The 47,364-nt window shown below is 39.3% G+C and carries 39 protein-coding genes and 1 pseudogene; 20 read left to right on the plus strand and 20 right to left on the minus strand.

The features are described from left to right. Positions 1–748, minus strand: a 748-nt coding sequence (locus tag KSO91_RS07255) for a hypothetical protein (protein ID WP_238742294.1), incomplete at its 3' end; no start/stop codon positions are given. Positions 749–1,055: 307 nt separating this feature from the next. Between KSO91_RS07255 and KSO91_RS07260 the strand changes: the two genes are divergently transcribed. The 5 genes and pseudogenes from KSO91_RS07260 to KSO91_RS07280 all read left to right on the plus strand — a co-directional run bounded on the left by KSO91_RS07260 (position 1,056) and on the right by KSO91_RS07280 (position 8,241). Next, positions 1,056–1,709 (plus strand): hypothetical protein, encoded by a 654-nt coding sequence (locus KSO91_RS07260; protein WP_238742295.1) that lies wholly within the window; start codon positions 1,056–1,058, stop codon positions 1,707–1,709. A gap of 448 nt (positions 1,710–2,157) precedes the next feature. Next, positions 2,158–2,250, plus strand: a pseudogene (locus tag KSO91_RS07265) (integrase arm-type DNA-binding domain-containing protein); the annotation flags it as partial. A gap of 815 nt (positions 2,251–3,065) precedes the next feature. Next, the gene (locus tag KSO91_RS07270; RefSeq protein WP_238742296.1) at positions 3,066–3,908 is read left to right on the plus strand and encodes an ion transporter; all 843 of its coding nucleotides are present in this window, start codon (positions 3,066–3,068) and stop codon (positions 3,906–3,908) included. 195 nt (positions 3,909–4,103) lie between these two features. Then, positions 4,104–5,357: a sensor domain-containing diguanylate cyclase gene (locus KSO91_RS17760; protein ID WP_238742297.1), complete on the plus strand. Its 1,254-nt coding sequence runs from the start codon at positions 4,104–4,106 to the stop codon at positions 5,355–5,357. A 1,093-nt stretch (positions 5,358–6,450) separates the two neighbouring features. After that, the gene (locus KSO91_RS07280) at positions 6,451–8,241 is read left to right on the plus strand and encodes an aminopeptidase P family protein (RefSeq protein WP_238742298.1); all 1,791 of its coding nucleotides are present in this window, start codon (positions 6,451–6,453) and stop codon (positions 8,239–8,241) included. A gap of 60 nt (positions 8,242–8,301) precedes the next feature. Here the strand turns inward: KSO91_RS07280 and KSO91_RS07285 are convergent, their stop codons facing one another. Next, a complete protein-coding gene (locus KSO91_RS07285) occupies positions 8,302–8,931 on the minus strand; it encodes an alpha-ketoglutarate-dependent dioxygenase AlkB family protein (protein WP_238742299.1) in 630 nt (209 codons plus the stop codon). A gap of 199 nt (positions 8,932–9,130) precedes the next feature. Here KSO91_RS07285 and KSO91_RS07290 point away from each other — a divergent pair, with 199 nt between their 5' ends. Then, positions 9,131–9,319 carry a DUF6435 family protein gene (locus KSO91_RS07290; RefSeq protein ID WP_238742300.1) on the plus strand — a complete coding sequence of 63 codons (189 nt, stop codon included), beginning with the start codon at positions 9,131–9,133 and terminating at the stop codon, positions 9,317–9,319. A gap of 35 nt (positions 9,320–9,354) precedes the next feature. On the opposite strand, the gene KSO91_RS07295 is transcribed toward KSO91_RS07290, so the two are convergent. The 4 genes from KSO91_RS07295 to KSO91_RS07310 form a co-directional block, all read right to left on the minus strand. After that, on the minus strand, positions 9,355–9,687 hold the full coding sequence (locus KSO91_RS07295) for a rhodanese-like domain-containing protein (RefSeq protein WP_238742301.1): 333 nt from the start codon (positions 9,685–9,687) through the stop codon (positions 9,355–9,357). 417 nt (positions 9,688–10,104) lie between these two features. Further along, complete coding sequence (locus tag KSO91_RS07300; RefSeq protein ID WP_238742302.1) at positions 10,105–10,887, minus strand: avidin/streptavidin family protein; 783 nt, start codon at positions 10,885–10,887, stop codon at positions 10,105–10,107. 14 nt (positions 10,888–10,901) lie between these two features. After that, a complete protein-coding gene (locus KSO91_RS07305; protein WP_238742303.1) occupies positions 10,902–12,074 on the minus strand; it encodes a pepsin-like aspartic protease in 1,173 nt (390 codons plus the stop codon). A gap of 32 nt (positions 12,075–12,106) precedes the next feature. Next, a complete protein-coding gene (locus tag KSO91_RS07310; protein ID WP_238742304.1) occupies positions 12,107–13,093 on the minus strand; it encodes a sensor domain-containing diguanylate cyclase in 987 nt (328 codons plus the stop codon). 121 nt (positions 13,094–13,214) lie between these two features. On the opposite strand from KSO91_RS07310, the gene KSO91_RS17620 reads away from it, so the two are divergent. Together KSO91_RS17620 and KSO91_RS07315 are read left to right on the plus strand one after the other, a co-directional pair. Further along, the gene (locus KSO91_RS17620) at positions 13,215–13,346 is read left to right on the plus strand and encodes a hypothetical protein (RefSeq protein ID WP_275113933.1); all 132 of its coding nucleotides are present in this window, start codon (positions 13,215–13,217) and stop codon (positions 13,344–13,346) included. Between the two features lie 690 nt (positions 13,347–14,036). Next, complete coding sequence (locus tag KSO91_RS07315) at positions 14,037–15,518, plus strand: trypsin-like serine protease (protein WP_238742305.1); 1,482 nt, start codon at positions 14,037–14,039, stop codon at positions 15,516–15,518. A gap of 82 nt (positions 15,519–15,600) precedes the next feature. Here KSO91_RS07315 and KSO91_RS07320 read toward each other — a convergent pair whose 3' ends face one another. Beyond that, the gene (locus tag KSO91_RS07320) at positions 15,601–17,220 is read right to left on the minus strand and encodes a hypothetical protein (protein WP_238742306.1); all 1,620 of its coding nucleotides are present in this window, start codon (positions 17,218–17,220) and stop codon (positions 15,601–15,603) included. 183 nt (positions 17,221–17,403) lie between these two features. On the opposite strand from KSO91_RS07320, the gene KSO91_RS07325 reads away from it, so the two are divergent. Beyond that, entirely contained in the window at positions 17,404–18,144 is a 741-nt protein-coding gene (locus tag KSO91_RS07325) for a hypothetical protein (RefSeq protein ID WP_238742307.1), read from the plus strand. A 102-nt stretch (positions 18,145–18,246) separates the two neighbouring features. Here the strand turns inward: KSO91_RS07325 and katG are convergent, their stop codons facing one another. Further along, the gene (katG, locus tag KSO91_RS07330; protein ID WP_238742308.1) at positions 18,247–20,451 is read right to left on the minus strand and encodes a catalase/peroxidase HPI; all 2,205 of its coding nucleotides are present in this window, start codon (positions 20,449–20,451) and stop codon (positions 18,247–18,249) included. A 1,141-nt stretch (positions 20,452–21,592) separates the two neighbouring features. Between katG and KSO91_RS07335 the strand changes: the two genes are divergently transcribed. From KSO91_RS07335 to KSO91_RS07350, 4 genes are all read left to right on the plus strand, one after another. Next, positions 21,593–21,856, plus strand: coding sequence for a DUF4212 domain-containing protein (locus tag KSO91_RS07335; protein ID WP_238742309.1), 264 nt, complete (start codon positions 21,593–21,595; stop codon positions 21,854–21,856). A gap of 16 nt (positions 21,857–21,872) precedes the next feature. Then, positions 21,873–23,591 carry a sodium:solute symporter family protein gene (locus KSO91_RS07340; protein WP_238742310.1) on the plus strand — a complete coding sequence of 573 codons (1,719 nt, stop codon included), beginning with the start codon at positions 21,873–21,875 and terminating at the stop codon, positions 23,589–23,591. A 79-nt stretch (positions 23,592–23,670) separates the two neighbouring features. After that, entirely contained in the window at positions 23,671–25,515 is a 1,845-nt protein-coding gene (locus KSO91_RS07345; protein WP_238742311.1) for a DUF294 nucleotidyltransferase-like domain-containing protein, read from the plus strand. After that, on the plus strand, positions 25,515–26,195 hold the full coding sequence (locus KSO91_RS07350; RefSeq protein WP_238742312.1) for an exonuclease domain-containing protein: 681 nt from the start codon (positions 25,515–25,517) through the stop codon (positions 26,193–26,195). Before KSO91_RS07345 ends, KSO91_RS07350 begins: the two co-directional genes overlap by 1 nt. 10 nt (positions 26,196–26,205) lie before the next feature. On the opposite strand, the gene KSO91_RS07355 is transcribed toward KSO91_RS07350, so the two are convergent. Then, on the minus strand, positions 26,206–26,772 hold the full coding sequence (locus KSO91_RS07355) for a hypothetical protein (protein WP_238742313.1): 567 nt from the start codon (positions 26,770–26,772) through the stop codon (positions 26,206–26,208). Between the two features lie 13 nt (positions 26,773–26,785). Continuing rightward, entirely contained in the window at positions 26,786–27,715 is a 930-nt protein-coding gene (locus KSO91_RS07360) for a peptidoglycan-binding domain-containing protein (RefSeq protein ID WP_238742314.1), read from the minus strand. Between the two features lie 291 nt (positions 27,716–28,006). Between KSO91_RS07360 and KSO91_RS07365 the strand changes: the two genes are divergently transcribed. Then, entirely contained in the window at positions 28,007–29,134 is a 1,128-nt protein-coding gene (locus KSO91_RS07365) for a M14 family metallopeptidase (protein WP_238742315.1), read from the plus strand. A gap of 277 nt (positions 29,135–29,411) precedes the next feature. Here KSO91_RS07365 and KSO91_RS07370 read toward each other — a convergent pair whose 3' ends face one another. After that, entirely contained in the window at positions 29,412–29,618 is a 207-nt protein-coding gene (locus KSO91_RS07370) for a hypothetical protein (RefSeq protein ID WP_238742316.1), read from the minus strand. A 670-nt stretch (positions 29,619–30,288) separates the two neighbouring features. On the opposite strand from KSO91_RS07370, the gene KSO91_RS07375 reads away from it, so the two are divergent. Beyond that, entirely contained in the window at positions 30,289–31,050 is a 762-nt protein-coding gene (locus KSO91_RS07375; RefSeq protein ID WP_238742317.1) for a hypothetical protein, read from the plus strand. A 332-nt stretch (positions 31,051–31,382) separates the two neighbouring features. Here the strand turns inward: KSO91_RS07375 and KSO91_RS07380 are convergent, their stop codons facing one another. After that, on the minus strand, positions 31,383–33,263 hold the full coding sequence (locus KSO91_RS07380; protein WP_238742318.1) for a methyl-accepting chemotaxis protein: 1,881 nt from the start codon (positions 33,261–33,263) through the stop codon (positions 31,383–31,385). Positions 33,264–33,934: 671 nt separating this feature from the next. Further along, positions 33,935–34,648, minus strand: a complete 714-nt coding sequence (gene cobB / locus KSO91_RS07385; RefSeq protein WP_238742319.1) for a Sir2 family NAD+-dependent deacetylase — start codon at positions 34,646–34,648, stop codon at positions 33,935–33,937. A 488-nt stretch (positions 34,649–35,136) separates the two neighbouring features. Between cobB and KSO91_RS07390 the strand changes: the two genes are divergently transcribed. Beyond that, the gene (locus KSO91_RS07390; protein WP_238742320.1) at positions 35,137–35,775 is read left to right on the plus strand and encodes a DUF975 family protein; all 639 of its coding nucleotides are present in this window, start codon (positions 35,137–35,139) and stop codon (positions 35,773–35,775) included. 319 nt (positions 35,776–36,094) lie between these two features. Next, complete coding sequence (locus KSO91_RS07395; protein ID WP_238742321.1) at positions 36,095–37,111, plus strand: lipoate--protein ligase; 1,017 nt, start codon at positions 36,095–36,097, stop codon at positions 37,109–37,111. 72 nt (positions 37,112–37,183) lie between these two features. On the opposite strand, the gene trxC is transcribed toward KSO91_RS07395, so the two are convergent. Continuing rightward, positions 37,184–37,618 carry a thioredoxin TrxC gene (trxC, locus tag KSO91_RS07400; protein ID WP_238742322.1) on the minus strand — a complete coding sequence of 145 codons (435 nt, stop codon included), beginning with the start codon at positions 37,616–37,618 and terminating at the stop codon, positions 37,184–37,186. Positions 37,619–38,112: 494 nt separating this feature from the next. Between trxC and KSO91_RS07405 the strand changes: the two genes are divergently transcribed. The 3 genes from KSO91_RS07405 to KSO91_RS07415 all read left to right on the plus strand — a co-directional run bounded on the left by KSO91_RS07405 (position 38,113) and on the right by KSO91_RS07415 (position 40,790). Next, positions 38,113–38,910: a transporter substrate-binding domain-containing protein gene (locus KSO91_RS07405; protein ID WP_238742323.1), complete on the plus strand. Its 798-nt coding sequence runs from the start codon at positions 38,113–38,115 to the stop codon at positions 38,908–38,910. A 184-nt stretch (positions 38,911–39,094) separates the two neighbouring features. Beyond that, positions 39,095–40,042: an amino acid ABC transporter permease gene (locus tag KSO91_RS07410; RefSeq protein ID WP_238742324.1), complete on the plus strand. Its 948-nt coding sequence runs from the start codon at positions 39,095–39,097 to the stop codon at positions 40,040–40,042. Between the two features lie 22 nt (positions 40,043–40,064). After that, complete coding sequence (locus KSO91_RS07415; protein WP_238742331.1) at positions 40,065–40,790, plus strand: amino acid ABC transporter ATP-binding protein; 726 nt, start codon at positions 40,065–40,067, stop codon at positions 40,788–40,790. A gap of 163 nt (positions 40,791–40,953) precedes the next feature. Here the strand turns inward: KSO91_RS07415 and KSO91_RS07420 are convergent, their stop codons facing one another. The 6 genes from KSO91_RS07420 to mdh form a co-directional block, all read right to left on the minus strand. Next, on the minus strand, positions 40,954–41,313 hold the full coding sequence (locus KSO91_RS07420; RefSeq protein WP_238742325.1) for a hypothetical protein: 360 nt from the start codon (positions 41,311–41,313) through the stop codon (positions 40,954–40,956). A gap of 23 nt (positions 41,314–41,336) precedes the next feature. Next, positions 41,337–42,692 carry a hypothetical protein gene (locus KSO91_RS07425; RefSeq protein WP_238742326.1) on the minus strand — a complete coding sequence of 452 codons (1,356 nt, stop codon included), beginning with the start codon at positions 42,690–42,692 and terminating at the stop codon, positions 41,337–41,339. 459 nt (positions 42,693–43,151) lie between these two features. After that, positions 43,152–43,520, minus strand: coding sequence for a sirohydrochlorin chelatase (locus KSO91_RS07430; protein ID WP_238742327.1), 369 nt, complete (start codon positions 43,518–43,520; stop codon positions 43,152–43,154). A gap of 127 nt (positions 43,521–43,647) precedes the next feature. Then, positions 43,648–45,066 (minus strand): siroheme synthase CysG, encoded by a 1,419-nt coding sequence (gene cysG / locus KSO91_RS07435; RefSeq protein WP_238742328.1) that lies wholly within the window; start codon positions 45,064–45,066, stop codon positions 43,648–43,650. 97 nt (positions 45,067–45,163) lie between these two features. Beyond that, the gene (locus tag KSO91_RS07440; RefSeq protein WP_420830945.1) at positions 45,164–45,583 is read right to left on the minus strand and encodes a CBS domain-containing protein; all 420 of its coding nucleotides are present in this window, start codon (positions 45,581–45,583) and stop codon (positions 45,164–45,166) included. Between the two features lie 403 nt (positions 45,584–45,986). Next, complete coding sequence (gene mdh / locus KSO91_RS07445; protein ID WP_238742330.1) at positions 45,987–46,934, minus strand: malate dehydrogenase; 948 nt, start codon at positions 46,932–46,934, stop codon at positions 45,987–45,989. Positions 46,935–47,364 lie beyond the last annotated feature (430 nt).

Below are 47,364 nucleotides of genomic sequence, written 5' to 3' on the forward strand. Positions count from 1 at the left end.
AATTAACATCGTAAGCCACTCGTAAATTATCAACAACAAACTCTGCAATCCATTTTACATTGCTGTCATAGTAATTTTTATTAGTAGTAACTATTAAAGTTGAAATGACAATTAACCTGCATTTAGGAGAAACATTACTGTACTCGTGCAAACTTAAATTTAATGAATAGTAGCCTTTGCATACCCCAAACAAGTGAGAACTTGAAATACCAGGCACAACGTAGTTTATGTATCCTAATTGGGATAATTTTGCCAATTGGGATTTAAGTCTATCATCAGTCATTCCCGTTAATTTTTTTAGCTGGTTATGGCTTAACCCTTTCACTATACCCAACTGTTCTGAATGCGCTAATAACGTAATTAATAATAATCGATTCGATACCCTCAAGCCCTTGTATTTATTTTTATCCTTACAGGAAAGTAAATCTTGAATTAAATCGCTATGCATACAATCACTACGACTAATTTTATTTAAAAAATCAGAGTGAAATTTCTCTGAGAACATAAACCATTTTGAGGATTTCTCTGAGCGTTTTGGGCGCGGGCATTCAGTTAAATAGTTATTGTAAGTAAGGTACTTTAAGGCAGCTCTGACAACATGGTCAGAGACGCCATGCTGCTCCGAAAGGCATTTATAATTCCAAACTATTTCTCTGTTTTTATCATGCGTAATTAATAAATAAACAAGAAAGAATTTACCTTCTGCATTTAATCCTGGGAAGTAACTAAGCACTATATTTAAGTTCATAAACCCATACCAATAATGAAAGATAAAGCGATTATACCACCACAAGGCTAGAACAGACAGGGGGTTTTTATCAAAAAGGAATTACTAAGTAACGGCACAAAGTAACGATACAAAGTAACGATACAAAGTAACAGTACAAAGTAACAATACTAAGTAACAATACTAAGTAACGACATTGAAAAGTGCGTGCAGTTTCGTTGACATTGCTGACTAATTATTGCAATGTAATCATTTTACTAATTTTCAAATAGTTGAATACCGGATACAAATCAAATTAAATAATTGAATCTTGAGTGAGGAATTAGTCATGTCAAAAACTGATTGGATAGATAAAAACAATAGTGCGCAATGTAAATGGGCATTAAACTATTTACTGAAAATTAATAATAACCCTACGAAAATTCATCTCGCTATTGAACCTAATGCAACATCTTATAATCTCGTCCTTACAGCACTATCCCACGCCCCTAACTCGCTCGAGACGAAAGAGTTAAGAAGATTAATGATGGGTGCTTGGAGAAGAAGAAAAAATGCGCTTAGTGATAATAAAATAGAACGCAGTTACAACCTCAATATTTCGGCAATCAATAAACTAGAAAAGTTAGCCAAAAAACAGAAAATGCCCCTCAATAAAACGGTTGAATTATTAATTAATCGTGGCTTTGATTTTGAAGAAGAAGCCAAAAGAGACGCAAAAATAGAAAGAGAAAGACAGAAAGAGCTGCGGAATCAAAAATCGCATACGGACAGGCGTACGCAAGAAGCAAAAGAATTAAGAGCAGTTGAAAGGACATTAGCGGAAGTACAACGCTCTTTTGAAGAGCTAGAGAAAAAATATAATGATCAATTGCAACTACTACATGGGTATACGATAAAACTACAGGATGCTGAAATTTTCGATAAACCAATGACCAAAGAACAAAAAAAACGTAGAGATCAAAAAATACAAGAAAAGCAATAATCACTCACAGGGTAATCTTGTTTTAATTATTCTATTTTTTTGGCTAGATTTTCTATTACTTTTAAATATTTCCTACATTAAAGAACCACAGAATCAACTCAAGCCAAGATAACACCATGATACAAATCATCGAAAATAAAATCAGAAAATTTAATGCGTATTTGAGGTAAAAAGCCAGTGACTTTTCTTTATGTACCAACAAATATACCAGGGTAATCAAATATAAAAAATTATGCGTTTAAATACAACACATTAAACCAACGGTTCAAGTCAGGGAGGGCCACCACTTTAAACATTAAAGACGCTTTTTAGCGTCTTTTTTGTTTTCTAAAGCCCCATAAACACTGGGCTTAGCTTCCAACTAGGTTTTATAAGGGTTTGTAATATCGAGAACTTTTAGCTACATTGATAGTTACATTAATAAAATGTAACTATCAATGGTGTTACTATGGCTAGAATGACCAAACCTTTGAACAATACAGAAATCAAACAAGCAAAAGAGAAAGAATATAGCCTTGCTGATGGTGGAGGTCTAATGCTTGGGAGGTAATGAAAATCTTCATATATCCAATACACAATTAGTCGCTCGCGGTTCTAGAAACACACCCAATTTAAAGTCGCTCTAATTCAAAACCGTTAGTCAATATCCCCCCTCCTCCCTTTAATCAGCGACAAGTCGACGGATGTAACAGGAAGTTATTTAATAAGTAGAAATACGATTAAAAACAGATCAACCGCCGCGCGCGCCATAAGATTCAATCCGTAGATCATAGACTGACATGACACTTCATATTCAGAGCGCTAATTCTGGGGTGGTGTTACCTGATGGAGGTTAGCTAGGTCGTCATATTGACCTAGCCAACTGAGATTTGTGGATTAGAAGTTGAGACCGGCTGAGGTTTTTAGCTGAAATATTTAGAAATCAATTCTTCATAATATTTACTAGCGAATAACTGGCAAGAGTACTGTCACTTAGTCCTCGTAATTTCAATAATTTGAGGTGGCGCGCATAGAGTGTATTAAAATGACTTTGTGCGTTTGTTTCCATAGTAGACTCCAAGTTCAAGCGCTCAATATTGAGCATGCTGAGAGATTAGTTGAAAAGCGGGTTTGTTTTTTCTGCCGCAGAGCGCCTTCGTTCAGCAAAGCACTTGAACGCATAACGGCTGTGACCATTTACAGCGTCAGGCTCTGCTAATGAGGCATAAAATATTCTATGAAAATCTACAATAAATGGCCACGTTGCTGCACTTCAATGCTTTACTCCTGGCACTGTTGTTTTAGCGTTAAAAATGCAAGAATTTTTTCAATTAGGTCGATCCCCTTATTTCACCTAATAGCGACAGGAGTTAGCTTATGAAAAAGCGGGAAGATGTTATCTCTGAGACGGCGCCTATGAAGGCCCATTGGCGAACAGTTCTACATGAGGTGATTTTCGAAGCCGATACCCCATTAGGAAAAGGATTCGATATATTACTCATCGGCAGCATTTTGGTGAGTGTTATAGCGGTGATGCTCGACAGTATCCTTGCTGTGCGGTCACATTTCGGCAGCTTGCTCTATGGGATAGAGTGGCTATTTACGATTATCTTCACTGTCGAATATCTTCTTCGACTGGTGTGCGTCGGCAAGCCGCTCAAATACGCCATTAGTTTTTATGGAATAGTCGATTTGCTGGCGATTATCCCGACTTACGTTAGTCTATTCTTGCCGGGAAGCCAGTATCTGTTGATCATCCGAATTTTACGAATACTCCGCATCTTTCGTATCCTGAAGCTAGCGCCATACCTTGGCGAGTCGCGACTGCTTATGAAGGCGCTGCGAGCGAGTAGCCGCAAGATTACCGTCTTTATCTACACGGTAATGACTCTGGTGGTTATATTCGGCTCACTGATGTATGTCATCGAGGGAGGGGACAATGGCTTTACTAGCATTCCGCGCAGCATCTACTGGGCAATTGTTACTCTGACTACGGTCGGATATGGCGATATTTCGCCTCAAACCGTGCTCGGGCAGACGGTTGCGTCGATGGTGATGATTACCGGCTATGCGATCATCGCCGTGCCGACTGGTATTGTTACCGTGGAAATGACGCGCGCATTCGGTCGTAAGGTTTCCACCCAAGCCTGTCCAGAGTGCAGTGCTGAAGGTCACGATAGCGATGCCCGCTACTGCAAATTCTGTGGTGCCACGTTGTAATGATGAATCTGGCAAAGAACGGTTGGAATAATTAACTCCTTGTGTTGAATATCAAAGAGTTAATATCTTTTTGAGATGGTTTTTACCGTGTATCTGGTTGGTGATGTTGGTTGCAATTTCTGAAAAAATCAAAGCAGATAGGGTTAGCATGCGTTAATGTATCTGATCTAATGCCCATTATGGAGAAGGTAATACGTGTCTAGCCATTCTGAACAATTACTTATTGAATCTCATTATGCGGTGGTAATCCACCAGGACTTTAAGCCGCTCTATGCTGATGACAACTATGCCAGATTCTTTGGTTATCAGAGCGCTGAAGATATCCTATCTCTTACTAGCTTATTGCAACTAATAGCACCGCATGAGCATCGAGATGCGATACTTTTGTACAATGAGATTATGTCAGGAAAGCAAAAACCAGGTATTCGTACATTCAAAAATGTTAATAAAGAGGGTAATGAATTAGCCGTATTAGCGATTGATAGCATTGTTGATTGGCAGGGGCAGCAAGCAATGCAGGTAATAATCGTTGATTTAAGTTATCAATTTGAAATGCAACGTAACCTGAAACTAAGTGAAGAGCGTTACCGTGTGTTGGTCGATGGCTCAATTCAAGGTATTCTTGTCCATGAAAATTTTAATCCGTTGTTTTGTAATCTGGCATATGCGCAGATGTTTGGGTTTGAGGATGAACAAGCCTTGATGGATAGTAACTCAATTCTCCCGTTAATCTCTTCAGAATATCACCATCAAGCGCATCAAGACAATCATGCGTTACTTGTTGGAGAGAAGCGGGTAATTAAAACCGAAATCAAAGGAATACGTGCTGATGGCTCAACAGTATGGTTAAGCTTATTATCAAGAACAGTGCTATGGAATGGTGAGCAAGCCGTTCAGGTCACAGTGATGGATATTACTGAGCAGCAGTTGCTACGTGAACGGCTTGAGCAACGCGCTAACTATGATGTATTAACAAACCTTCTCACTCGTCGTGCATTCAATGAATTACTGCAAAAAGAGTTTGCCTATTGCCAACTACATTCAAATTCTTTGTGCTGTGTTCTGATAGATATAGACAATTTTAAATATATCAATGATCAAAACGGTCATCATAGCGGTGACGAAGTACTTCAGTTATTTGCCTCTACTTGTAAAATGAGCCTCAGGAAAAGTGACTTTATTGGTCGTTGGGGAGGTGATGAGTTTGTGCTGGTATTACCTAATACCGATCTTGAGCAGGCAATACTCATAGCCGAACGTCTTTGTAATGACATAACTAAACTTAGAGTAACTACAGAGAGTGGGGCTCTGAGTTTTTCAGTCAGTATGGGGGTGTCGGCATTATCGGAGCACATATCCAGCGTCGATATATTGTTATCTGAGGCCGATAAAGCATTATATAAAGCAAAAAACCAAGGAAAAAGTCGTGTCGCTATTGCATCAGAATAAACTTAGATATTTGTAGTACTTTTGTGAAAATGTACTTAACCTTGAAAAGGTGATCGCGAAGAAGGTGACAAGTAGAGATTACAATATTTATAAAAGTTAATTGGGTGTAGTTCCTTTGAATCGACGCTAGTCCCTTGCAATTAGTTGGATAATCGCTATTTCATGTTATAAAAACGCGAATTTTTGTAATGATATGCACTCCATTAATGGGACAATTAATACTTTCCGCTCCAAAACACAAAATACGGGGCGTGGACTTTAGTCCACCTAATAAAGAATTAAAGTAAGCGGGCTGAAGCCCGCGCCCCAAAAAATAAGCCTGTGCCAGCATGGTTGCGCAATTTTTTCTGTGCGTTTATTCAACACGTTCCGTCGATTCAAAAGAACGACACCCAAGTTAATTTAACTTCCAACAGATTCTAGATCGCTAGGTCAATAGCAACATATGGACCTAGCAAATTTTCATCAGCTATCACCACGCCTACCCTCTCAACTTTTACATTAAACAGATTTTCCTGTCGTTGTCGTCGGGCCCGCCCTCTGCTTGTCTTTGACTCTGAATTTAAGCTGTTTTTGGCAATTTCCCGAGGCTGACGACAGTCACTAGATACATAACCTCAGCACGGGTTAAGCAAAACGATACAATACCTTTATTTACGCGGATTTCAGCGTTAAATCATCTACCAATAACCAGTTATTACTACAATGATTCGCCTTGAACTACGCAAAACTAACGATACTGTATATTGTAAAATTTTAACTAATTGATATTTATGTCAATTACGTTTCCATTATCCCGAGTTGAGGTTACATAATTAAAAGTAGGCATAAAGAATCTGCTTTGGCTATCTAAATTACTTTTTGGAGTCCTCAACTTGCGTCTATAAACGTAATAACGCTTTTCTCTTTTAACGCTGTTGATGAAGCAAAGCGAAACCAAATTTCGCAATCTGATAAAGTGTGTAAAGCGTCTTTAATGATTTTTATTTTTACCTGAGTTAAATGCATAGGCATGTTATATTTTATAAATATTCAATAAGAGCAAAGTTACATTTTCAGCCTCTTTGCTCGGCAGACTAATTCGGACACAACAATGACGCAAACAATCGAACAAAAACTAACCGCTATTCGCCAATATATGGAAAACCAAAATTTAGACGCCTTTATTGTCCCCCGCGCCGATGAATATCTGGGTGAATATGTTCCCGAACATAATCAACGTCTTCTGTGGTGTAGCGATTTTACTGGCTCTGCTGGCACCGTTATTATTTTAAAAGATCGCGCTGCTATTTTTACCGATGGCCGTTATACCATCCAAGTTAAACAGCAGGTTAATGCTACATTATTTGAATTTCACCATCTTATTGATACCCCACATATGGCCTGGTTAAGTAAGCAACTTCCTAGTCATGCAAATGTTGGTTTTGATGCCAAGGTACATAACTTAAATTGGTATAAAAGTAGTATTAAAGTGCTTTCGGAGATGCAGATAAATCTTATTGCTGTAGCGCAAAACCCAGTAGACCTCAGTTGGCTCGATCGCCCACAACCCACTCAAAATAAGGGATTATTACTAGCACAAAGTTATACTGGTCTTTCAAGCTTAGAAAAACGCCAAAAAATTGGAGCTGATATTGCAAAACAAGGTGCTGATGCAGCGATCATCAGTGCGCTCGATTCCATTGCATGGTTATTGAATATTCGTGGTAAAGATATTCACTGTTTTTGCGTCATTCTAGGTAGCGCTATATTAATGAAAGATGGCTCGATGACCTTCTTTACTGATCCCGCTAAAATCCCTGCGGGTTTTGATGCGCATGTTGGTGAAGGCGTGACAGTAGTCGCTGAATCAGCAGCAATGGCAACTTATCAATCACTGGGAAAACAGGGTTTAAAAGTACTTGCGGATCCAGAGACATCGAACGCATTCTGTCAATTAACGGCAGAAGCTGCTGGTGCGACACTTATTCCTGGCATCGATCCAGTGGCCACCCCAAAAGCGTGTAAAAACAACACTGAATTAACCGGCATGCAGCAAGCGCACATTCGTGATGGCGCATCAGAAGTTCGTTTTCTTTGTTGGTTAGAAAATGAAGTTGCACAGGGTAACCTCCATGATGAGGCCTTTTTATCAGATAAATTAACTGATTTCAGAGCAAGCAATGAACACTATGTGGAATTAAGTTTTGATACGATTTCTGCAGCAGGTGCAAATGCGGCAATGTGTCACTACAACCACTTGAATGGCACGCCTGCAAAGCTGCCAATGGACAGTATATATCTCGTTGATTCTGGCGCTCAGTATCTGGATGGCACCACTGATATCACCCGTACAGTCGCCATCGGAACGGCATCCGATGAACAGAAAAAGATGTTCACACTGGTATTAAAAGGTCATATCGCATTAGCACAAATAAAGTTCCCAGAGGGGACGAGCGGTAGTCAACTGGATTCGCTTGCACGTCAATTCTTATGGCAGCATGGCTATGATTATGATCATGGAACAGGACACGGTGTGGGCTGTTTTCTTAATGTACACGAAGGCCCGCAACGTATCGCTAAAAATTCAAATGGTGTGGCATTAGAACGGGGAATGGTCGTATCCAACGAACCCGGTTATTACAAGCAAGGTGAGTATGGGATCCGTTGTGAAAATCTTGTCTACGTCGCAGATAAGGGCCTCGTTAATAATGGTAAAAAATTCTATCAGTTTGAGACATTAACGCTCGTTCCCTTTGATTTACGTCTTATCGAAGGCGCTTTGTTAACCAAAGACGAAGTGAACTGGATCAATCTTTACCATGCGCAAGTTAAGGAGAAAATTTCCCCACTACTAACGGGTGCAGATTTGACTTGGTTAGAACAAGCGACGCAAAGCATCTAATTGGCTTCGGTTTAGCACCTAAAAGAGCGCAATATTGTTGCGCTCTTTTAGGTTCAACTTTTAGAATCCATTGTCTGCATCAATCGTTCTAAAGGTTAAATTAATCCGAGGGGAATCGACCTTCTTAGTCGGCGGTAGTCGGTGTAACCAGTGACTTTGGGTTTCACCTTTCATCACCAATAAACTACCGTGTTGTAAGAATACGGAAAGAGTTTCTTGACAGCGTTTATGTTTAAAAGAAAACTTTCGTTCAGCCCCCAAACTTAAGGATCCAATCGCGCCATTTTTTAGTAAATCCTTTTCTCCATCACTATGCCAAGCCATCCCTTCGTCACCATTGTGGTACAAGTTAAGCAAGCAAGAGTTAAAATAATGGCCGGTTTTGTCTTCTACCCTTTTTTTGAGTTCCAGCAGTTCATTAATCCACGGTAAAGCAACTTTGCTACTGTTTGAATAGGTATAACTAAAGGGCTTATCGCCGTACCAAGCTACTTTGCGTTTAGTGAAAATCTGTTTTCCAAAAATATTAGCTTGATCACTTTGCCATTGGATTTTAGTGAGCAGAGTATCAAAATAACGATTGGCTTGATCAAAAGGGATCAGCACACCATGGTATTCCACCGTGCCATCATAATCGATAACATTAATGGGCGTTTCTTCCGGCTCAGCAAATAAGTCCCTATTTTTCAATCTACTTCCCCTTTCGCTATGAATGAGTCTGTCGCTTTTAATGATAGAGAGCAGATTTTATCGCAAAAGGAAAAACACCCAACCCTTTTTTTATGTATGGCCGCTCTAAAAATATACTTTCCCTAAAAATAATCAGATAAAAGTAAACCGAACTAAAGATTGAAACGTATGTATAGCTATATCTAAAATGGAGTAAATTATGTTTTCAATATTTAAAAAAGATCCAATAAAAAACCTCAATAAACAACTATCTATTAAACTTGAGAAAGCAATGCAGGCACAAAGAAAAGGAGATATAATGGCTTATTCTCAGTTAAGTTTCGAAGCACAAGAAATAGATAAACAGATTGTAGAAATCGAAACACAAAATGCTAAAGACGAATGCTGACGAGTTCTATGTTAGGGCTTTGTAGTGAGTCATTTTTATTTAGTCAGCCCTCTTTGTTTACGAGCTTTTTCAATACTGCCAGCATTGTGTAAATTTTTATAACCCGCCTCTTTTAAGTCCGAGATGGCAAGATCTGATCGACCACCTGTATTATCATATAAATAAATTTCAGTATTTTTATCTGGGTAAATTTTAGCAACTTCTTCGACAATATTCACATATGATATACGCACATCTCCGGCAATATTATCACTTTTATTTTCCATCAAAGTTCGCACATCAATCCAGACTGGAGCAGCAAAAGAGAATGAACTAAATAATGCAACAATAGCCAATGAAGCAACTAAAAAAAGTGCTTTAATTTTCATTATCTAACTCCTTCGATAGTAGAAATATTATATTTTATTGTTTGAATCGAAGCCTTGCATCGTATGAACAATGCAATATACACGCTTGGTTAACGGTAAGCGGTAATTGCTGGCAAGTCTAATATTACTCGACGTAACATATCAAAAATAATAACAACCGTGCCCACTGTAGCACCTGAAGTTATCACTTTCGCAATAGAGACGCCTGACTCGGATATTTTTGATAATAGAAAAGATGGAACAGTCCCCTTTTAAAGCGAGTCGATATGTGAATGAAAACATTAAGTGAGCACCAAAAAATTCGTTTGTTTGTGCGTTCAGGCCACAAAAAGATAGGCCAGTCAGGATGGCGTTAAATAATGAGGGATTGTACAAAACGAAATGATATAGGTGCCAGAAACTTCAACACTCGTGTTATTAGGAATTGTTTTTTTGTAATATTATGCTGTCCATTCTAGTTTGCATAAATCTATCTTGCGCCGATGTCGGTCTAGCCATCCATGAATATAGCGTTAAATGATCACTACCGTAATTTAACATTCCAGAAAGAGAGCATGTTTCTTTCGTTACTGAACAATATCCGCTTAGCGTAATGCCTTGAGCCATATTCACTTGCGCATTAACATCTATAAAACCGAGAAGCTGTACTTCACTTTCTCGCTTTGCCAAGGTCGCTTGAGTCAGACCCGATCTGGCGTCCACTTTACCAATCGTTAATATAATATCGTCGTATAAACTTACCCAGCGTCCTACTATCGGGTAAATATTTGTCGCTGACTGTAATTCGAATAAGCTTTTTTGGGAGAATAAACTATGAGCTTGCTGAGCGTTTTTCACCTTAGTGAAAAGTAATTCATCAATATAATTACTTTTTTGATAACTCTCAAAGGGCACAGAAACAACGATAGAATTGGTTAATATCATCTGACCATCTAGCTGCAGTTGTCCGCACATTGAGCCAACCCAATGGCAACTGTCATCTTTTACTCCGCCTTCAATATTATTCCAGTAAATAGCAATCGCAATGCTCTGTCCAAAATCTTTCGATGGATTGTCAACGGAGCAACTCCCTACTAATAAATACTCACCACTTGATCCTGTCTGTGAAACATATGTCCCAAATATTGTCGAACCTTTAACCATAAGAGACATCTCTGAACCAAACGTATTAAGCCAAGTGCCAGTCAAATTATCATTCATTGTAAGCCCTTAATTTAGTTGCGAAAAATTAATGCGGGGGCAGTCTGTTTCGTCTTGATTATTTGAGGACCAGCATGCTTGTTAAAAATCCAAACACCTTTGGGTTGGATCTTATTATCGGACACCACGTCATACTCATAGACGGTGTAAAGATGGTCCATAAGCACCGAGCCCACCAATAACATGTTGTCTGCACCAGAGAGTCCCTGAAACTGAGATATAATCTGTCCTTTTTTCTCACCTGCTTCGATTTTGCATTTATAGATGTCACTGCTGATCTCAAGCTCGCCATATTCTAATCCAGCGTTATCCAATAAAGTAATGGAAATAAGTGGGTTACCACGTGTGCTTAAATTATATATTTGGGATAACACCGATTCATCACCTTTAAACTGCGACGAGCCGCTATCCAGTGAAAAAAACATGTCCGCACTAATAATTTGACCATCAACACGGATTGACGCGCCTGAAGCACTCCACAAGTAACTTGCCTCTTGTTGATAACATGACCAAGGCAAAAATATATATTCTAGTGAAGATGCATAGGAATGATCCAGGCGGCCAAACCCGATGCGCCCGAGGGAGGTATCATCCGCGGATGGGGTCAAAAAAGTGATGTAGGGATTTCTCTCACTGACTAATCCCATCTGCACAAGCTGTAGAAAAAAGTGGAATTCAGTATCTTGCTCTGCATTAGACTGGTGTAATCGAAAAGGGGTCCCGCTAAGCACTGGCCTATTTAAGCTATTTTGACTACTAGGTAGGCCGATTCCTCCATCCCAGTCTAACGCTTCAAACTGCAAACCTGAGTACTCTTTGGCTAAAAACAGATCCACGAATAGTGCATCACAATGTGTGCTTTGTGAAAGTGATAATTTATCTTTGCCTATTTCAACTTGCATCGTTCCCCATGGACCAAAACTAACAGATTGAGATTCGGTGCTTACCCTCTCTAATGTTGAAGATGCTGATAGGTTGAATTGTGCATCGGCGTAATGCATACAACTATTTTCTGCGCATAAACTAGAGGTCACCCAATTGAAGTTACTACCCGTATCAAAACACATTTTGAGTGTCTGAGCAGGCGTTCCTATACCTAGTTCACAGTACCAAGGAGTCGCACCATTGTTCTGGAACGGCCCTCTTTGAAGGAGGAGTTCAAAACCTGTACTGCTTAATGTCTTCATTAAAATCGTTCCTCATCGTAAATGATGATTGATTAAGCAGATCCGGCATTGCCATCACTCTCTCTTTGGAATGTTCCCCATTTTTCTGAAAATTTATTTTTTTCAATTAGTTCGGAGTGGCAGCTGACTTTATTTCTACCCGTTTTTTTAGAATGATACATTGCAGCATCTGCCCTCGCTAATATACTTTCACCATCACAATCTATTTCAGTGACGAAAGTAACACCAATACTGACAGTGAGATATATGGCGTTATTATCTAATTCAAATTTATTTTTTTCTAGCTTAGATCTTAGTTTTTCGGCAATGATGACTGCATCATCTAGACTGAGATCATTAAGAATAATTGCAAATTCTTCTCCACCAACTCGCCCAAAGTAGTCAGAAACTCTTAATTCTGAATTCAATGAATTTACCGCATGTTTAAGAGCCTCATCACCAAAATAATGGCCAAAAGAGTCATTGATGCGTTTAAATCGGTCTATATCTAACATCAGTAATGCAAATTTTCTACCACATAAATGGTGACTTTTTAAAGATTGGGAAAGTGCATTAGTGAATGAGCGACGATTAGCAATACCGGTCAATTCATCTATCTCAGATAACATCTTTAAACGTTGTTCCAATAGATGCCGCTCGGTAATGTTTTTTGCCATCCAGACAACGGTTCGCTCACCATTTTCTATTAAAGGAAGCGGCTTAATGATCCCCTCAAACCATATTTCTTGAGGAGACGGCACATGTGCAGGTAAGTTAATCATGTCCTGTTTATCAAACTTATAGTGCACAACTTGCGTATTATTAAGTTCCAGAGCTGCCACTATGTACGAGTGGAATTCCTTCGCCATATCAGGAGGCGCGACATCAAAAAGTGAACGGCCAATAAAAGGCTTGCAATCGAATCCCGTTGCATTGTGCTCTCCACCATAGACATCGATATAGAGACCTGACTCAGAGAAAATAAACACATGCTCTGGTAAAGAGTCTAGTACGGTAAAATACCGATTTTTTAAGTCCATCGAACCACCTGACTATATGCATTACCATCAATGATATAAATAAGGAAAACAAATGAATCCATTCACAAAAGCCTAAAAATCCAAACTTTTAATCGAAATTATATATTAATAAAGATCCCAAATGATAACCAAAAATGATCGAGTATTTGTGCGTTCAGACCACAAAAAAATGCAGTTTGTCGCGGTTGAAGCAAATAATGAGGGATTTAATAGAAAGAAAAACATCAACATCGCTTCGCAAGATACTAATTAACCTGAATTCGGGATAACAGAATTCAGGTTAATTATGTTGTTTTATTTTGTCAGCAAAAAATTAAAGAGTAAGCCATAACTGCTAGCTAACAAACAAGAATAGGTGTTGCAAAAATCACCAAAATTGCGGACAAAAAGCATGAGTGTTCAGATCTTTTGCACAGATCTTTTCTTTCCTCAGGATGCAAATTCACAAATCCAGAATAATGTGCTAATAACAGTCTCAAATGTAGATGCAATATATTGTTTGTATAGGCTTTCTATGCATAATGCCATTTATATTAATATGCTTATGCACTTAACTCAGGTAAAAATGGGAAAAGATAAAAACACGTCAAAAAATTGCACCACAGAGTAAAATGAGGAAAACAGAGGAAAACATAATTACCTTATATTTTAGTATGTTAGTTTTTCCTCTGTGTCGCGCGCAGCGCCTCTGTTAATGAATGCGAACCGAAACGCAGTTTCGCAGTCGCATGAAGTGTGCGTGGTAGTGGTTTTAATCTTTTTACAAAAAATAACCTGAGTCATCTACATAAGCATGTATATTAATTAGCACACAATTATTTACCTACCATATGCAGCACCTTGCTTAGATTTATTTTAAATCAATAGCTTGTGGATATTCCTGAAATATTGACTCGTGTACTGGCGATAAATAACAAAAATTATATATACACAAGGAAAAACAATGAATAAAAGTAACTTGTTAAAAAATAGTGTTGTCATTGCGTCACTTGCGCTAGGCGGCATCTCCGCTGCCAGCGCGGTCATAAACGGCATTAACACCCCAGCGGCGCAATATAAAGATTATCTCGTACAGGTCTTTACTGATGCTACTTGTGGGGGGTTATTGATTAACGGCACGCATGTTATTACTGCGCGGCACTGTTTGGATGATGACTTCTACAATCAAGATGTTGTCCCCAGCTCTGTTGGTGATATCGAGATTTTTCAGTCTCTTTGGCACCAAAATCCTGAATATTTAGGGCATCATTTTAAAGCCTTGGACGATCAGATGACCGTTAGTTTTGCGGATTACCACCTGTACTTCCCGCTAATGGATGCGCGCCGCAATAAATTTAATTATGTAGGTGATCGCACCCGCCTGCCTCGGTGGGAGCAGGATTTAAACAGTAACGGTATTATTGATGATGATGAAATGGTTTGGGAAACTGATTACGCAACGGTTGTTCAAGTGTTTCTTGACGACCCAGAATCCAGTTTTTCATACACTGGTCAAGGGGAGTTCTTTACAGATATCGTAATTGTTAAATTAAACAATGGGGAGCGCGTGTTAGCGCAGTCCTCTGCCCTCGCACTTTCAGAAGTGATTGATTGGGATCAAGATAAATTACCCCTTGAAGTCGTCCCCGATGGACAAGAGTTAGTTTTTAATGGGTGGGGAATAAGCGTAGAGGGGGAAACACAAGTATCTGATCGCCTAAAGCAAATGACCATCAAGTACGACACGGCTGTTGCAGATGTATTTAAAATAGACGCGTTGGGCTGGTTGATTATTAACGAATCCCGATTATTTACTATTAACAAAAGCGAGGCAGGCAACTACATTGAGGGCGGCGATAGTGGTTCCCCTCTCGCATACGGGCATAGATCAATCGGCTTGGTTTCACGAGGCAACTCTTCTAGTGGCGATTTCGCTTCATTCACTGGCTTATTGCCGTTTATGGCCTCCAAAATCAATGCGCTGAATACTGTGACGTACTTGAAAGATGAAAGTGGCGCTGCTTATTGGGAGTTTCCCGTTCAAAACTTAACGATGAATGAAACGGCGTTAACTATGCGCGTTGATGGTGATGAAAGCGAGTTTTCACTTGATGCGTCCGATTGTGGCAGTGTGCTTAAATTAGGGGAATATTGTGTGGTTAAAATCCAAGCAAACACCACCGATAGTACATTAACCCGCGCTGATTTGTATATCGAGTATGGTGCGGGTTTACAACGAGTTATCCCGATGACGCTAAATGCTACGCCAGAAGCGGTAAACCCGTATTGGTTTGATATAGAGAACGGCAACTACCCGTATGAGCCAGAGGTGAGTGAGCCTGATGTAACGGGGCCTGATACTGCGGGAAGTGGCGGTGGTGGTAGTATGGGGATTTGGAGCGTAGTATTGTTGATGCTGGCGGGTGTAAAAAGATTAACAGTATAATCGTGTAATAACGTAATAATAGTAAAACTAAAAACGGCCCTAAATCAGGGCCGTTTTGCTTGGTAAGACTTCAAAATAGACTTTACTGTCTAAATGTTACCCGCTTACCTGCGCCATCTTTCACCCAAAAAGAGCTTTGCCCCCTTGTTGAATACCGGGCATATGCAGCAACTGAGCCGTTAAATTCTTTATATCCTGCTTGACAACCTCCCGTGTTGTTTGGGGCGTGGCAGTGCCACTCACACGTCAAATATTTCTCTACCATGGCGCCTGTTTTTAATAACGGAAATTTTGTCCTGTCGCTCACTGCACAGGCCATTGTTCCAGTGCTAACTTGCTCACTCGCTTCTTGTCCATTCACGGTTGAAGTGAACTCATACATACTCCAATTGCCCGCTGGCTTGTAAAAAGCCCCCGAACTGCCCACAGTCACCGTTGCAGAAGTTGGTCCGGCAGGCTCCGCTGCTTTCTTCTCTAACACCGCAATGCGGAGGCTATGCTTATTAACTTCGGTTTGTGTATCATTGGCCTTCGCGTAAACCTTGTCGGTATATTGACGCGCTGACTCGATGTCTTTTTCATTAGTGGAAATTTTACTCGCGTTATTACCAATGTTTATTTCACTTACATTGATACGCGTTAAATTGGTCGATATATCTTTTTTGTTGGTTGAAATATCGGTTTTATTAGCGGCAATGTCTATTTTATTGACGTCAATATCTGTTTTGTTTTGGGCTATTTTTGCAATGTTTGCATTAATCTTTGCAGTATTACCGTTCACTGCTGTTTGTAAGCTAGCAATTTTAACCGCATTAGCATACGTATCGGCACGCACCACGCTAATAGCGTCTAACGCATTGGCGTGGTTCGTGGCGATGATTTTGCTTAACTCAATGTCTTTTTGCTTGAGTAAATCAATAGACGATGAATTTGCCTTACCTTGTGCTGTATTGCTGCTGATTAGTGCTTTCTGTACACCCAGCTCTTTACTGTGCGCACTCAATGTTGCAGTGTGAGTACTTAAGGTCGCAGAGTGCGTCGCAAGTAGGTCAGTATTCGCTTTTGTCGCAAGCTCGGTCGCATCTAAACGATTTTCATGCAATGCAATCGCGGTCGCATTGGCATTTGTCTTGTTGGTATTTGTAAGGATATTATTTTTATTGGTGGTCATGCCCGCCGTATTAGATGCGATGTTGCCGGTATTCCCTGCCACAACTGTTTTCAATTTAGCGGCTTCGACTGCGTTATCATAAGCCGATGCGCGAACAACATTAACCGAATCCAATAGGTTTGCATTCACCGTTTCTACGCGCTTACTGATATCAATATCTTTTAATTTCAATAATTCAATGGCTTTTGAATTATCTTTACCAACAACCGCATTGCCATTAATAAGGCTCTTTTGTGCCGTTAATTCTGTACTGTGAGTATTTAACGTTGTGTTGTGCGCGTCTAAAGTGGTGGCTTGTGTTGTAAGTTGATCTTTATTTCCTTTTGTTGCCAACTCTGTAGCATCGAGTCTATTTTCATTTACAGCAATTGCGGCGGCATTGGTCGCTGACGCGGTGTTTAGCGTATCTAGATTTGCGCCTGCCGTTGTTTGGATCACGCCACCGAGAACCGAGTTTGCGGTTACGTTTTTAGCGTAAACGTTCTGAATATCTTTGATATCAAAGTTATTCATCTCGATGCTAGTTTGCATCTTGTTTAGACCGCTTCCGGTTGTATCTTTGACTTCTAAACGATAATTATTTGCAGACTTAACCCCGGTTACATTACCAGTGATACGATAGTTTTATATTTACATAGCTAAATTTATTGTGCACTATTGCCTGATTATCAAATTTAAAATATTTCTTTGAAATTTTCATAAGCAGGAAAAATAATGAAAAAAAATTTTGTAGCATCACTATTCGTAGTTAGCACGGTAATCGGCTTGTCTGGTTGCCAGACTCTCGACATGAGCAGTCTGAGTTCGGCCAATGGTCTTGTGTATCCACACATTGAAAAAAAAGCGATAAATACCGAAACAGTTAATTATAAACTAGTGCAAGGTAGCAAGCGACAAACTAAAAATAAAGTCTCAATAACCCTAGAGCCTGTGGTTATAGAAGAAGGCGACATTTACCATCGCGTATCTGTTAAACCTCTCTTTACTTTGCTGACAGTAGATGGACAGAAGAACTATGAAGTAACTTATTCACCCGTCGTAAGTCAAGATGAGCGTTTGAGATTTAACTTGAAAGTATCAAACTCTTCATCTCGTGTTCTTCGCCCAAGCGGTGCGGTACTAACATTCGGTGTTGATGGAAGTTCTACAAGTGTGCGCAGCGACAACTATCAAGAACTATTAAATATGATGATAGTACCTAATTCAAATACTGAAATCGTTGTTGCAGGACCAAAGTTATCCGAACTTAAAAAAGACAAGGGGGTAATGGCGATCGATCTTTATGAGGTTAAAGTAGGTGATAAGTTATCAAACTATAGCTGGATTTTAGAGTATGAGAAAAAAGGGGCAACCTTAAATACTATTATCAAAAAAGAAAAAATCACGGTAACTAATGATGAAGCGCGAAGTCTGCACGGCAAGTTAGTTGTATTAGATAATATAGCAGGCCAATAAACTACAGCATTGATGTTTTGGTCGTATCTATTTTTGGAAAAACGTCAGTAAGCATCTGTTTGTAAAACATTAAAGCGGGGCCCCCTCCCCGCTTGTTTACTTCTATATGCCCGCGCCACGATTATCTACGGCACTGTATAGCGTTCCTAGAGAGCCCAAATCGAAGCGATCAGCATTCATCACTTTCGCCCATGCGGCCACAAAATCTTGCACAAACTTTTCTTTGTTGTCATCTTGAGCATAGACTTCAGCGTACGAGCGGAGGATTGAGTTAGAACCGAAAACAAGGTCTACTCTTGTTGCTGTCCACTTAACTTGCTGCGTCTCACGATCGCGAATTTCATACAGGTTATTACTGGTCGGAATCCAAGAATAGCGCATATCAGTGAGGTTAACGAAGAAGTCATTGGTCAACACGCCTTCACGATCAGTAAATACACCATGCTTGCTACCGCTGTGATTGGTGCCAAGGACGCGCATACCACCAATCAATACGGTCATCTCTGGCGCAGTCAACCCCATCAATTGTGTACGATCAAGCAACAACTCTTCCGCACTTACGACGTAATCCCGCTTAAGCCAATTGCGGTAACCATCATGAAGTGGCTCCAGCACGGCGAAAGAAGCGAGATCGGTCATCTCCGCAGTTGCATCACCACGCCCAGCTGAGAAAGGAACAGTAACATCAACGCCAGCGGCTTTTGCTGCCTGCTCAATAGCGACGTTACCTGCTAGCACGATAACATCAGCGATACTTGCCCCGCTATCTGCCGCAATTTTTTCGAGTACTGCAAGCACTTTTTCAAGACGCTTAGGCTCGTTACCTTGCCAGTCTTTTTGAGGTTCAAGTCGAATTCGTGCACCGTTAGCACCACCACGTTTATCTGAACCACGGAAAGTTCTTGCACTGTCCCATGCGGTAGACACCCTGTCACTGACACTTAAATCACTCGCCGCTATTTTGACTTTCAGCGCCTTAACATCGTAACTCGCACTACCTGCTGGGATAGGATCTTGCCAAATAAGATCTTCTTGAGGGACATCTGGGCCGATATAACGGGCTTTTGGCCCTAAGTCACGATGAGTGAGCTTGAACCATGCTCGAGCAAAAACGTCTGAGAAGTAGTCTGGATCTTTGAAAAATTTGTCTGATATTGCTCGATACTTAGGATCGACTTTCATCGCCATGTCTGCATCGGTCATGATTGGATTGTAACGCGTGGTTAAGTCTTCGACGTCAACAGGTTTATCTTGTTCTTTAATGTTAATAGGCTCCCACTGCCAAGCACCTGCAGGGCTCTTCTTCAGTTCCCACTCATAATTAAGTAGTAATTGGAAATAGCCATTATCCCACTTAGTAGGATGCGTCGTCCATGCACCTTCAATACCGCTAGATACTGTGTCACGGCCAATGCCACGCTTGGTCTTATTTAACCAGCCAAAACCCTGGTCTTCTATTTCGCCACCTTCGGGGTCAGCTCCGAGCAGTTCAGCTTTACCATTACCGTGGCATTTACCCACAGTATGTCCACCCGCGGTAAGTGCGACGGTTTCTTCATCATTCATGGCCATACGCTCAAAAGTGATACGTATATCATGAGCTGTCTTGAGTGGATCAGGATGCCCATCTACACCTTCAGGATTGACGTAGATGAGCCCCATCATTACGGCGGCCAATGGATTTTCTAGGTCACGCTCACCAGAGTAACGACTTCCTTTGCTACCACTCGGTGCTAGCCATTCCTTCTCAGACCCCCAGTAAGTATCTTTTTCTGGATGCCAAATATCTTCACGTCCAAAGGCAAAACCGAAGGTTTTCAGCCCCATAGACTCATATGCGATAGTGCCAGCGTAAGCGATTAAATCAGCCCAACTGAGCTTATTACCGTATTTCTTCTTGATTGGCCAAAGTATTCGCCGTGCTTTATCGAGGTTAACGTTATCTGGCCATGAGTTGAGAGGTGCGAAACGTTGATTGCCTGTTGCAGCGCCTCCTCGACCGTCTGCTATGCGATAAGTCCCTGCTGAATGCCAAGACATACGAATCATAAGAGCACCATAGTGTCCCCAATCTGCAGGCCACCACGGCTGACTGTTAGTCATCAGCGCATGCATATCTTTTTTCAGCTCTGCAACGTCAAGTGTTTTAACTATTTCACGGTAATCAAAGACATCTCCAAACGGATTAGTTTTGCTATCGTGCTGATGCAAAATATCTAGATTTAGGGATTTTGGCCACCATTCCATGTTCGACATACTGGTCTCAGTGGCAGCACCATGCATCACTGGGCATTTGTTATTAGACATAAGTAAAACTCCTGTTTTGCGAATTAAAAGAATTTCTTATCTGTACAAGATTATAATACCAATTTTATTAATTAGAGGATCTATTTAAGCGTAGGGAAAACCCTTGAAAGCAAGGCATTGATTACAGTAACTATTTGTTATAATTAAAAAAAATAAAAAACGCGAATTTTATTGGCCTTTGCTAACATTCATTTTAACAAGTATAAATGAATAGATAATTAGTAGATTTGGTATAATACGCTGACAACACTATTGCTCATTCCAAAGCGTATGCGAAGCGCCTTAACTCTATTCTAAGGATAGGTTTTATCTATCACTTCCAGCCTAATTAAAGGTTGTGATGGTATTTATTAATCTATCGAAGATAGAAATAATAGGTAGAAATACGAAGAAAATGCAAGAAATGAACGGCAAAAAATTGCAAATACAAAGCTTTTGAGTGAATAGTGATGTTCTATACCCATGTTACCTCAAGATTTTGCATCTTGAAGTAACATGGGTATAAGCGTTATCAAATTAATAGAGACGCGTCTGGCCTTTACCTATGAATATAATTTGGAGAGCATCATGTCTTAGAAATTATTGGGGATCTCCCCGACTTTTCTTTTCTAAAGACTCAGCAGCCTGTTGATAATTATCACCATTCAAAGCAACCTCAATTTTGATCTTCAGGAATTAGTTTTTTTCTTGGACAGCGTAAAGAGCATGACTATCTGGGGCGACGACATTGCATTTTCTTTTCTCATCGTCCTCCGAAAATTCAGGGCGAGACACCAATAACGAAAGTGACTGCAACCGTTAAAAGCACAAAATAAAAGGCAGGCATCCAAACCTTTTCGCTCGTTAAACTAAACTATCCCATAACTCACCATAAAAGAGATCAGCACAAGCTTTCTGCCTGCGAAGAGCCCATAAATGATCAACATTAGCAGACTTTTTTATGCCGACTCATCGTATTGCTTCTCTTTCAAACAACAAGGTCAGCATCTTATATTTTCAAAAATTTTCATAAAAACATGATCAAAGCCTAGCTAACTGCTTAAAATTTGAGCGTGTTTAATTAAATATCAACTATAGTCTTTGCTGATATGCACAAAATTCCGCCGATAAATGATGCATAACTGACAACAAGGAAAGTAACATGAGTTTTGAAAATGAAGATAAAGCTAAGAGCTATTGGGACGAGAATATAAAACTCGTTTTATCCTTATTAGGTGTTTGGGCTGCAGTTTCTTTTGGCTGTGGCATCTTGTTCGTTGATGTTTTAAACGAGATAACTTTCATGGGTTTTAAACTCGGATTCTGGTTTGCTCAGCAAGGTGCAATATACGTTTTTTTAGTGCTTATTTTTATCTATGTAAAAAAATCAAATGCACTCGATAAAAAATACGGCGTTGACGAATAGATAAGAGGTAATAACGATGGATGTTCAAACATTAACTTATGTGATTGTTGGCCTTACCTTTGCTTTATATATAGGCATCGCCATCAAAACGCGCGCAGGCTCAACGAAAGAGTTTTACGTCGCGGGCGGAGGTGTTCCACCGGTTTTAAATGGCATGGCAACAGCCGCAGATTGGATGTCAGCCGCTTCATTTATTTCTCTTGCAGGTATTGTCTCTTTTGTTGGTTATGACGGCAGTGTTTACCTAATGGGTTGGACGGGTGGTTACGTACTGCTCGCGCTTTTAATGGTACCTTACCTGCGTAAATTTGGTAAATTTACGGTGCCCGATTTCATTGGTGATCGTTACTACTCACAAACAGCGCGCACGGTTGCGGTCATTTGTGCAATTTTCATCAGCTTTACTTATATTGCGGGCCAGATGCGTGGCGTTGGAGTTGTCTTCTCTCGCTTCCTTGAAGTGCAGGTTGATACGGGTGTTTATATTGGCATGTGCGTGGTATTTTTCTACGCGGTTTTAGGTGGCATGAAAGGGATAACTTACACACAAGTAGCACAATACTGTGTAATGATTTTTGCCTTTATGGTACCCGCTATTTTTCTTTCCGTGATGATGACAGGGCATATTTTCCCACAACTTGGATTTGGTGCTGAATTGCTAGATGCGAGCGGTAATAGTTCGGGTATCTACCTACTCCATAAGCTTGATGGACTTTCTTCCGAGCTTGGCTTTGCACAATACACCGAAGGTTCAAAGAGCATGATTGATGTGTTCTTTATCTGTGGTGCGTTGATGTTTGGTACCGCAGGTTTACCCCACGTCATTGTACGTTTTTTTACGGTTCCACGTGTAAAAGATGCACGTAGCTCTGCCGGTTGGACACTCCTTTTTATCGCGATTATGTACACTACGATCCCTGCACTTGCTGCTTTCTCTCGCGTTAATATGATTGAATCGGTAAATGGTGCAGATGGAAAAGGCATTGCACATGAGCAAGCACCTAACTGGGTCAATAGCTGGGAAAAAACCGGCTTAATAAAATGGGATGATAAAAATAACGATGGCAAAATGTACTACGCTAAGGGCGCTGAAAATGAGATGTACATTGACCGTGACATCATCGTATTAGCAACACCAGAAATGGCAAATTTACCCGCATGGGTAATTGCATTAATGGCAGCCGGTGGTTTAGCTGCCGCGCTATCAACATCCGCAGGACTGCTACTGGTTATCTCAACATCAGTGTCACATGACCTACTGAAAAAGAACCTGATGCCAGATATTTCCGATAAAAAAGAGCTGATGTATGCCCGAATAGCTGCAGCTGCAGGTGTTGTTATGGCCGGATACTTCGGAATTAACCCCCCAGGTTTTGTCGCCGCAGTTGTTGCCATCGCCTTTGGTCTAGCGGCCTGTTCATTATTCCCCGCTATTACAATGGGTATTTTCTCTAAGAGAATGAATAAAGAAGGGGCGATTGCAGGTATGCTAGCAGGTCTATTATTCACCACGGTTTATATTATTTACTTCAAATTTATAAATCCAGCGGGCAACATTGCTGATAACTGGTTGTTGGGTATTTCACCAGAAGGTATTGGGCTGTTCGGCATGGTCATTAACTTTATCGTTGCCGCGGCGGTCTGTAAAGTAACCGCCCCCACGCCTCAGTCGGTTGTTGATATGGTCGAGTCTATTCGCTTCCCTAAAGGCGCGGGTGGCGCACAAGATCATTAATAGCGTAGTCATAGCGAATACCTTACTTAACCCATTGTTAAGATAAGGTGTTCGCACTTATATTAAAGGTTACTTTTTAATGGACATAACCGAACTTCAACCGATTACTAACTTCATCAAAACCCTTCCTCCTTTTGACCAATTAAGCGATCCGATGATTAGCCATTGCTGCCAATCGCTTTCTATTGTGTATTACAGTAAAAATGAGCGATTTGTTCATGTAGATAATAATGAGCCACAACTCTACATCGTGCGTAGTGGTGCCTTCGAAGTGACCACTGAAAATGGCGAATTGATTGACCGTATCAGTGATGGCCAATATTTTGGTTTTAGTGGCATGCTGTCAGGCGAAAAAGTCGTTAATAAAGTGCATATTTTAGAAGATGGTTTAATCTATCAATTACCTTTAAACAGTTTTAACCATCTGCGCGCTTCAAGCCAAATATTCGATCGTTTTTTTAATCAAGCTTTCGCTAAGCGGATACGTAACCAAGGTGACATTACCAGTAATAAAATAAATACGGGTCGCATTAGTTCACTCATTTCAGAAAAAATGGTCAGTATAGACGGTGCCTCAACTATTCAGCAGGCGGCGGTATTAATGTCCGCGAAACGTGTTTCTTCGTTGATTGTTATCGATAATAAACACATAGCAGGTATCATTACTGATCGCGATTTGCGTGATCGTATTTTAGCTAAAGGTCTTAGCAGTGAAACAATAATAAAAACAGTGATGACAAATAACCCTATCACTGTTTCTAAAGATGCACTTATCTTTGAGGCGATGTTATTGATGAGTGAAAAAAACATTCATCACTTGCCCATCGTTGCAAACAACCAACCTATATCAATGCTCACTAGCACAGATATTATGCGCAACCAAAGTTCACAACCACTGCTTTTAATTGGCCAAATAGGCCGGCAAAAGAGCATTGAAAAGCTCGTTATAGTGAGCCAACAACTCCCCGCTTTATTGCAAAATTTAATCACTAGTGAGGCGAAAGCGCAAGAGATTGGACGAATTCTCACCTTAGTGACTGATGCGCTTACAAAACGTTTGCTCTTTATTGGAGAGCAACAACTCGGCAAAGCGCCCATGCAATTTTGCTGGTTAGCGTTTGGCTCACAAGCACGCCAAGACCAAGCAGCCGGAGCGGACCAAGATAACGCCCTATTACTCGAACATACAACCGATACAAGCAGTGAACTCTATTTTAAAAAACTTGCTGAGGTGGTTTGTGATGGATTAAATCAATGTGGTTTTCCTTACTGCCCGGGTAATATTATGGCAACAAACCCAAAATGGCGATGCTCACTACAACAGTGGAAAGCACAATTTAGTCAATGGATAAGCGCGCCTCAACCTCAGGCACTTTTAAATTCGACCATATTTTTCGACATGCGTCCTATCTATGGTGAGGTATCATTATTCTCTCAATTACAAAATAAAATCTTACAGCAAACAAAAAATAACGATATTTTTCTAGCCGCCTTAACACGCAACGCGACCCAACAAATTGCACCGCTAGGATTCTTTAAAAACTTTGTCATCGAGCGAGATGGCAGTGAAGTAAAAGGGATCGACCTAAAACATAAAGGGCTGGCATTGATTAATGATATTGCCCGTATATACGCACTGGCAAACGGAATCCCCGCCGTAAACAGTAAACAGCGCTTAACGGCACTGATCGGCACACATGGCATCAACACAGAAGATATTCACAACCTTATGGATGCCGCAGAGTTTATCGCCCACAAACGTTTAATAAACCAAAGTAGTCAATATGAACAAGGAGTCCCGTTATCAAACTACCTACTACCGGATAGCCTGAGTTCACTTGCCCGACATCACCTTAAAGAAGCATTTAAAGTTATTAATGATAGCCAAACAGGTATTAAACTTAAATTTTTGAGGCAATTTTAATGCTACATAGCTATTTTATGAAGATCCATTTTAACTACCGATATTGGCGCTGCAGAAATCTATTACTAAATGATTACTATAAAGCCTTAGAGCCTTTACTTGAGCTGTCCATAGAAAAAGCCCCACTGCTCGCATTAGACTTAGAAATGACTGGCCTCGATGCAAAAAAAGATCAGATTATTAGTATTGGGCTGATCCCCATTACAAATGGGGAGATAAAACTCAATAAAGGTCAGCATAAGCTGCTAAAAATCACCGGCAGTGTTGGTCAAAGTGCGACAATACACGGCGTATTAGATAAAGATCTACAGCAAGCATTACCATTGAATGAAGCAATCCTATGGCTTTTAAAAGAGGCCAAAGGCCATATCCTGGTTGCCCATCATGCACCTCTCGATCTGAGCTTTATAGAACAAGCATTAATGCAGCAAACGACTCAAAAGTGCCGTTTATTTGCCATCGATACGATGCGGATTGAACATAAACGCTTAGCACATAGGCAGCAAATAATAAAAGAAGGCGATCTTCGATTAGGTAGTTGTCGCAGTCGTTATAATTTACCAAATTATGAGGCCCATAATGCCCTCGTAGATGCTTTATCTTGCGCAGAGTTATTACTGGCACAGCTCAGTAGAATGGGCGGGGCGGGTAACGTAAAAGTTTCAGAACTAATATGTTAGAGCTCCAAGTTTAAGGCATACCGACACTGATAGCGAGTGAGATATTACTTTCAAATATCGAAGCCAGCCCATTCGTTACCCTATATTCTAAATATACTTCAGAGTTCTCATCTTTTGCTGATATTTGATCGGTTAGGTCTATATCAAATGAACTATTATCGGAGAAACTATGTTTTTTATTTTTTAATGCCGAAAGTAACTCTGCTTTAAAATCTATTCCTTTAAAGTATTTATTAACGATAGGAGCAATTGAAGAAAGTTGCATCAAACGTTCTAATTTCTCTGTATCTGATACATTCTCACCTGAATATAGACTCATTTTCAACTTCATAATTAAACAATCTTTTTGCTCAAAGATTGCCATACTGTTATCTTTGAAAACGATATATTCTCTAATATAGTCTGCTTCCATTGGTACTTTTTTGCTAATGCGATTCGTCACACTGGCGACATTATTTAACTGCTTTAATTTTTCAGTTAGATCAACGCTTTGAATAGTACATTGATATGCATTAACCGAATAACAACTAAGAGCAAATATAAACGTGATTATTTTGCTTATTGGAAACTTCATCATTGTTAACCTTATTTTATTGAATTGTTTTTTTATTCGGAATAATTTCAATATGCCAACACACGTTAGATTTTTTAGTTTCATCAATAAATTTTTCAATATATCCATTTTTCACTAAAAATGTTAACGCCTTAGTAAATTTATCCTGGTTAAACTCTTTACCTGATGCTGTTCGTGTTGAATTTAAACCTATGTCTATTATATTTAAGGTTTTATACACTTCAGGTGTCACACAATGCTTTGAAGTACGTTTATTATTCTTTAAATATTCTTCAATTTTTGCTGTCATTAAATCAATTACTGTACTCTTTTCTGACGTTGAGTTCTTTTTATAAACCTTTAATACCTCCTCACCAACGAAACCATATAAATCAAACTGCTTTTGATAATTGATTTTTGCATTTCGATACATAATGCTTGCTTGTTCCTTTGGTGTTCGAATCGTACTCGTTATTACGGCATGTGGCATACCCGAATCTTTTAGGGCCATTTTAATCACTTTCTTACTGTATTCAGATACGATTTTTGCAGATGCCTTAATATTAGATTTATATGTAACTTGATAATCACTTAAATTATCAATGCGATAAATTAAAGGGGAATTTACTATAGGAAAGATCGAGTGAATTAGTTTATCCCAAGTCATATAATTTTTTTGATGAGCTGCAATTTTTTCTTGATCAATCACCTTGTAATTTTTTGTCAACGCTCGGAAAGTTGCTCCATTAGGGTCCACTCGGCCATCTGGATTCATAAGTTTAATGACATCACGCTGAAAACTAAGAATTGCATTTATTGTGACAACGCCACAACGACCATCAAGCTGTAAAGGCTTTATAGGTGAAAATTTTGAATAGTAACAGTTCAACAATGTCTGAATTAATTTAACATCAGCATATTGATTCAATCCCTTATTACCAACAGAACGATCTATTGAAAGATGCACAGTGATTACCCTTACTTATTTTTTAATTAGTGCGAATACTAGCAACTAAGCATTATTTCATCAACAAAAAGTGTATTGGATAATTTATTTATAATTTATTCATCTAAAACCAGAACCTTTCTATAAAATGAACAGAGCGTTCAACTTAAAACAATAACGTGGCATTAAATAACTTACCGCTATCCATTCCATTGATGGCTAAAGTAAGCCTAAATTTCTAAAGCCTCTATCCTGTTTATTTATGATAGTTTATGCTCAGGTTACTTTATAAAAATAAATTAAGGAAAGGCTATGCGTATCACCGCTAATTTCGATGCTGGTAATATTGAAGTTATAAGTTTGGATAATAAAAAAGATATTCAATTAGCTATTCGCCCTGACTTTGGAGGAGAGTTTTTGCAATGGTTTAACTTCCGAATCGACGGTGAAGTGGGGGAACAATATATTCTGAATATTATTAATGCGGGTGAATCATCATATATTGAAGGATGGGAGAATTATCAAGCGGTGGCTTCTTATGATCGCCAACATTGGTTCCGTCTACCAACATTTTACAAAGCAGGAAAATTAACCATAGTGGCAAATATGGAATGTGAAACAATTCAAATAGCTTATTTTGCCCCCTACAGTTACGAGCGCCATCAAGATCTATTAGCGGCAGTACAAATGCACCCCTTAGTGAGTTTAGAACATTTAGGTGAAACCATTGATAAACGTGATTTAACCTTAGTTAAAATTGGTAATGGTGATACGAACAAGCGCAACATTTGGATCACTGCGCGCCAGCACCCCGGTGAAACCATGGCGGAATGGTTGGTAGATGGGTTAATACATTGCTTGTTAGATAGTGATAACGCCACTGGCAAATTGTTATTAGATAAAGCTAACTTCTATATTGTGCCTAATATGAACCCTGATGGCAGTGTGCGCGGACATCTACGCACAAACGCATTAGGTATTAACTTAAACCGTGAATGGTTAAGTCCAAGTTTAGCAAAAAGCCCTGAAGTATTTCATGTAATCAATAAAATGGAAGAGACAGGGGTGGACCTGTTTTATGATGTTCACGGCGATGAAGCATTACCTTTTGTGTTCCTTGCTGGATCTCAAGGCACGCCAAGTTATAACAATCGCCTTGCTCGTCTGCGTGATCGCTTTTCAGACGTATTTAAATTAGCCAGTGCCGATTTTCAGACTGAATTGGGGTATGACATTGATGCGCCAGGAGAAGCAAACATGACAGTTGCAACGAACTGGGTTGCGGAACGTTTTGACTGTCTTGCTAATACCTTAGAAATGCCTTTCAAAGATAACAATAATGTACCCGACTCGATTATGGGTTGGTCACCAGAGCGCTCTGTTAAATTAGGTGAAGCATCGTTAGTGGCAATGTTAGCGGTTGTTGATGAGCTACGTTAGTTAATCCTTTGAGCCAGTTGCTCGGAGTAGCGGCTCAGGTTATTAACCATTAAATAAGAAAAAATAAAACCCGATCAAGTAGCACTGATCGGGTAATGAAAGGCACTTGATAAACCCTATTTCATGCTCGCACTACTAGTAACAGCTGAAACCGATGAAAGTGGAGTGAGCAAGAGAAAGCTCATTTATAGACAGTTTTATTTTTGAGTGACAACTCAATTAACTTAACAATAATCAGGCGATTAATCTTATGTGTGCTTGTGAACAAATTGCACGTTTAAATTTTAATAAAGTACGGTATCGCCATTAAAATAATACCAACGATAAGCAACATAGTGACACTAGACATAAAATATGGAAATATAAAAAGTGATATACCGATACACAATGGAACAATAGCTCTTTGCTTTCTTCCATACATAAAATAACCGCTACCAATAGCCGCAAAAAAAACACTCCAAACCATTATAGATGAGCTGTCCATTTAGAAATCACCTGCTTATATCAATTCATTAATTAAATGTTCTATTTAAGCCTAAGAAAAATATTTAGAAGCAAGGCTTTGATTGCAGTAACTAATTGTATTAGTTAAAAAAACGTAAATTTTATTTGCGCCTCGCTTAATTCCGCATCAATTACATGAATAATCTCATGCAATACAAGTTGAGCAACAGTATCAAGCCCGAATGCAACAACGTGGTGATGAGTATGATGCAAATGCTTCGATATTTATATTCTCAATCTCACAAACAGCTAGAATTGTTGGATATGAATTCAAACGCTGCAAATATTCCGCTAAACAGCGAAAACGTAGAGAGGATTCCTCGAATCTGATGGCTAACGCATTTTATTTTGAACAATCGGTTTATCAGTAAACAAATAATCTTTCAGCTCTTTTTCTTCATCTCTATGATGAACAAGAATTACTTGCGATTTTTAGCCTTTACAAGCATCAACTCATTGATTATACAAATGAGCCGCTTCAATTTCTTCCATCAAAAGCGCACTGTCTTCTTTGAAGTGCATCGAACTTTCAAGCTGATATTCACCTGTTTATTCCATTCGCCCTTGAAATAGACATATTAAGTCTCCATGGTTATTAAGCAACCATATAGCTAGTATTCTCTAGCAGTGCATTCAGATAGGGAGTTTTAATGAAGAAGTTATTCCAGACCCTTTGCGTTTTATTGGCTATCTCATCGCAGACAGATGCTAGTCCGATTCAACTAGATCAAGATATCGATTCCGGTAAATTTTTATCTTTCACCCAGCCAACGCGGAATGATTCCAGCGCTAAGTATCTGGCTAAATTATATAATATTAAAGCATTTCAATCAGCGCAGATTAGACAACCCTATAGTGAGTTTGAACAGCTATACCAAAAAGCAATCACTGGGCAAGCTGAATTAGAAACGCTTAGTGAACAGATTGCCTTACAAAGCAATAGCACCCTTTTTTCATCTGGCGTTAAATCTAAATTACGCGCGATCGACAAAATTAATAGTGATCTTGCAGGGGCTAGTGAGAAGATCACTGATTTAGCCCGCACTTCTATTGTGGCCAAAGATGTGCCAACTCTGATGGACGCTTTTACATTATTTGACCAGCAAACAGAACTGCTGCGCATTAAAAATCGTTTTTTAGCACCCGTCGCATCCGGTTACCGAGATTTAAGCCTCTTAATACGGTTACCTAAAAGTCAGATTGTTGCAGAAGTTCAGCTGCATTTAGAAGCCTTTTCAGCAATAAAAAATGGTAAAGAGCATGAAAATTATGAGCAAATTCAACAGATAGAACGTTTACAACTTACTGATAATCGCGCGTTAAGCGAAATAGAGCTAGCGGCTATTAGCAAACTTAGAAAAGAGTCACGACAACTTTACCAGCAAGCTTGGAATCAGTATTTAACGGCATAAAATCAACATGTACACGGCGAAGCGAATGCGAAACCCACAGAGAAGAAAGTGTAGCAACAAGCAGAATGAATGACGAACGTGATGGCGCCTAAATTTTTGGCTGTTCTAAACTAGCGTTTTATATAAAAATAGCGGATAGGCCGGTGCGTAATATGGGCTGAAAAACATCAAACTGGGCATTATTGCCGGGTTTGATGTTTTGCTGTAAAGATTAATTTAGACAAAAAATAAAATCCTTCACCGAGCCCACTAGGCAAACTTTCTGGTATCTACTTCAGTTCAGTCAAACTGTTATCGTCAAAAGCACGATAAGCGACTAGCAAATTGAGTTATCACACTTTAAAGAAAGAAAGTTCACTCTTTTGAGATTCAGCCAACTGCGATAACTCCAATGATGCCTGCAATGTCTGCTCAATAGCGGAAACGTTTTGATGCACCAAATCAAAAGTCTGAGTAGTATTTTTGGATATATCTTCAGTCACACAATACTGTTGTTCTGAAGCGGTTGCCACTAGCGTATTAATGTCAGAAATAGATTGTACTGCTGATGAAACATCCTCAAACGAAGCTTTAACATGGTCAGCAAGTAAAACAGATTCTTGAATCAATTTAACATTGTCACTCATATTCTGATTGGCTTTCTCAGATTGAGATTGTAATTTCTCTATAATTTCTTGAATGCTGACGGTTGACACTTGAGTTTTCGACGCCAAATTGCGAACTTCATCGGCAACAACCGCGAAACCGCGCCCCTGCTCACCGGCACGGGCAGCCTCAATGGCGGCGTTCAGTGCCAATAAGTTTGTTTGGTCGGAGATATTATTAATCACCTCCGTTACGCTACCAATTTCAAATGCAAACTGTTTTAGTTCCTCAACAATTTTTGCAGTCTCAGTAACCGAAGCGTTAATATCATTTGTTAAGGCAATGTTCTTTTCTAAAGTTAGTTTACCGTTTATTACGCTTTCCTGTGCTTTTCTGGTTTCCTCTTCAGCCTGTAGTGCTTTATTACTGACCTCTTGAGACGTAGAAGATAGCTCATTAATGGCAGTAGAAATTTGTTCCACTTGAGCGAGCTCATTCTGAGCATTGCTTTGAGTATCATTCATCACTGCATTTAATTCCTGTGAAGCAGAAGAAACGTTTTCCGAGATGCTATGAGAGTTTTTGATAAGTCCTGTTAGCTGATTCGACAGGTTAAGCAAAGAAAGATAAATGCCTGTTTCCTTACCTGTTTGTTTTAAGTTTTGCGTTAAATCCCCACTTGCCATTTTTTCCATTAAAGCGGCTATATCGCCCGGTGTGCCACCTACGGGTTTCAGCACTAATTTATCCACAACAACAAGCAAGACAAGCACCGCAATAATCAAACTGATCACACTGATTATAATATCTGAAAGCAGTTGGCTATCAGCCCCTTTCTCGATGACACTATCGTGAATAAATGTGACATAACCCCATCCAGTAATATCTAACACGCCCCAAAATGCTGTAAAAGCAGTCTTTTCACCATTAATATTGGCGCTATATGATAATTCCGGGTTAGCAGCGGTAAATTGTTTAAACAGAGGGCGCTCAGTAAAAATATTTTTATCGATAAGTTCAGAATAGGGAGCAATTAATAGGGTACCATCAGAAGTGTACATGAACATATCCTTTCGATTAACGCTTGCTTCAAGCACACTTTCTAAATAGATATTAGAAAGCACCGCAACAGAATCATCAACCTTAAAAGCCATGCCTAATACTTTTTTCCCCGTTACAGCAGAGTTAAAAGGTGGCGATACAAAAAATGCACTCCCCTTATTAAAGACAGCATTATAATAGGCGCGATTTAACGCTTTCACATTAAAGCCCAGCTTTTTACCCTGCACATTATAAATGTCACCCTCCCTTGTAAAAAGATAGATGCCATCACTCATGCCTCTTTGCGCTCTAGATAGCGCTTTTAATTGCGCTATCGCAGTAGGGGATAAGCCGTCGCTGCTAATTTCAGCAGCAGAAACATCAATAGATGACAGCATCTGTCTGTAACTATTAAATTTTTCTACTAATCCGGCTTCGACCGTTGCATTTTTCTCACGCAATAAGGCTTTGTTTAGATCAACACTCTCCCCCTTGAAAGCGCTGTAACTTAACGAGACCAAAATTGCAATAATTGCAATAATAATGAGACTCAGTGTTCCTACTATTTGAAGCTTAAATTTGTTCATATTTGGTGACCTTTTAGGCGAACTTTTATTACTTATCCATCAGCACCATCTATAGCAGGTACACTGCAAGACAAACTGCGCATATAATTTATTGATAAAGGCAGCGAAAATACCACAGAATGCAACACGGAACACATAAAAAAATTGCATTTAAAATCAAAAAACTCTTGTATGCACAAATTGTATTTTTTTAAATTATTACAAAAAAAACACCACAATACATTGATTTAAATGTGTTAATAAAAACCGGTGCACTCACTAGATAAGAAATAAGAGCCCCCCCCCAAAGCACCACATAAACCCTTTCATAAAGAATGGTTTCTGATCTTTTTTAGAGTGAGTTTATTGCCCAACCTAACAGCAAAGTTTGCCTTAAATTGAATTTATAATCGCTGTTGAGTTCACCATTTTTTTTTTGCTGCTTAGAAGTTTACAGCGACAACATAAATAGGGCGTTTTATACACATAGACAAAGGTGATACCAAAAGAATTAATTAAACGCTCAAATCTGCGCAGGAAACATTGGCACTAACAAGGCTTGAGATAGGAGAAAAGAGGAGCGGTTAATGTAAGGTATTAGCGAATAGAGTAAGAAGTATCCATTTGAATTGAATATTCCTGCAAAGATTCGATAAGTTGTGTGCACTGACTTCTTGCTAAATAAGCGATCGCTAGCCAAGTAATGATTTAACTAATTGAGGCACTAACTCAGTCGCCTTACCACGTTGCACTTGAGTAAAATGACTCTCAATGTCACTGTCATCAAGGTTAATTTCAATTGAGTCTGCACCTGCTCTAGTTGCTTCTTGTACAAAACCAGCTGCAGGATAAACTTTACCGGAAGTACCTATCGCAATAAAGAGATCCGCACTGAGCAGGTGATGATAAATAACATCCATCTGTAGCGGCATTTCACCAAACCAAACAATATGAGGCCGCAGCGGAGCAGCAGGCTGACAGCATTTGCAAAGATCAGGGCGGTTGAGGTCATTAAGCCATGGAAAGACTTTATTTGACTTTGGGCAGTGTACTTTTAATAACTCACCATGCATATGAATGACATTTTTAGAGCCCGCTCTTTCATGTAGATTATCTATATTTTGGGTCACTAAAAGAAACTCACCGTTGAAGTTTTCCTCTAGCGCAGCTAACGCATAATGTGCTGCATTGGGTTTTATCTGTGGCTGCGATAAATCTCGTCTACGCTGATTATAAAAATCTAAAACCAGTTCAGGGTTACGATGATAACCTTCTGGTGTTGCCACGTCTTCTACTGCATGATTTTCCCATAAACCATCCGCACTGCGAAATGTTTTGATGCCTGATTCTGCGGAGATACCCGCTCCGGTTAATACGACGATTTTTTTATATTTTTCGAATAGCAAAATTCACCTCTACTGTTTAGCTGTCTATATAAAATATACTGCAACAGAAAGTATTGAGGAAGTCGATAAATGCAGAGAATCATAGTTACTTACAATACTCAAATAATGACAGCTTAGGTGATTTCTCGTCAGGATATCAACTAAATTTCGGCCATTGGGGAAATAGCGGCTTCTAGGAAGAGACTTACCGTCATAATCTTTATGGATATTTTTCAAATAGCAATATAATAGCTAACGATTAGTCTCTTTCAATTTTTATATCTTCATGTTACCTATTTCAAACTACTGGGCACTTCCATTTGCCATCATGATTATATCATAAAAGTATTCACCGTTGAGTTAACAACTATATGATTTAGAACGTCTAACATAGCATTTTTCCTCTAAAATACTTCGCACTTATACTGACTAAGTGCTAACATCATGCGTCAAATTAACGTCACACAAAACACAACATATTTTATGTAAACCAAAAAACAGGGAATGTTATGACCATATTATCTACAACACTAAATCAAGAAATAACCGCACAAGCAAGGCAGGCACTCAATGGTAAATGGGGACTTGTTGTCGGCGCAATGCTTATCGTAATATTACTGAATATCCTTTCACAAATAGTTCCTATTGTAGGACCTATTGTGTGGTTAATTGTTTCTGGTGCATTTTCATTAGGTTTTGCTTCTTTATATCTCAATCTTTGCCGCGGCGAAAAAGCAGAATTCTCACAAATATTCAGCGGTTTTAATAACTTCACCACCGCTTTAGTTGCTAATTTATTAATGACTTTGTTTATATTACTTTGGGCATTATTATTAATTATCCCAGGTATTATAGCCGCTTATTCATATATGCTGACTTTCTTTATTCTCTCCGATGAACCGTCACTGACAGCATCGGAAGCGATCAATAAAAGTAAAGAAATGATGAAAGGTTATAAGTGGAAAGCTTTCTTCTTAAGCTGTCGTTTTATCGGCTGGGCACTACTCGCCATTTTAACCTTAGGCATTGCTCTTTTATGGCTAGCGCCTTATATAGGCATGAGTTTTGCTAAGTTTTATGAAGATATCAAAGAAAATCATGCAGAAACAGTCACAATAGCAGAAGAACCACAAGCACTGGCTTGCTAAAAAAATTATAATAAAAAGCTTATTGCTATTTTTTCTGAATATTAAATCGCAACTTCTTATTACCCATAATTTTTAGGTTTCCGTAGCAGTAGATTTCTACACAGAAAGGTTAGTAAGCGTAGTGCTTACTAACCTTTTTTTATATCTACAATAAAAATTACTCATGTGTGATAAGCCATTGACTCGCTTATTGAGCTTATAAATCACTACTTTCATGCTCAACGGATTGCTTATTGTGATGAACGCGATGAGTAACTAATGGATATATTATGAAAATTAGCACAGTATAATCTTGCCCAAATTATAAAAAGAGCGGTTTATGAGCAAAATAAGAATATTGGTTTCTAAATCAACCAACCCTTGGTTTAATTTAGCTGTAGAGGAAGTTATTTTTCGCAACATGGATCCCAAACACCGGGTCCTCTTTGTGTGGCGTAATTCTGAGACTGTTGTTATCGGGCGAGCACAAAATCCATGGCGAGAGTGCAATACAGCTAAAATGGAGAAAGACCAAATAAAACTAGCAAGAAGGCAAACAGGTGGAGGAGCTGTATTTCATGATATAGGAAACAGCAATTTTACCTTTATGGCCGGAAAGCCAGAATACGATAAAACGGTGTCAACCCAGATTGTCATCAATGCGCTAAATTCACTAGGGATTCAAGCGCTTACCAATGGCAGAAATGACTTAGTGGTAGAAGATGGAGAGACGCTAAGGAAGTTTTCAGGTTCTGCGTATCGAGAAGCTAAGGATAGAGGGTTTCATCACGGAACACTGCTACTCAATGCCGACTTAACCCGCCTCGCCAACTATCTAACCCCCAATCCCAAGAAGCTAGCAGCCAAGGGTATTACTTCGGTAAAATCTCGAGTCACCAACCTCAACGTTATTAAACAGGATATTGATCACGACATGGTTTGTGATGCACTGATCGGGGCTTATCTCGACTACTATAATGAGAATGCTGATATCGAGTTTGTCTCACCAGATACAGTATCGGATCTGCCCGGTTTAGAATACACATTTAAGCTATACAGTAGTTGGGAATGGAACTATGGAAATACACCACCATTTACTCATTCAATGGATGAGCGCTTTATTTGGGGCAGTGTTGAGGTATGCCTAAACGTATTAAAAGGCCATATTACCGCAGCAAAAATTTATACAGACAGCCTTGCCCCTCGCCCATTTGAGCAATTAGCGGAAAAACTAAACAATTCTGGATACAATAAAAAAGAGATAAATGCGCATTTAGATAGTTTGATTGCCAGTGAGCAAAACAACGAAAGCCAACTATCAGACTTTCGATCGTGGTTTTTAGAAAGGGTCGAATAATTGTATCTATCCCCATTCTAATCCAGACCTGCATATGCCCAGTTACCCGAGATAGCACAGTCTTATTTTAACTTACTTATTTAATGCCTTATCCAACCAACCATTAAATTGAGTTTTTGAAAGCGCCCCACTTAGCATATCGACTCTCTGACCGTTCTTAAACACCATTATCGTCGGAATACTGCGTATTTGATACTCACCAGCAAGGGATTGATTCGCTTCAGTATCTATCTTAACAAATCGAACCGTCCCTTTTCTTTGTTTGGCAACTTCTTTGAATACTGGTGCAAAACCGACACATGGCTTACACCACGGAGCCCAGAAGTCAATAACAACAGGCTTATCACTGAACAAAATAGGATCAAGGTTATTATCAGTTCCTTCAATTGGGGCTCCATCAAAAAGAGAAGCTTTACATTTTCCGCATGTTGCAGAATCTGTAACTTTATCTTGAGGAACGCGATTCATGGCGGAGCACGACGGACAACTGGTTTTAAATGATGACATTTCTTACCTCTTAAAATTCAATTTTTATTTATTAGACTTTACTAATATACAGCAAGCATTAATAAAAGCGAAGAATAAAATAATAGCAGCGCCCCCTTCTGCTTTGGCTATGTTAATTAACCTAAGCAAAAAAGCGAGGAAAGTAAATCATCTAAACGAAACATTCTGCTAATTAAGCAACAAAAAAGTTTCGCTGTTCCATAATTTGGAAAATATTGGCATCGAGCATTACCAATCAATAGGAGACGAATCATAAAGCCCCCTCCTACAGAAACTATTTAGGACATAACCGGAGATCTCCCTAATATTAAATAAGGCATGTATTTTGCTTTATTAACTAACATGTACGTAAAAAGATATTTACAACTTAATCTTTACACAAGCACAAGCGAAGTTTTATTCTATTAAAGTGATTTTTTATGCGAAAATTCTGTTATTTAGTGAATAAATAGCTACTATGGACTTTTTGATCGATATGATAAGGGATAAACGTAATGAAGAATAAAATATGCAAGATGCTCGTTTTAGGTGCAATGACGCTCAGCTCAGTAAGCGCTAATGCAGGTGCAGGATTAGACCGTATCGCAGAGTCAGGGGAACTACGAGCATGCTTTGACGCGGGATACATGCCCTTTGAAATGAAATCTAAGAACAATAACTACGTTGGTTTTGATATCGACTTAGGTAAAGAAATGGCAAGGCAAATGGGTGTTAAGTATGTACCTGTAAACACAGCATGGGATGGTATTATCCCCGCCCTTATAACAGGTAAATGTGACCTAATTATGGCTGGAATGACGATCAATGCTCAGCGTAATATGAAAGTCAATTTTGCAGACCCCTATATTGTAGTAGGCCAATCCATCATCTTGAATCCTAAGTTAAGAGGGAAAATCAGCAGTTATAAAGATCTAAATGCACCTGAATATACGGTGACAAGTAAACTAGGTACAACAGGTGAGGTTGTTGTAAAAAGAATGCTCAGCAAAGCTAAATATAACGCATTTGAAACCGAAACAGATGCCGCTATGGAAGTGATAAATGGTAAAGCAGATGCCATGATTTACGACATGCCATTTGTATCTATCTATACAGCTCAAAATAGCGATAAAGTTGATTCTATTCTTGAACCTTTCACTTATGAACCGCTTGGTTGGGCTGTAAAACAAGGCGATGCGGATATGATTAACTTCTTAAATAACTTTCTTCGTCAAATTAAAGGTGATGGCACTTACGATCGAATCTATGACAAATGGTTCAAAAGTGACGATTGGTTGAAACAAATTAACTAAGTCAATTAGTCATACCATCCAGCTTAATATTGAGATCTATTTTGAGACGTGCAGTTCTAACTGAGCTTAAACTACAACGCAGTAAGAACTGCACGTCTAAATATAAAATAGCCCCATTAATTCTGCTAATTAGTATTAGATGCTTTTTGCACCTAGATACTTGCATCCTTACCTTGGTATTAAAATGCAAAATAAAAAACACAATGTGGTCTGGCAGGCACTGTTTGTATTAACATTAATCATCATTGGATTTGCAGTTTATTCGGCATCACAAAAGATTGATTATACGTGGCAATGGAATCGTATTCTCCCTTATATAATAGATTCGTCGCCCGCTGAAACCTTCGCTGAAAATGATGGCCAAGTCACTATTAATGAAAACGGCACAATTACTGTCGATTTCGACAACGGCGATCCTGCTTTACTTATCAAAAAAGCAGATCATCTGTTTGTCAGTGATGGCGCTTTTATTTTTGCAGGTGATAAAATATCCAGCGTCAACCAGAAGAGCATGGGGGTACTGCTAGAAGGTCTATTGATGACCATTAAACTATCTGTCATATCCCTGTTTTTTGCCATTATTATAGGCTTAATCGCTGCGCTAATGCGTATTTCTCAAAATCCTCTTAGTCGCAATTTCTCTTTTTTATATATAGAGATTATTCGTGGTACACCACTGCTGGTGCAAATATTTATTGTCTATTTCTTCTTAGGAACTATTTTTGATTTAGATAGGTTCACTGCGGGTATTACTGCTTTATCCGTTTTCACCGGCGCTTATATTGCAGAGATAATTCGTTCAGGCATTCAGTCGATACCACCCGGTCAAATGGAAGCTGCTCGCTCGTTGGGAATGAATTATCCAACCGCGATGACTTACGTCATTCTACCTCAGGCATTTAAACGTACCTTACCGCCAATGGCAGGACAGCTAATTAACTTAATCAAAGATTCATCGCTGGTGTCTGTTATTTCAATCACAGACTTGACCAAAGCTGGACGAGAAGTCGTTGCCGGCAGCTTCGCGACATTTGAAGTGTGGTTTACGGTAGCAGCGCTTTATCTTGTACTTACATCAACATTATCTTTTGCTATTCAGCGCATAGAGAAGAGGTTATCAAACAGTGACTAGAGCAGATTATAAAGGCGAAGAGATGGTGATCGCCAACAGTGTAGATAAAATATACGCAAACAACTGCCATGCGCTTAAAAAAGTTTCTGTTACGGTAAAACGTGGAGAGGTTGTGGTTATTATTGGGCCATCAGGCTCAGGTAAATCTACATTTTTACGCACCCTAAATCAGTTAGAAACCGTTACCGAGGGAGAAGTCATTATCGATGGTATTAAGATGTATGACCCTTCAACAAATATTAATACACTACGTGAAAATGTAGGCATGGTATTTCAGTCTTTTAATCTTTTCCCACATTTATCTGTTAAGAAGAATGTCATGCTTGCCCCTTTAAAAGTGCTTAAATTAAGCAAAGCACAGGTTGAAGAAGAGGCGATCAAATTACTTACTCGAGTGGGCTTAGGCGAGAAAATAAATGTCTTTCCAAGTCAATTATCAGGAGGTCAGCAACAAAGAGTCGCGATAGCAAGAGCTTTAGCCATGAAACCAGACTTGATGTTATTTGATGAACCAACATCTGCACTAGATCCTGAAATGGTTGGAGAAGTGCTAGAAGTAATGAAATCACTCGCTGAAGAGGGGATGACCATGGTGGTGGTAACCCATGAAATGGGCTTTGCAAATGAGGTGGCCGACAGAGTTTTATTTATGGAAGATGGTCAACTTCTTGTTGATGATGTACCGGATAAATTTTTTAAAAACCCGTCTCATCCAAGATTAAAGAAATTCTTATCGAGCATTTTGTAATTTACAAAGTGGACAGCATAAAACGGTAGGTATCAGGTCGGAATGGCATAACAGTCAGCCTTCCGTCCTTCCCAAAAGATTTACTACGGTTTTAAAAGTTTACTATTGAGTAATATTAGTTCACGCATTATCTCTTAGGCGCATTAATAAAGTAATGCCTTAATTATGCTGTTATTGATATATCCGTATGCATAGCTTCACTATGGTGACATTCAATATGTAAATGTTTAGCAGTTAAGCTTAATTCTCTCACCACTATCTTAGCCGTTTCACGCAGTAAAGTGATCGCTCGTTCTTCATATTCAGCTAATACCTGAAGGTGGATGGCTGCTACTGTTTCAATATTCACATCACCTGCATATAATTCGCGATATTCCTGCCCATCATCAGCCCAGTAACCTCTTTGTTTTGAGACCGTCGCACCGCCAAAGTGTTTTGATAGTGCATTACCAAAAAGATCGGCTACTTGAACATAAGTATTATCAGTACAGGCTAGGTAGGCTATAAAAGTTATACGAGTCATGTGATTATCCTATTAATGTTTGCTCACTTTTTACCATGGTAAACATAGACGGTCGCCATAACAACTAAGGCACAAGCAGACCAAAGACTAACATCAGGGCTTAACCATCGAAACAGATCAACTAAGCCTAAAATATTATCGTTCTTCAGTTTAGCAGCATTGCCGCTCATGTTTAATGCAAAATCTATTACCGCTACCCCACCAATGGACACTAAAATCATCTCAATGGTTCTATTTTGAGATATTTTACGCTCTTCAGTAATCCGTTCTAAACGGGAGCGAATAAAGTTAGCACGTTCGCAAGTTGTTTTTTCCAATTCGTTTATTTGCCAGCTGGCAATAAAATTATCGACTAATTCTTTTCTATTTCCCTGAATACTGCGAGTCGCTTCGGCGAAATCCAGTTTAAGAAAATTAAGCAATTCTAATCGCCTAGCCGTTTGTGTCAGCAAGGAATCGGTCATCCTCGCTTTAAATCCTTTTTTCTGTTCGAGTTTAAGTAGATCCCTTAGGGTACTTTTAAAAACGCCACCATAAATGGTCATGAAAGCTGAATATATTTGGGCAATAGCCGTTGCTCGGAATACATCTTTGGCTACGGTATCGATATTATCTGAAAATACCAAGTAGTTACCAGAACCAATAAACATCTGAAACGCCCCGGTATTAAAAAAAACTTTTTCTGCACAATTTGCCCATGTCATAAATTGGTTTTTAGCATTTTCAGAGAGAGAGGAACTGCATACCTGCAGGCACCTTCCAGTCCAAAGCAAGTGCTCCGGATTATATCGGAGTTTAAAATCTAAATCGCTGTAGATAGGATCTTTGCACTGAACACGCCCAGCACTTCCTAACAAATCACTTGATATTGGATGCAAAGCATCTAAAAAATTGGGATAAATAACATGCTGATAGATGCTTTCCGCAATAACCGAAAAAGCCTGATCTATCGTTGAAAGATCCAATCGTTGTAAAGCGGTCGAATCAAGAGTATCAGAGGATAAAGCAAAATCTATTCTGAGCAATCCAAGCGTATTATCAAAACAATATAGTTCAGCACACTGAAGTTTAAGACCTCGTTTGTCGGTAAATTTTATAATATCTTCCATCACGGCATGATCATCGTCAAGATTAACGACTCGCTTTAAGATAGGCTGAAAAGTTTCAGGAATTGCATCACGATCTAGATTCCCATAACCGTATTTCCAATTAAGAGAATCGGGCAATAGTTGTTGTGATAATAACAAATCAAAGGACTTACCCGTTAATGGCAGAGATAATTTAGCTTGCTTGAGATCTTCGGATAGACTTTCACTTTGCATATTAATCGGGGTGCGTACAGGGGTCGTGGTGCTGAAAACAAGTGGAGATGCAGCCATAATATGTATCATCCTTTGATATTCGATTATGCAATGAGTATAAAGAATATTGATTCGGGAGTATAGGCAAAAAATATCAGGGAAAGAGATGATTTATCATAGTTAATCAATGGGATATATGTCAATCAACAGACAATTAGTGGTGCCACTAACAGTGCTGGCGGCCATCATTATTGGAGCCTGGATACAGATTTCCATAGCGACCTTTAGATGATAACCTCAACGGGGGAGAGTGAAAGCGAAGTTATCTTTAGGATCATAAGGTGAGAAAACAACCTCATACAATATTGATAGTTTTGCGTGATTCAAGGCAACCGAGTGATCAGCTATGGCAATCCATTCGTCAATAGATAGTTAACATCCGTACTGATTAATATCGTCCAGATAAAGCACAGGAATCGATGGGAAGAAAGCTTTCACTTTCTACGAGCTAACAGCAATGCTATATCATTTGCCTGATTATTTGATGGCGTTAGCAGAGCTAACCAATAGATCCATTATTAATGTTGAAGCACCGAGGTGTGCTGCTATTTTAATTTCAATATCAGGGTAATACGGCTTAGTTTCATTAACAATTTGAGGGATATCTTCAATAACATGACGACCAGAATTAAGAAAATAAGGTAATACGATAATTGACGTTGCACCATCATCGACACATTTTTTTATCCCCTCGGGTATCAGTGTGTCTGCCAGCTCTAAAAAACCTGCATGAATAATTTTATATTGTTCAGAACAGTGCTGTTTTAATCGCTCAGCTATCGCAACCACTTCCTCATTTGACTGTTTCCGGCGACTGCCATGGGCAATAATTAATAATGCTTTCATCTTATATATCCTATTTCTATTTTTAGAAAATGGCATTATTCACGACCAACTTAAATTTGCTCTCTGGCAATCGTAATTCGCTTATACGTATTTTACGTTGACGTTACATAACAGGTGATAACCAATTCTAATTGAGGTTTACCAAGAAGGGATCTCGGGACAGCTTTTGATGAGTTTCAGGATTAAACCATGTTAGTTTATTCGCCAAACTGACCACCTCACCAATAATAATCAACGTTGGCCCTTGCACGCCGCCAGCAAGTTGTACTAATTCAGAAAGTTTGCCGAGTAGCACATGCTGATCGGGCCGGGTCCCGTTACTGATCAATGCAACAGGGGTGTCTTTGGCACGACCAAAATGGAGCAACTGCATTTGTATCTCTTCAGCCTCTAATATGCCCATATAAATAACCAGCGTTTGATTACTAATTGAGAGAGCTTGCCAATTAAGCGCGTCACCATCGGGTTTTCTATGTCCAGTGACAAAAGTGACCGACTGTGAAAAATCTCGATGAGTAAGCGGAATGCCAGCGTACGCACTACACCCCGAAGCAGCCGTTATTCCTGGCACAACTTGAAAAGCAATACCGGCCTCGACAAGCTGCTCAAGTTCTTCGCCACCACGACCAAAAATAAATGAATCGCCACCTTTTAGGCGAACGACTTTTTTACCTTGTCGCGCATACTCCACCAGCATCTCATTTGTTCTGGATTGTGCTACCTCATGATTCCCGGCATTTTTACCAACAGAAATTAAATCAGCATCTCTGCGCACTAAATCTAAAATCTCAGACGAGACCAATCTGTCATAGAGAACGACCTCTGCTTGTTGCATCAATTGCAATGCTTTTAAGGTAAGTAATGAAGGATCGCCAGGACCGGCTCCGACTAAGGCAACTTCACCATAAGCTACATCAGAAGTTAAATCTTCCTCCATCAATTTAAGAGCGTTATCGGTTTGGCCCTTTTCTAATAAGCTCGCTAGTCGACCATTTCCAAAGAGTTTTTCCCAATAACGGCGACGTAATGAGACGTTTTTAATGACTTTTTTAACACGGTGTCGAAATTCACCGGAGATAGTGGCTAAACGCCCTAAATGCATCGGCAATAAAGTTTCTAAGCGCTCACGGATTAAACGTGCTAATACGGGCGCGTTTCCACTGCTTGAAATGGCAACAATAATCGGTGAACGATCAACAATAGAGGGCATGATAAAGCTAGAAAGCTCTGGTGCATCGACCACATTGACTAATAATTGCAATTTATTTGCAGCGGTTGCGACTTGCTGATTTATCATTTTCTGATTTGTCGCTGCAATCACTAACCATTTGCCAATTAACAAATCTGAAGAAAAACATTGCTGAATGACCTTTAGCTGCTTCGCCTGTGCTTTTTCCAGAATACGAGCATCAACTTGGGGGGCACAGACAGTCACGTCAATACCGGCTTTAAGTAATAAATGCACTTTACGTAAGGCGACATCACCTCCACCAACAACAAGACATGGTCGGCTTTCGAGTTTGGCAAAAATAGGTAGGTAATCCATCTGAGTGCTCAATATAAATTAGAAGAATGAGTACTATAAAGAAAAATTTAGCTGAATTAAAACACTAAAAAAGCATTTGTTATTTCATTTAATACTATTACTTATTAAGCGGAAGAGAATAATCCAATAAAGCACGCACACCATCATGCCAAGTAAAGATGCCTTTCACCACCCCATTCTCTAATACCGGTAAACAGCCTATTTTATTGTCCAACATTATGATTAATGCCGCATGGATAGATAAATCGGGATTAATAGTAATAGGTGAGCGTGTCATTATTTGATGTGCGCGTTTATTGAGGGTTGTTTTATCACGAACAGATTCGGCATCCGTACCTAAGAAAGGACTCAAACAACGCAATAGATCACGATCACTGATAACTCCTTGTAATTGATCATCTTCAATCACTAAGATATGGCGGAAGGTCGCACAATCAAGGATCTGTTTTACAACGGTCAATCTATCATCCATATCCACAGTTGCGACACGAATGGTCATTACATCACAAACATTCATTTTCAATCTCTTTATAACTGGCTCCAAGCGGTTAAAGTCTAAGTATAAAAAAACGGCTTTAACCGATTCGGAAAATGTGAATTAGTCGATCCCCATGTTACTTCAAGATACAAAATCAGCAAGTGATATTGTACTTAGATGTTAGGCACGAAATGTAATATAGTTGTTCTCCATTGAGATTTCATAACAATGCAGGAGAATGCAATTTGGCTTGTACCTCTTTCGAAAACCAGTAGTGCGTTATAACATTCGATACGGGATTTACCATTCAAGGTGTTAAATGCTTGCGTTTACAGCGGCCGATAGGATTAACACAGTTAATCTTATCGGCCTTTATGCAGTGCCTTATTGTTGTCTCCGAGCGGAGTCCGGATAAAGCATATTAATGTGATATGAGTATATATTATTCGTCTTTATTTAGAACAAAATCAATCCCTTTTTGAATATCTGCATGCAACACGGATAACATCTCTTGTTTTTTCTGCTCTTCAAAAGGGCTTAACTCACCAAAGGGGAGAACGCGTTCAATACCATTTTTACCCAGTAGCAATGGCTGAGTGAAAAATGGCGAGCAGGCATTACCACCATCAACATAAGCATTTTGAATAATACCTTGCTTACCTAGCAAGGCTTGCACAAGATTAACGCCAAAAATAGAAGCCGCACGCGCCATTGAAAGTGTTGCTGAACCTCCACCCGCTTTCGCTTCGACAACTTCGGTACCTGCATTTTGGATCCGCTCAGTCAGTTCAATCACTTCTTGATCACTAAAATGAACACCTTGTACCTGCGATAAGACAGGTAAAATAGTCGTGCCGCTATGGCCACCAATAACATTAACACGCACATGCTCTGCAGGAAGCCCCGTTTTCTCAGCGACAAAATCCTCTGCACGAATAACGTCTAAGGTAGTAATACCAAAGAGTTTGTTTTTATTATAGACACCTGCTTTTTTAAGCACTTCTGATGCGATAGCAACGGTCGTATTAACGGGATTAGTTATAATACCTATACATGCTTCGGGCGCGACTTCTGCCACTTTAGCAACTAATTTAAAGATAATACTGGCATTAATATTAAACAAATCGGAGCGGTCCATGCCCGGTTTACGTGCAACACCAGCACAAATCAACACCACATCAGCGCCTTCAAGTGCAGGTGAGGGATCGTCTCCGGCATAACCTTCCACTTTGACACTGGTAGGAATATGACTTAAATCTTTCGCTACTCCAGGGGTCACTGCAGCAATATCATAAAGTGATAACGATGAATTTTCAGGCAGATCAAGTTTTAACAATAACGCGAGGGCTTGCCCAATTCCACCAGCGGCACCCAAAACAGTAACTTTCATAACAACCTCCACGGAGAGTGATTAATATAATATGTTTGTATACTTTAGTGAAAAATAACGAGGTTTGTTGAAAATGTTAAATCATTGTGATCAGTGTAAAGCTAAATCGCCAGCTTACTGATATTTAAGAGAGGTAACGCTTACTTTCAGAATAAATATATTAATAAAAATATCTATTTTTAGTTTTTACCACTTTAAATAACCTCCGGCAGGGATAAAAAAAGATGTTTTCTTATCCCTAAATCAATGCAAGGGGGAATCTAAAACAAATCTAAAAACAAGGCCCTCTCACATGACGATAATCAACAGAAACGGTTCTAAATTTGCTTATTTATTTTTTATTGGCGGTGACTTTTTGAGGATATATCACCTTAAAAGCAAACCGATTTTCGTTATCAAAAAACCACAGGTAAATTAATAAGTATTTGTT

The organism is Psychromonas antarctica (assembly GCF_022267535.1).
In the GTDB taxonomy this organism is placed as follows: domain Bacteria; phylum Pseudomonadota; class Gammaproteobacteria; order Enterobacterales; family Psychromonadaceae; genus Psychromonas; species Psychromonas antarctica.

Bases quoted from the DNA above. Each gene is read 5' to 3' on its own strand.
- katG (WP_238742308.1), bottom strand. From the start codon at position 20,451: ATGTCTAATAACAAATGCCCAGTGATGCATGGTGCTGCCACTGAGACC.
- KSO91_RS07280 (WP_238742298.1), top strand. From the start codon at position 6,451: ATGACGCAAACAATCGAACAAAAACTAACCGCTATTCGCCAATATATG.
- KSO91_RS07375 (WP_238742317.1), top strand. From the start codon at position 30,289: ATGAAGAAGTTATTCCAGACCCTTTGCGTTTTATTGGCTATCTCATCG.
- KSO91_RS07380 (WP_238742318.1), bottom strand. From the start codon at position 33,263: ATGAACAAATTTAAGCTTCAAATAGTAGGAACACTGAGTCTCATTATT.
- KSO91_RS07405 (WP_238742323.1), top strand. From the start codon at position 38,113: ATGAAGAATAAAATATGCAAGATGCTCGTTTTAGGTGCAATGACGCTC.
- KSO91_RS07440 (WP_420830945.1), bottom strand. From the start codon at position 45,583: ATGAATGTTTGTGATGTAATGACCATTCGTGTCGCAACTGTGGATATG.
- KSO91_RS07340 (WP_238742310.1), top strand. From the start codon at position 21,873: ATGGATGTTCAAACATTAACTTATGTGATTGTTGGCCTTACCTTTGCT.
- KSO91_RS07260 (WP_238742295.1), top strand. From the start codon at position 1,056: ATGTCAAAAACTGATTGGATAGATAAAAACAATAGTGCGCAATGTAAA.
- KSO91_RS17620 (WP_275113933.1), top strand. From the start codon at position 13,215: ATGATAACCAAAAATGATCGAGTATTTGTGCGTTCAGACCACAAAAAA.
- KSO91_RS07410 (WP_238742324.1), top strand. From the start codon at position 39,095: ATGCAAAATAAAAAACACAATGTGGTCTGGCAGGCACTGTTTGTATTA.
- mdh (WP_238742330.1), bottom strand. From the start codon at position 46,934: ATGAAAGTTACTGTTTTGGGTGCCGCTGGTGGAATTGGGCAAGCCCTC.
- KSO91_RS07390 (WP_238742320.1), top strand. From the start codon at position 35,137: ATGACCATATTATCTACAACACTAAATCAAGAAATAACCGCACAAGCA.
- KSO91_RS07300 (WP_238742302.1), bottom strand. From the start codon at position 10,887: ATGAATGATAATTTGACTGGCACTTGGCTTAATACGTTTGGTTCAGAG.
- KSO91_RS07370 (WP_238742316.1), bottom strand. From the start codon at position 29,618: ATGGACAGCTCATCTATAATGGTTTGGAGTGTTTTTTTTGCGGCTATT.
- KSO91_RS07345 (WP_238742311.1), top strand. From the start codon at position 23,671: ATGGACATAACCGAACTTCAACCGATTACTAACTTCATCAAAACCCTT.
- KSO91_RS07420 (WP_238742325.1), bottom strand. From the start codon at position 41,313: ATGACTCGTATAACTTTTATAGCCTACCTAGCCTGTACTGATAATACT.
- cysG (WP_238742328.1), bottom strand. From the start codon at position 45,066: ATGGATTACCTACCTATTTTTGCCAAACTCGAAAGCCGACCATGTCTT.
- KSO91_RS07290 (WP_238742300.1), top strand. From the start codon at position 9,131: ATGTTTTCAATATTTAAAAAAGATCCAATAAAAAACCTCAATAAACAA.
- KSO91_RS07320 (WP_238742306.1), bottom strand. From the start codon at position 17,220: ATGCAAACTAGCATCGAGATGAATAACTTTGATATCAAAGATATTCAG.
- KSO91_RS07430 (WP_238742327.1), bottom strand. From the start codon at position 43,520: ATGAAAGCATTATTAATTATTGCCCATGGCAGTCGCCGGAAACAGTCA.
- KSO91_RS07355 (WP_238742313.1), bottom strand. From the start codon at position 26,772: ATGATGAAGTTTCCAATAAGCAAAATAATCACGTTTATATTTGCTCTT.
- KSO91_RS07310 (WP_238742304.1), bottom strand. From the start codon at position 13,093: ATGGACTTAAAAAATCGGTATTTTACCGTACTAGACTCTTTACCAGAG.
- KSO91_RS07295 (WP_238742301.1), bottom strand. From the start codon at position 9,687: ATGAAAATTAAAGCACTTTTTTTAGTTGCTTCATTGGCTATTGTTGCA.
- KSO91_RS07415 (WP_238742331.1), top strand. From the start codon at position 40,065: ATGGTGATCGCCAACAGTGTAGATAAAATATACGCAAACAACTGCCAT.
- KSO91_RS07325 (WP_238742307.1), top strand. From the start codon at position 17,404: ATGAAAAAAAATTTTGTAGCATCACTATTCGTAGTTAGCACGGTAATC.
- KSO91_RS07425 (WP_238742326.1), bottom strand. From the start codon at position 42,692: ATGGCTGCATCTCCACTTGTTTTCAGCACCACGACCCCTGTACGCACC.
- KSO91_RS07305 (WP_238742303.1), bottom strand. From the start codon at position 12,074: ATGAAGACATTAAGCAGTACAGGTTTTGAACTCCTCCTTCAAAGAGGG.
- KSO91_RS07365 (WP_238742315.1), top strand. From the start codon at position 28,007: ATGCGTATCACCGCTAATTTCGATGCTGGTAATATTGAAGTTATAAGT.
- KSO91_RS07315 (WP_238742305.1), top strand. From the start codon at position 14,037: ATGAATAAAAGTAACTTGTTAAAAAATAGTGTTGTCATTGCGTCACTT.
- KSO91_RS07270 (WP_238742296.1), top strand. From the start codon at position 3,066: ATGAAAAAGCGGGAAGATGTTATCTCTGAGACGGCGCCTATGAAGGCC.
- trxC (WP_238742322.1), bottom strand. From the start codon at position 37,618: ATGTCATCATTTAAAACCAGTTGTCCGTCGTGCTCCGCCATGAATCGC.
- KSO91_RS07395 (WP_238742321.1), top strand. From the start codon at position 36,095: ATGAGCAAAATAAGAATATTGGTTTCTAAATCAACCAACCCTTGGTTT.
- KSO91_RS07335 (WP_238742309.1), top strand. From the start codon at position 21,593: ATGAGTTTTGAAAATGAAGATAAAGCTAAGAGCTATTGGGACGAGAAT.
- KSO91_RS07350 (WP_238742312.1), top strand. From the start codon at position 25,515: ATGCTACATAGCTATTTTATGAAGATCCATTTTAACTACCGATATTGG.